This window comes from Streptomyces sp. NPDC002730 (genome assembly GCF_042888805.1).
Classification (GTDB): Bacteria; Actinomycetota; Actinomycetes; order Streptomycetales; family Streptomycetaceae; genus Streptomyces.
On record NZ_JBIAQG010000001.1, the window covers coordinates 222,334 to 275,096 of the forward strand.

The 52,763-nt window shown below is 68.6% G+C and carries 69 protein-coding genes (1 of these 69 running past the window's edge); 53 read left to right on the forward strand and 16 right to left on the reverse strand.

The window, feature by feature from the left end:
* The 28 genes from rplW to truA all read left to right on the forward strand — a co-directional run.
* Positions 1-182, forward strand: partial view of a 50S ribosomal protein L23 gene (gene rplW, locus ACFYXH_RS01125; RefSeq protein WP_326651946.1) — the 3' portion only. Its footprint begins 142 nt before the window's first position; only the last 182 of its 324 coding nucleotides appear in the window; its start codon lies beyond the left edge, outside the window; it ends in the stop codon at positions 180-182.
* 39 nt (positions 183-221) lie between these two features.
* Entirely contained in the window at positions 222-1,058 is an 837-nt protein-coding gene (gene rplB, locus ACFYXH_RS01130) for a 50S ribosomal protein L2 (protein WP_108151510.1), read from the forward strand.
* Positions 1,059-1,070: 12 nt separating this feature from the next.
* Positions 1,071-1,352 (forward strand): 30S ribosomal protein S19, encoded by a 282-nt coding sequence (gene rpsS / locus ACFYXH_RS01135; protein ID WP_003966956.1) that lies wholly within the window; start codon positions 1,071-1,073, stop codon positions 1,350-1,352.
* 40 nt (positions 1,353-1,392) lie between these two features.
* The gene (gene rplV / locus ACFYXH_RS01140; protein WP_004571827.1) at positions 1,393-1,740 is read left to right on the forward strand and encodes a 50S ribosomal protein L22; all 348 of its coding nucleotides are present in this window, start codon (positions 1,393-1,395) and stop codon (positions 1,738-1,740) included.
* On the forward strand, positions 1,740-2,588 hold the full coding sequence (rpsC, locus tag ACFYXH_RS01145) for a 30S ribosomal protein S3 (protein WP_327325485.1): 849 nt from the start codon (positions 1,740-1,742) through the stop codon (positions 2,586-2,588). The genes rplV and rpsC overlap by 1 nt, the downstream gene beginning before the upstream one ends.
* Positions 2,589-2,593: 5 nt before the next feature.
* Positions 2,594-3,013: a 50S ribosomal protein L16 gene (gene rplP, locus ACFYXH_RS01150; RefSeq protein WP_014047785.1), complete on the forward strand. Its 420-nt coding sequence runs from the start codon at positions 2,594-2,596 to the stop codon at positions 3,011-3,013.
* Positions 3,013-3,237, forward strand: a complete 225-nt coding sequence (rpmC, locus tag ACFYXH_RS01155) for a 50S ribosomal protein L29 (protein ID WP_040024284.1) — start codon at positions 3,013-3,015, stop codon at positions 3,235-3,237. Before rplP ends, rpmC begins: the two co-directional genes overlap by 1 nt.
* Positions 3,237-3,521, forward strand: coding sequence for a 30S ribosomal protein S17 (gene rpsQ / locus ACFYXH_RS01160; protein ID WP_326651947.1), 285 nt, complete (start codon positions 3,237-3,239; stop codon positions 3,519-3,521). The genes rpmC and rpsQ overlap by 1 nt, the downstream gene beginning before the upstream one ends.
* Positions 3,522-3,636: 115 nt before the next feature.
* Entirely contained in the window at positions 3,637-4,005 is a 369-nt protein-coding gene (gene rplN, locus ACFYXH_RS01165; protein ID WP_023539336.1) for a 50S ribosomal protein L14, read from the forward strand.
* Between the two features lie 2 nt (positions 4,006-4,007).
* The gene (gene rplX / locus ACFYXH_RS01170; protein ID WP_327325487.1) at positions 4,008-4,331 is read left to right on the forward strand and encodes a 50S ribosomal protein L24; all 324 of its coding nucleotides are present in this window, start codon (positions 4,008-4,010) and stop codon (positions 4,329-4,331) included.
* A complete protein-coding gene (gene rplE / locus ACFYXH_RS01175; RefSeq protein ID WP_385309884.1) occupies positions 4,331-4,888 on the forward strand; it encodes a 50S ribosomal protein L5 in 558 nt (185 codons plus the stop codon). Before rplX ends, rplE begins: the two co-directional genes overlap by 1 nt.
* Positions 4,889-4,890: 2 nt before the next feature.
* On the forward strand, positions 4,891-5,076 hold the full coding sequence (locus ACFYXH_RS01180; protein ID WP_003956452.1) for a type Z 30S ribosomal protein S14: 186 nt from the start codon (positions 4,891-4,893) through the stop codon (positions 5,074-5,076).
* A 210-nt stretch (positions 5,077-5,286) separates the two neighbouring features.
* Entirely contained in the window at positions 5,287-5,685 is a 399-nt protein-coding gene (gene rpsH, locus ACFYXH_RS01185) for a 30S ribosomal protein S8 (RefSeq protein WP_003966947.1), read from the forward strand.
* 21 nt (positions 5,686-5,706) lie between these two features.
* The gene (gene rplF, locus ACFYXH_RS01190; protein ID WP_108151519.1) at positions 5,707-6,246 is read left to right on the forward strand and encodes a 50S ribosomal protein L6; all 540 of its coding nucleotides are present in this window, start codon (positions 5,707-5,709) and stop codon (positions 6,244-6,246) included.
* Positions 6,247-6,249: 3 nt separating this feature from the next.
* The gene (gene rplR / locus ACFYXH_RS01195) at positions 6,250-6,633 is read left to right on the forward strand and encodes a 50S ribosomal protein L18 (protein ID WP_389559555.1); all 384 of its coding nucleotides are present in this window, start codon (positions 6,250-6,252) and stop codon (positions 6,631-6,633) included.
* A 46-nt stretch (positions 6,634-6,679) separates the two neighbouring features.
* Positions 6,680-7,282 carry a 30S ribosomal protein S5 gene (rpsE, locus tag ACFYXH_RS01200; RefSeq protein ID WP_385309881.1) on the forward strand — a complete coding sequence of 201 codons (603 nt, stop codon included), beginning with the start codon at positions 6,680-6,682 and terminating at the stop codon, positions 7,280-7,282.
* On the forward strand, positions 7,282-7,464 hold the full coding sequence (rpmD, locus tag ACFYXH_RS01205) for a 50S ribosomal protein L30 (RefSeq protein WP_005313525.1): 183 nt from the start codon (positions 7,282-7,284) through the stop codon (positions 7,462-7,464). The genes rpsE and rpmD overlap by 1 nt, the downstream gene beginning before the upstream one ends.
* Before the next feature lies 1 nt (position 7,465).
* Positions 7,466-7,921: a 50S ribosomal protein L15 gene (gene rplO, locus ACFYXH_RS01210; protein ID WP_114037182.1), complete on the forward strand. Its 456-nt coding sequence runs from the start codon at positions 7,466-7,468 to the stop codon at positions 7,919-7,921.
* A 250-nt stretch (positions 7,922-8,171) separates the two neighbouring features.
* On the forward strand, positions 8,172-9,491 hold the full coding sequence (gene secY, locus ACFYXH_RS01215; RefSeq protein WP_389559557.1) for a preprotein translocase subunit SecY: 1,320 nt from the start codon (positions 8,172-8,174) through the stop codon (positions 9,489-9,491).
* On the forward strand, positions 9,491-10,156 hold the full coding sequence (locus tag ACFYXH_RS01220) for an adenylate kinase (protein ID WP_362678339.1): 666 nt from the start codon (positions 9,491-9,493) through the stop codon (positions 10,154-10,156). The genes secY and ACFYXH_RS01220 overlap by 1 nt, the downstream gene beginning before the upstream one ends.
* A gap of 99 nt (positions 10,157-10,255) precedes the next feature.
* The gene (gene map, locus ACFYXH_RS01225; RefSeq protein WP_327325492.1) at positions 10,256-11,098 is read left to right on the forward strand and encodes a type I methionyl aminopeptidase; all 843 of its coding nucleotides are present in this window, start codon (positions 10,256-10,258) and stop codon (positions 11,096-11,098) included.
* A 140-nt stretch (positions 11,099-11,238) separates the two neighbouring features.
* Positions 11,239-11,460, forward strand: a complete 222-nt coding sequence (gene infA / locus ACFYXH_RS01230) for a translation initiation factor IF-1 (protein WP_003956442.1) — start codon at positions 11,239-11,241, stop codon at positions 11,458-11,460.
* A gap of 60 nt (positions 11,461-11,520) precedes the next feature.
* Complete coding sequence (gene rpmJ / locus ACFYXH_RS01235; protein ID WP_003956441.1) at positions 11,521-11,634, forward strand: 50S ribosomal protein L36; 114 nt, start codon at positions 11,521-11,523, stop codon at positions 11,632-11,634.
* A 189-nt stretch (positions 11,635-11,823) separates the two neighbouring features.
* Positions 11,824-12,204: a 30S ribosomal protein S13 gene (rpsM, locus tag ACFYXH_RS01240; RefSeq protein ID WP_307661669.1), complete on the forward strand. Its 381-nt coding sequence runs from the start codon at positions 11,824-11,826 to the stop codon at positions 12,202-12,204.
* A 103-nt stretch (positions 12,205-12,307) separates the two neighbouring features.
* Positions 12,308-12,712 carry a 30S ribosomal protein S11 gene (rpsK, locus tag ACFYXH_RS01245; protein ID WP_003956432.1) on the forward strand — a complete coding sequence of 135 codons (405 nt, stop codon included), beginning with the start codon at positions 12,308-12,310 and terminating at the stop codon, positions 12,710-12,712.
* 131 nt (positions 12,713-12,843) lie between these two features.
* A complete protein-coding gene (locus ACFYXH_RS01250) occupies positions 12,844-13,866 on the forward strand; it encodes a DNA-directed RNA polymerase subunit alpha (RefSeq protein ID WP_003956430.1) in 1,023 nt (340 codons plus the stop codon).
* A gap of 185 nt (positions 13,867-14,051) precedes the next feature.
* Positions 14,052-14,534, forward strand: coding sequence for a 50S ribosomal protein L17 (gene rplQ, locus ACFYXH_RS01255; protein ID WP_327325493.1), 483 nt, complete (start codon positions 14,052-14,054; stop codon positions 14,532-14,534).
* Between the two features lie 74 nt (positions 14,535-14,608).
* Positions 14,609-15,487 (forward strand): tRNA pseudouridine(38-40) synthase TruA, encoded by an 879-nt coding sequence (gene truA, locus ACFYXH_RS01260; RefSeq protein ID WP_389559560.1) that lies wholly within the window; start codon positions 14,609-14,611, stop codon positions 15,485-15,487.
* Here the strand turns inward: truA and ACFYXH_RS01265 are convergent.
* Positions 15,455-16,450 carry a hypothetical protein gene (locus ACFYXH_RS01265; RefSeq protein ID WP_389559562.1) on the reverse strand — a complete coding sequence of 332 codons (996 nt, stop codon included), beginning with the start codon at positions 16,448-16,450 and terminating at the stop codon, positions 15,455-15,457. The two genes, truA and ACFYXH_RS01265, sit on opposite strands and share 33 nt — an antisense overlap.
* A 55-nt stretch (positions 16,451-16,505) precedes the next feature.
* Here ACFYXH_RS01265 and ACFYXH_RS01270 point away from each other — a divergent pair, with 55 nt between their 5' ends.
* From ACFYXH_RS01270 to glmM, 4 genes are all read left to right on the forward strand, one after another.
* Positions 16,506-18,128 (forward strand): ABC-F family ATP-binding cassette domain-containing protein, encoded by a 1,623-nt coding sequence (locus ACFYXH_RS01270; RefSeq protein ID WP_389559564.1) that lies wholly within the window; start codon positions 16,506-16,508, stop codon positions 18,126-18,128.
* A 372-nt stretch (positions 18,129-18,500) separates the two neighbouring features.
* Positions 18,501-18,944, forward strand: a complete 444-nt coding sequence (gene rplM / locus ACFYXH_RS01275; protein WP_005313471.1) for a 50S ribosomal protein L13 — start codon at positions 18,501-18,503, stop codon at positions 18,942-18,944.
* A 44-nt stretch (positions 18,945-18,988) separates the two neighbouring features.
* Complete coding sequence (rpsI, locus tag ACFYXH_RS01280; protein ID WP_327325497.1) at positions 18,989-19,516, forward strand: 30S ribosomal protein S9; 528 nt, start codon at positions 18,989-18,991, stop codon at positions 19,514-19,516.
* Positions 19,517-19,661: 145 nt separating this feature from the next.
* On the forward strand, positions 19,662-21,020 hold the full coding sequence (gene glmM, locus ACFYXH_RS01285; RefSeq protein WP_389559565.1) for a phosphoglucosamine mutase: 1,359 nt from the start codon (positions 19,662-19,664) through the stop codon (positions 21,018-21,020).
* A gap of 90 nt (positions 21,021-21,110) precedes the next feature.
* Here glmM and ACFYXH_RS01290 read toward each other — a convergent pair whose 3' ends face one another.
* Complete coding sequence (locus ACFYXH_RS01290; protein WP_389559567.1) at positions 21,111-22,058, reverse strand: DUF389 domain-containing protein; 948 nt, start codon at positions 22,056-22,058, stop codon at positions 21,111-21,113.
* Positions 22,059-22,079: 21 nt separating this feature from the next.
* Positions 22,080-23,075: a type I pantothenate kinase gene (coaA, locus tag ACFYXH_RS01295; protein WP_389559569.1), complete on the reverse strand. Its 996-nt coding sequence runs from the start codon at positions 23,073-23,075 to the stop codon at positions 22,080-22,082.
* A gap of 234 nt (positions 23,076-23,309) precedes the next feature.
* Between coaA and ACFYXH_RS01300 the strand changes: the two genes are divergently transcribed.
* From ACFYXH_RS01300 to ACFYXH_RS01335, 8 genes are all read left to right on the forward strand, one after another.
* Positions 23,310-25,277: an Ig-like domain repeat protein gene (locus ACFYXH_RS01300; protein ID WP_389559571.1), complete on the forward strand. Its 1,968-nt coding sequence runs from the start codon at positions 23,310-23,312 to the stop codon at positions 25,275-25,277.
* Positions 25,278-25,387: 110 nt separating this feature from the next.
* Entirely contained in the window at positions 25,388-27,235 is a 1,848-nt protein-coding gene (gene glmS / locus ACFYXH_RS01305; RefSeq protein WP_389559573.1) for a glutamine--fructose-6-phosphate transaminase (isomerizing), read from the forward strand.
* Entirely contained in the window at positions 27,232-27,600 is a 369-nt protein-coding gene (locus tag ACFYXH_RS01310; RefSeq protein ID WP_326651965.1) for a holo-ACP synthase, read from the forward strand. Before glmS ends, ACFYXH_RS01310 begins: the two co-directional genes overlap by 4 nt.
* A 4-nt stretch (positions 27,601-27,604) precedes the next feature.
* A complete protein-coding gene (locus ACFYXH_RS01315; protein ID WP_389559575.1) occupies positions 27,605-29,041 on the forward strand; it encodes an NAD(P)H-hydrate dehydratase in 1,437 nt (478 codons plus the stop codon).
* A gap of 142 nt (positions 29,042-29,183) precedes the next feature.
* Positions 29,184-30,341, forward strand: coding sequence for an alanine racemase (gene alr, locus ACFYXH_RS01320; protein WP_389559577.1), 1,158 nt, complete (start codon positions 29,184-29,186; stop codon positions 30,339-30,341).
* A gap of 10 nt (positions 30,342-30,351) precedes the next feature.
* Entirely contained in the window at positions 30,352-31,578 is a 1,227-nt protein-coding gene (locus tag ACFYXH_RS01325) for an alpha/beta fold hydrolase (RefSeq protein WP_389559578.1), read from the forward strand.
* The gene (gene tsaE / locus ACFYXH_RS01330; RefSeq protein WP_389559580.1) at positions 31,550-32,092 is read left to right on the forward strand and encodes a tRNA (adenosine(37)-N6)-threonylcarbamoyltransferase complex ATPase subunit type 1 TsaE; all 543 of its coding nucleotides are present in this window, start codon (positions 31,550-31,552) and stop codon (positions 32,090-32,092) included. The genes ACFYXH_RS01325 and tsaE overlap by 29 nt, the downstream gene beginning before the upstream one ends.
* A gap of 149 nt (positions 32,093-32,241) precedes the next feature.
* The gene (locus ACFYXH_RS01335) at positions 32,242-32,424 is read left to right on the forward strand and encodes a hypothetical protein (protein ID WP_389559582.1); all 183 of its coding nucleotides are present in this window, start codon (positions 32,242-32,244) and stop codon (positions 32,422-32,424) included.
* 126 nt (positions 32,425-32,550) lie between these two features.
* Here ACFYXH_RS01335 and ACFYXH_RS01340 read toward each other — a convergent pair whose 3' ends face one another.
* Positions 32,551-33,111 carry a L,D-transpeptidase gene (locus tag ACFYXH_RS01340; RefSeq protein ID WP_389559583.1) on the reverse strand — a complete coding sequence of 187 codons (561 nt, stop codon included), beginning with the start codon at positions 33,109-33,111 and terminating at the stop codon, positions 32,551-32,553.
* A 105-nt stretch (positions 33,112-33,216) separates the two neighbouring features.
* On the opposite strand from ACFYXH_RS01340, the gene tsaB reads away from it, so the two are divergent.
* From tsaB to ACFYXH_RS01375, 7 genes are all read left to right on the forward strand, one after another.
* Positions 33,217-33,891, forward strand: coding sequence for a tRNA (adenosine(37)-N6)-threonylcarbamoyltransferase complex dimerization subunit type 1 TsaB (gene tsaB, locus ACFYXH_RS01345; RefSeq protein WP_389559585.1), 675 nt, complete (start codon positions 33,217-33,219; stop codon positions 33,889-33,891).
* Between the two features lie 29 nt (positions 33,892-33,920).
* On the forward strand, positions 33,921-34,376 hold the full coding sequence (rimI, locus tag ACFYXH_RS01350) for a ribosomal protein S18-alanine N-acetyltransferase (RefSeq protein ID WP_389560613.1): 456 nt from the start codon (positions 33,921-33,923) through the stop codon (positions 34,374-34,376).
* A gap of 15 nt (positions 34,377-34,391) precedes the next feature.
* Positions 34,392-35,501 carry a tRNA (adenosine(37)-N6)-threonylcarbamoyltransferase complex transferase subunit TsaD gene (gene tsaD / locus ACFYXH_RS01355; RefSeq protein ID WP_389559587.1) on the forward strand — a complete coding sequence of 370 codons (1,110 nt, stop codon included), beginning with the start codon at positions 34,392-34,394 and terminating at the stop codon, positions 35,499-35,501.
* Positions 35,502-35,514: 13 nt separating this feature from the next.
* Entirely contained in the window at positions 35,515-35,769 is a 255-nt protein-coding gene (locus ACFYXH_RS01360) for a hypothetical protein (RefSeq protein WP_385309844.1), read from the forward strand.
* A gap of 107 nt (positions 35,770-35,876) precedes the next feature.
* Complete coding sequence (locus ACFYXH_RS01365; RefSeq protein WP_389559589.1) at positions 35,877-36,233, forward strand: YciI family protein; 357 nt, start codon at positions 35,877-35,879, stop codon at positions 36,231-36,233.
* 42 nt (positions 36,234-36,275) lie between these two features.
* Entirely contained in the window at positions 36,276-37,520 is a 1,245-nt protein-coding gene (locus ACFYXH_RS01370; protein WP_389559590.1) for an RNA polymerase sigma factor, read from the forward strand.
* 62 nt (positions 37,521-37,582) lie between these two features.
* On the forward strand, positions 37,583-38,230 hold the full coding sequence (locus ACFYXH_RS01375) for a hypothetical protein (RefSeq protein ID WP_389559591.1): 648 nt from the start codon (positions 37,583-37,585) through the stop codon (positions 38,228-38,230).
* 33 nt (positions 38,231-38,263) lie between these two features.
* Here ACFYXH_RS01375 and ACFYXH_RS01380 read toward each other — a convergent pair whose 3' ends face one another.
* From ACFYXH_RS01380 to ACFYXH_RS01410, 7 genes are all read right to left on the reverse strand, one after another.
* Complete coding sequence (locus ACFYXH_RS01380) at positions 38,264-38,917, reverse strand: hypothetical protein (RefSeq protein ID WP_389559592.1); 654 nt, start codon at positions 38,915-38,917, stop codon at positions 38,264-38,266.
* A gap of 2 nt (positions 38,918-38,919) precedes the next feature.
* Positions 38,920-39,576, reverse strand: a complete 657-nt coding sequence (locus ACFYXH_RS01385; protein ID WP_389559594.1) for a hypothetical protein — start codon at positions 39,574-39,576, stop codon at positions 38,920-38,922.
* A gap of 17 nt (positions 39,577-39,593) precedes the next feature.
* Entirely contained in the window at positions 39,594-39,743 is a 150-nt protein-coding gene (locus ACFYXH_RS01390) for a hypothetical protein (RefSeq protein WP_389560674.1), read from the reverse strand.
* Positions 39,744-39,763: 20 nt separating this feature from the next.
* The gene (locus ACFYXH_RS01395; RefSeq protein ID WP_389559596.1) at positions 39,764-40,219 is read right to left on the reverse strand and encodes a hypothetical protein; all 456 of its coding nucleotides are present in this window, start codon (positions 40,217-40,219) and stop codon (positions 39,764-39,766) included.
* Between the two features lie 95 nt (positions 40,220-40,314).
* On the reverse strand, positions 40,315-40,644 hold the full coding sequence (locus ACFYXH_RS01400; protein WP_389559598.1) for an RNase A-like domain-containing protein: 330 nt from the start codon (positions 40,642-40,644) through the stop codon (positions 40,315-40,317).
* 37 nt (positions 40,645-40,681) lie between these two features.
* Positions 40,682-41,326 (reverse strand): hypothetical protein, encoded by a 645-nt coding sequence (locus ACFYXH_RS01405; RefSeq protein WP_389559600.1) that lies wholly within the window; start codon positions 41,324-41,326, stop codon positions 40,682-40,684.
* 177 nt (positions 41,327-41,503) lie between these two features.
* Positions 41,504-42,682 (reverse strand): SAM-dependent methyltransferase, encoded by a 1,179-nt coding sequence (locus ACFYXH_RS01410; protein ID WP_389559601.1) that lies wholly within the window; start codon positions 42,680-42,682, stop codon positions 41,504-41,506.
* 110 nt (positions 42,683-42,792) lie between these two features.
* Here ACFYXH_RS01410 and ACFYXH_RS01415 point away from each other — a divergent pair, with 110 nt between their 5' ends.
* From ACFYXH_RS01415 to groL, 4 genes are all read left to right on the forward strand, one after another.
* Positions 42,793-43,719, forward strand: coding sequence for a polysaccharide deacetylase family protein (locus ACFYXH_RS01415; protein ID WP_389559603.1), 927 nt, complete (start codon positions 42,793-42,795; stop codon positions 43,717-43,719).
* On the forward strand, positions 43,716-44,354 hold the full coding sequence (locus ACFYXH_RS01420; protein WP_389559605.1) for a polysaccharide deacetylase family protein: 639 nt from the start codon (positions 43,716-43,718) through the stop codon (positions 44,352-44,354). The genes ACFYXH_RS01415 and ACFYXH_RS01420 overlap by 4 nt, the downstream gene beginning before the upstream one ends.
* A gap of 326 nt (positions 44,355-44,680) precedes the next feature.
* On the forward strand, positions 44,681-44,989 hold the full coding sequence (groES, locus tag ACFYXH_RS01425; protein ID WP_266486653.1) for a co-chaperone GroES: 309 nt from the start codon (positions 44,681-44,683) through the stop codon (positions 44,987-44,989).
* A gap of 96 nt (positions 44,990-45,085) precedes the next feature.
* Complete coding sequence (gene groL / locus ACFYXH_RS01430; protein WP_389559607.1) at positions 45,086-46,708, forward strand: chaperonin GroEL; 1,623 nt, start codon at positions 45,086-45,088, stop codon at positions 46,706-46,708.
* A 103-nt stretch (positions 46,709-46,811) separates the two neighbouring features.
* Here the strand turns inward: groL and ACFYXH_RS01435 are convergent, their stop codons facing one another.
* The 4 genes from ACFYXH_RS01435 to ACFYXH_RS01450 all read right to left on the reverse strand — a co-directional run bounded on the left by ACFYXH_RS01435 (position 46,812) and on the right by ACFYXH_RS01450 (position 50,226).
* Entirely contained in the window at positions 46,812-47,507 is a 696-nt protein-coding gene (locus tag ACFYXH_RS01435) for an ester cyclase (protein WP_389559609.1), read from the reverse strand.
* A gap of 61 nt (positions 47,508-47,568) precedes the next feature.
* Entirely contained in the window at positions 47,569-48,555 is a 987-nt protein-coding gene (locus ACFYXH_RS01440; protein WP_389560615.1) for a hydroxyacid dehydrogenase, read from the reverse strand.
* Positions 48,556-48,689: 134 nt separating this feature from the next.
* Positions 48,690-49,463, reverse strand: coding sequence for an SDR family oxidoreductase (locus ACFYXH_RS01445; protein ID WP_362678402.1), 774 nt, complete (start codon positions 49,461-49,463; stop codon positions 48,690-48,692).
* A 94-nt stretch (positions 49,464-49,557) separates the two neighbouring features.
* Positions 49,558-50,226 carry an MOSC domain-containing protein gene (locus tag ACFYXH_RS01450; protein WP_389559611.1) on the reverse strand — a complete coding sequence of 223 codons (669 nt, stop codon included), beginning with the start codon at positions 50,224-50,226 and terminating at the stop codon, positions 49,558-49,560.
* Positions 50,227-50,305: 79 nt separating this feature from the next.
* On the opposite strand from ACFYXH_RS01450, the gene ACFYXH_RS01455 reads away from it, so the two are divergent.
* On the forward strand, positions 50,306-51,202 hold the full coding sequence (locus tag ACFYXH_RS01455) for a LysR family transcriptional regulator (protein ID WP_389559613.1): 897 nt from the start codon (positions 50,306-50,308) through the stop codon (positions 51,200-51,202).
* Positions 51,203-51,266: 64 nt separating this feature from the next.
* On the opposite strand, the gene ACFYXH_RS01460 is transcribed toward ACFYXH_RS01455, so the two are convergent.
* The gene (locus ACFYXH_RS01460; protein WP_327325527.1) at positions 51,267-51,590 is read right to left on the reverse strand and encodes a WhiB family transcriptional regulator; all 324 of its coding nucleotides are present in this window, start codon (positions 51,588-51,590) and stop codon (positions 51,267-51,269) included.
* A gap of 430 nt (positions 51,591-52,020) precedes the next feature.
* On the opposite strand from ACFYXH_RS01460, the gene ACFYXH_RS01465 reads away from it, so the two are divergent.
* On the forward strand, positions 52,021-52,632 hold the full coding sequence (locus ACFYXH_RS01465; RefSeq protein ID WP_003948568.1) for a response regulator transcription factor: 612 nt from the start codon (positions 52,021-52,023) through the stop codon (positions 52,630-52,632).
* Positions 52,633-52,763: the final 131 nt, after the last annotated feature.

Consider the following 52,763-nt stretch of genomic DNA (forward strand, 5'->3'; position numbering starts at 1 on the left):
AGATCAAGCAGGCCGTCGAGGCGGTCTTCTCGGTCAAGGTCACCGGGGTCAACACGATCAACCGCCAGGGCAAGCGCAAGCGCACCCGCACCGGTTTCGGCAAGCGCGCCAACACCAAGCGCGCCATCGTGACCCTCGCTGAGGGCGACCGAATCGACATCTTCGGCGGCCCGACCTCCTGACGGAGGTCGAGTCGTCCGGAATCGGACGAGGACTGAGAAATGGGTATCCGCAAGTACAAGCCGACGACCCCGGGCCGTCGTGGCTCCAGCGTCGCCGACTTTGTCGAGATCACGCGGTCCACGCCGGAGAAGTCGCTGGTCCGCCCCCTGCACAGCAAGGGCGGCCGTAACAACACCGGTCGTGTGACCGTCCGTCACCAGGGCGGTGGCCACAAGCGCGCCTACCGCGTGATCGACTTCCGTCGTCACGACAAGGACGGCGTGCCGGCCAAGGTCGCTCACATCGAGTACGACCCGAACCGCACCGCGCGCATCGCGCTTCTGCACTACGCAGACGGCGAGAAGCGCTACATCATCGCGCCCAAGGGCCTGACGCAGGGCGACCGTGTCGAGAACGGCCCGGCCGCCGACATCAAGCCCGGCAACAACCTGGCGCTGCGCAACATCCCGGTCGGTACGACCATCCACGCCATCGAGCTGCGGCCCGGCGGCGGCGCGAAGTTCGCCCGCTCCGCGGGTGCCTCCGTGCAGCTGCTGGCGAAGGAGGGCACGATGGCCCACCTTCGTATGCCGTCCGGTGAGATCCGGCTGGTCGACGCCCGCTGCCGCGCCACCATTGGCGAGGTCGGCAACGCCGAGCAGTCGAACATCAACTGGGGCAAGGCCGGCCGTCTGCGCTGGAAGGGCGTTCGCCCGACCGTCCGCGGTGTCGCGATGAACCCGGTTGACCACCCGCACGGTGGTGGTGAGGGCAAGACCTCCGGTGGTCGCCACCCGGTCTCGCCGTGGGGTCAGAAGGAGGGTCGTACTCGCTCGCCGAAGAAGGCATCGAGCAAGTACATCGTCCGCCGCCGCAAGACGAACAAGAAGCGCTAGGAGCGGGTTTAGATGCCGCGCAGTCTCAAGAAGGGGCCCTTCGTCGACGGACACCTCATCAAGAAGGTGGATGTCCAGAACGAAGCAGGCACCAAGAACGTCATCAAGACCTGGTCCCGTCGCTCGATGATCGTCCCGGCCATGCTGGGTCACACGATCGCGGTGCACAACGGCAAGATTCACGTCCCGGTGTTCGTCACCGAGTCGATGGTCGGCCACAAGCTCGGCGAGTTCTCGCCGACTCGCACCTTCCGCGGCCACGTCAAGGACGACCGGAAGTCGAAGCGCCGCTAAAGCGGGGTGACTGACTATGACTTACACCGAAGGGACAACCATGGAAGCCAGGGCCCAGGCGCGGTACATCCGCGTCACGCCCATGAAGGCCCGCCGAGTGGTGGACCTCATCCGTGGCATGGATGCCACGGAGGCTCAGGCGGTCCTGCGTTTCGCCCCGCAGGCCGCGAGCGTGCCGGTTGGCAAGGTGCTTGACAGCGCCATCGCCAACGCTGCACACAACTACGACCACACCGACGCCTCTTCGCTGGTCATCAGCGAGGCGTACGTGGACGAGGGCCCGACCCTGAAGCGGTTCCGTCCGCGTGCTCAGGGCCGTGCCTACCGGATCCGTAAGCGGACCAGCCACATCACCGTGGTCGTCAGCAGCAAGGAAGGAACCCGGTAATGGGCCAGAAGGTTAACCCGCATGGGTTCCGGCTCGGCATCACCACGGACTTCAAGTCCCGCTGGTACGCCGACAAGCTGTACAAGGACTACGTCAAGGAAGACGTCGCCATTCGTCGCATGATGACGAAGGGCATGGAGCGAGCCGGTATCTCGAAGGTTGAGATCGAGCGCACCCGCGACCGCGTCCGCGTTGACATCCACACCGCCCGCCCGGGCATCGTCATCGGTCGCCGTGGCGCCGAGGCCGACCGCATCCGTGGCGAGCTGGAGAAGCTGACCGGCAAGCAGGTTCAGCTGAACATCCTCGAGGTCAAGAACCCCGAGGTGGACGCTCAGCTGGTGGCCCAGGCCGTCGCCGAGCAGCTGTCCTCCCGCGTCTCCTTCCGTCGCGCCATGCGTAAGAGCATGCAGGGCACGATGAAGGCCGGCGCCAAGGGCATCAAGATCCAGTGTGGCGGCCGTCTCGGCGGCGCCGAGATGTCCCGCTCGGAGTTCTACCGCGAGGGCCGTGTGCCCCTGCACACGCTCCGTGCGAACGTCGACTACGGCTTCTTCGAGGCCAAGACGACCTTCGGCCGTATCGGTGTGAAGGTCTGGATCTACAAGGGCGACGTCAAGAACATCGCCGAGGTCCGCGCCGAGAACGCTGCGGCCCGTGCGGGTAACCGCCCGGCCCGTGGTGGCGCCGGCGACCGTCCGGCCGGTGGCCGTGGCGGTCGTGGTGGCGAGCGGGGCGGTCGCGGCCGCAAGCCGCAGCAGTCCGCGCCGGCAGCCGAGGCCCCCAAGGCCGAGGCTCCCGCCGCCGCCGCTGCTCCGGCTGCTGAGAGCACCGGAACGGAGGCCTGACCGAAATGCTGATCCCCCGTAGGGTCAAGCACCGCAAGCAGCACCACCCGAAGCGCAGCGGTATGTCCAAGGGTGGTACGCAGGTTGCGTTCGGCGAGTACGGCATTCAGGCCCTCACTCCGGCGTACGTGACCAACCGCCAGATCGAGGCGGCTCGTATCGCGATGACCCGCCACATCAAGCGTGGCGGCAAGGTCTGGATCAACATCTACCCGGACCGCCCGCTGACGAAGAAGCCTGCCGAGACCCGCATGGGTTCCGGTAAGGGCTCCCCCGAGTGGTGGATCGCGAACGTCAAGCCCGGTCGGGTGATGTTCGAGCTGTCCTACCCGAACGAGAAGATTGCGCGTGAGGCGCTTACCCGCGCTGCTCACAAGCTTCCGATGAAGTGCCGGATCGTGCGGCGCGAGGCAGGTGAGTCGTGATGGCGGCCGTTACTAAGGCGTCCGAGCTGCGCGAACTGGGCGACGAGGAGCTTGTTGCCAAGCTCCGCGAGGCCAAGGAAGAGCTGTTCAACCTCCGCTTTCAGGCGGCGACCGGTCAGCTCGAGAACCACGGCCGGCTGAAGGCCGTCCGCAAGGACATCGCGCGGATCTACACCCTGATGCGTGAGCGCGAGCTGGGCATCGAGACGGTGGAGAGCGCCTGATGAGCGAGAGCAACGTGACCGAGAACAAGACCGACCGCGGATTCCGCAAGACCCGTGAGGGTCTGGTCGTCAGCGACAAGATGGACAAGACCGTCGTCGTCGCTGTCGAGGACCGCGTCAAGCACGCGCTGTACGGCAAGGTCATCCGCCGTACCAACAAGCTCAAGGCGCACGACGAGCAGAACGCTGCCGGCGTCGGCGACCGCGTCCTCATCATGGAGACGCGTCCGCTGTCGGCGACCAAGCGCTGGCGCATCGTCGAGATCCTCGAGAAGGCCAAGTAATTACTTGAAGGGGTAACCCTTCAAGTCAGTTCCGCCAGGCTCGGCGGGGGCTGTGCTGTGACATTCAGAAGCAGCCGGCCCCCGCCGGGAACCGGCAGACGATCAGGAGATAGACGTGATCCAGCAGGAGTCGCGACTGCGTGTCGCCGACAACACTGGTGCCAAGGAAATCCTTTGCATCCGTGTTCTCGGTGGTTCCGGTCGCCGCTACGCGGGCATCGGTGACGTCATCGTCGCCACCGTCAAGGACGCGATCCCCGGTGGCAACGTGAAGAAGGGTGACGTCATCAAGGCCGTCATCGTTCGCACCGTCAAGGAGCGTCGCCGTCAGGACGGCTCGTACATCCGCTTCGACGAGAACGCCGCCGTCATTCTGAAGAACGACGGCGACCCTCGCGGCACCCGTATCTTCGGCCCGGTGGGCCGTGAGCTGCGCGAGAAGAAGTTCATGAAGATCATCTCGCTCGCGCCGGAGGTGCTGTAAGCATGAAGATCAAGAAGGGCGACCTGGTTCAGGTCATCACCGGTAAGGACAAGGGCAAGCAGGGCAAGGTCATCGTGGCCTACCCCACTGAGAACCGTGTCCTCGTCGAGGGTGTCAACCGGGTCAAGAAGCACACCAAGGCCGGTCAGACCGCTCGCGGTTCGCAGACCGGTGGCATTGTGACGACCGAGGCCCCGATTCACGTGAGCAACGTTCAGCTCGTCGTGGAGAAGGACGGCAACAAGGTCGTCACGCGCGTCGGTTACCGCTTCGACGACGAGGGCAACAAGATCCGCGTTGCCAAGCGGACGGGTGAGGACATCTGATGGCTACCACCACCACTCCGCGTCTCAAGACGAAGTACCGCGAGGAGATCGCGGGCAAGCTGCGTGAGGAGTTCTCGTACGAGAACGTCATGCAGATCCCCGGTCTCGTCAAGATCGTGGTCAACATGGGTGTGGGCGACGCCGCCCGCGACTCCAAGCTGATCGATGGCGCCATCCGCGACCTCACCACGATCACTGGCCAGAAGCCGGCCGTGACCAAGGCCCGGAAGTCCATCGCGCAGTTCAAGCTGCGTGAGGGTCAGCCGATCGGCTGCCACGTCACCCTCCGTGGTGACCGCATGTGGGAGTTCCTGGACCGTACGCTGTCGCTCGCGCTGCCGCGTATCCGTGACTTCCGTGGTCTGTCGCCGAAGCAGTTCGACGGCCGTGGCAACTACACCTTCGGTCTCACGGAGCAGGTCATGTTCCACGAGATCGACCAGGACAAGATCGACCGGGTCCGGGGCATGGACATCACCGTGGTCACCACGGCGACCAACGACGACGAGGGTCGTGCCCTGCTTCGTCACCTCGGCTTCCCGTTCAAGGAGAACTGACCGTGGCGAAGAAGGCTCTGATCGCTAAGGCCGCCCGCAAGCCGAAGTTCGGTGTGCGCGCGTACACCCGCTGCCAGCGCTGCGGCCGGCCCCACTCCGTCTACCGCAAGTTCGGCCTGTGCCGCGTGTGCCTTCGTGAGATGGCTCACCGTGGCGAGCTGCCGGGCGTGACCAAGAGCTCCTGGTAATTCCCTACTTGGGAATTACTGGAGGCTCTCGGTAAGTATCTGGTCGGCGGGAGCCCTCCCTCACATGCCGTAGGCTTGTGGGGTTGGGCGCCTGCCGCCCTGACCGACTTACTACGCCGTAGGTCCCCGCACCGCACCCGTCCCGCCTATGAGTGGGGAGAGGGATGGCGCATACAGGAAACCCCGGCGAGAGAGGCCGAAGGCCAATTCATGACCATGACTGATCCCATCGCAGACATGCTCACGCGTCTGCGTAACGCGAACTCGGCGTACCACGACTCCGTCGTGATGCCGCACAGCAAGATCAAGTCGCACATCGCGGAGATCCTCCAGCAGGAGGGCTTCATCACCGGCTGGAAGGTCGAGGACGCCGAGGTCGGCAAGAACCTCGTCCTGGAGCTGAAGTTCGGCCCGAACCGCGAGCGTTCGATCGCCGGCATCAAGCGCATCTCCAAGCCGGGTCTGCGCGTGTACGCGAAGTCCACCAACCTGCCGAAGGTTCTTGGCGGCCTGGGCGTGGCGATCATCTCCACGTCCCACGGTCTCCTGACCGGCCAGCAGGCAGGCAAGAAGGGCGTAGGTGGGGAAGTCCTCGCCTACGTCTGGTAGTAGGGAACGGAGGAAAAGCTAATGTCGCGAATCGGCAAGCTCCCCATCCAGGTTCCCGCCGGTGTGGACGTCACCATCGATGGCCGTACGGTCGCCGTGAAGGGCCCCAAGGGTTCCCTCTCCCACACCGTTGCCGCGCCGATCGAGATCGTTAAGGGCGAGGAGGGCGTTCTCAACGTCACCCGTCCGAACGACGAGCGTCAGAACAAGGCCCTGCACGGCCTGTCCCGCACGCTGGTGGCGAACATGATCACCGGCGTGACCCAGGGTTACGTCAAGGCGCTCGAGATCAGCGGTGTCGGTTACCGCGTCGCCGCGAAGGGCTCCAACCTGGAGTTCCAGCTCGGCTACAGCCACTCGATCCTGGTGGAGGCGCCCGAGGGCATCTCCTTCAAGGTCGAGTCGCCGACCAAGTTCTCGGTCGAGGGCATCGACAAGCAGAAGGTCGGCGAGGTCGCCGCGAACATCCGCAAGCTGCGTAAGCCCGACCCGTACAAGGCCAAGGGCGTCAAGTACGCGGGCGAGGTCATCCGCCGCAAGGTCGGAAAGGCGGGTAAGTAAGCCATGGCATACGGTGTAAAGATTGCCAAGGGCGACGCGTACAAGCGCGCTGCCATCAAGCGCCGCCACATCCGCGTCCGCAAGCATGTCTCCGGTACGCCGGAGCGTCCGCGCCTGGTCGTGACGCGCTCCAACCGCAACATCGTTGCGCAGGTCATCGACGACATCGCGGGCCGCACGCTCGCGTCGGCGTCGACCCTGGACACCTCGATCCGTGGTGGCGAGGGCGACAAGAGCGCCCAGGCCCAGCAGGTCGGCGCGCTTGTCGCCGAGCGTGCGAAGGCTGCCGGTGTCGAGGCCGTCGTGTTCGACCGCGGTGGCAACAGGTACGCCGGGCGCATTGCCGCTCTGGCTGACGCCGCCCGCGAAGCCGGGCTGAAGTTCTAAGCCCCGGTTCCGGGACTAACGGACGTAACAGAGAGAGGTAAATCCAATGGCTGGACCCCAGCGCCGCGGAAGCGGTGCCGGTGGCGGCGAGCGGCGGGACCGGAAGGGTCGCGACGGTGGCCCTGCCGCCGAGAAGACCGCGTACGTTGAGCGCGTTGTCGCGATCAACCGCGTCGCCAAGGTTGTCAAGGGTGGTCGCCGCTTCAGCTTCACCGCGCTGGTCGTGGTGGGCGACGGTGACGGCACCGTAGGTGTCGGATACGGCAAGGCCAAGGAAGTTCCCGCGGCCATCGCCAAGGGCGTGGAAGAGGCCAAGAAGAACTTCTTCAAGGTCCCGCGTATCCAGGGCACGATCCCTCACCCGATCACGGGCGAGAAGGCTGCGGGCGTCGTCCTGCTCAAGCCGGCTTCCCCCGGTACCGGCGTTATCGCCGGTGGCCCGGTGCGCGCCGTGCTCGAGTGCGCCGGCGTTCACGACATCCTGTCGAAGTCGCTCGGCTCGTCCAATGCGATCAACATCGTGCACGCGACCGTGGCGGCCCTCAAGGGCCTGCAGCGTCCCGAGGAGATCGCGGCTCGCCGTGGTCTGCCCCTCGAGGACGTCGCCCCCGCGGCTCTGCTTCGTGCACGTGCGGGAGCGGGTGCGTAATGGCTCGCCTCAAGATCACGCAGACGAAGTCGTACATCGGCAGCAAGCAGAACCACCGCGACACCCTGCGTTCGCTCGGGCTCAAGCGCCTGAACGACGTGGTTGTCAAGGAGGATCGTCCCGAGTTCCGCGGCATGGTGCACACCGTCCGCCACCTCGTGACGGTTGAGGAGGTCGACTGACATGGCGGAGCAGAACCCGCTGAAGGTCCACAACCTCCGTCCTGCCCCGGGCGCCAAGACCGCCAAGACCCGTGTGGGTCGTGGTGAGGCGTCCAAGGGTAAGACCGCAGGTCGTGGTACCAAGGGCACCAAGGCCCGTTACCAGGTTCCGGAGCGCTTCGAGGGTGGGCAGATGCCCCTCCACATGCGTCTCCCGAAGCTCAAGGGCTTCAAGAACCCGTTCCGCACCGAGTACCAGGTTGTGAACCTGGACAAGCTCGGCGCTCTCTACCCCGAGGGTGGAGAGGTCACGGTGGCCGATCTGGTCGCCAAGGGCGCGGTGCGCAAGAACAGCCTCGTCAAGGTCCTGGGCCAGGGCGAGATCTCCGTGGCGCTGCAGGTGACGGTTGACGCCGTCTCCGGCTCCGCCAAGGAGAAGATTGCCGCTGCCGGCGGCACCGTCACCGAGCTCGTCTGAGACGAGTTCAGTGGCTGAAAGCTGAAAACCGACCGGGGATGCCTCCCAAAAGGGGCATCCCCGGTTGGTCGTTCCTAGGGGGGCACTGTCGCCGGTAAGGTGGCGTGCACTGTTGCTGTAAACAAAGGGGGTTCTGCCCCCGAGCCGCTCGGTCTGTCCGATTAAGATCGTGCGGGTTTGCTGATACGTATCCGTCGATCCTCAATACCGTCACCTCTGACGCAGTAGCGCGGGGGTCGCAGGAGGCACCGTGCTCACCGCGTTCGCCCGGGCGTTCAAGACGCCCGACCTGCGCAAGAAGCTGCTCTTCACACTCGCCATCATCGTGCTGTACCGGCTCGGGTCACATATCCCGGTCCCGGGCGTGAATTACCAGAACGTACAGATCTGTGTGGATGCGGCCCAGAAGGGCAACAACAGCCTGTTCGGCCTGGTGAACATGTTCAGTGGCGGGGCGCTGCTGCAGATCACCATCTTCGCGCTCGGCATCATGCCGTACATCACGGCGAGCATCATTCTGCAACTGCTGACCGTGGTCATTCCGCGGCTCGAGGCCCTCAAGAAGGAGGGTTCGGCCGGCACGGCGAAGATCACGCAGTACACGCGATACCTCACGGTGGCGCTCGCCGTACTGCAGGGCACCGGCCTGGTGGCCACCGCCCGCAGTGGTGCACTCTTCGGCGGCTGCCAGGTGGCCGACCAGATCGTTCCCAACCGCTCGATCTTCACCACCATCGTCATGGTGGTGACCATGACCGCGGGCACCGCGGCCGTCATGTGGCTCGGTGAGCTCATCACCGACCGCGGCATCGGCAACGGAATGTCGATCCTGATGTTCATCTCGATCGCCGCCGGCTTCCCGGGCGCCCTGTGGGCCATCAAGCAGACCGGCAAGCTCGCCAAGGGCTGGATCGAGTTCGGCACGGTCATCCTGATCGGCTTCGTGATGGTCGCCCTGGTCGTCTTCGTCGAGCAGGCTCAGCGCCGTATCCCGGTGCAGTACGCGAAGCGCATGATCGGGCGGCGGTCGTACGGCGGTACGTCCACATACATCCCGCTCAAGGTCAACCAGGCGGGTGTGATTCCCGTCATCTTCGCGTCGTCGCTGCTCTACATCCCGGCGCTGGTCGCACAGTTCAGCAGTGGCACCTCGGGCTGGAAGACATGGATCGAACAGCACTTCGTGAAGGGTGACCACCCGTACTACATCGCCACGTACTTCCTGTTGATCGTGTTCTTCGCCTTCTTCTATGTGGCGATTTCGTTCAACCCCGAGGAAGTCGCGGACAACATGAAGAAGTATGGTGGCTTCATCCCGGGCATCCGGGCTGGTCGTCCTACTGCCGAGTATCTGAGCTACGTGCTCAACCGAATCACTTGGCCGGGCTCGCTGTACCTGGGTCTGATTGCTCTTGTCCCGACGATGGCGTTGGCAGGCTTCGGAGGCGCGAACCAGAACTTCCCGTTCGGCGGGACGAGCATCCTCATCATCGTGGGTGTGGGTCTGGAGACCGTGAAGCAGATCGAGAGCCAGCTCCAGCAGCGTAATTACGAAGGGTTCCTCCGCTGATGCGAATCGTCCTCGTCGGACCGCCCGGTGCCGGCAAGGGAACGCAGGCTGCGTTCCTTGCCAAGAACCTGTCGATCCCGCACATCTCCACGGGCGACCTCTTCCGCGCCAACATCAGTCAGGGCACGGAGCTCGGGAAGCAGGCCAAGGCGTACATGGACGCCGGCAAGCTGGTACCCGACGAGGTCACCATCGGGATGGCCAAGGACCGCCTGCAGCAGCCGGACGCCGAGAACGGCTTCCTGCTCGACGGCTTCCCGCGCAATGTCGGGCAGGCCGAGGCGCTCGACGACTTCCTCAAGAGCGCGGGCCTGAAGCTGGACGCCGTTCTCGACCTGGAGGTCCCCGAGGACGAGGTCGTGAAGCGGATCGCCGGCCGTCGTGTCTGCCGCAACAACAGCGCGCACGTCTACCACGTGTCGTACTCCCCGCCGAAGGCCGAGGGTGTCTGCGACGAGTGCGGCGGCGAGCTGTACCAGCGCGACGACGACTCCGAGGAGACCGTGCGCACGCGGCTCGAGGTCTACCACACGCAGACCGAGCCGATCATCGACTACTACAGGGCCCAGGGCCTGGTGGTCACCATCTCCGCGCTCGGCAAGGTCACCGATGTGACGGCCCTGGCGATGGAAGCACTGCAGGTGGACCGGGCCGCGCAGGCCTGAGCAAGTCCCCACAAGTACGGCCGCGGTGTCCTCAGGGCGCCGCGGCCGTATTGTTGAATAGCCCTTTTACCGAGTCGACCCAGAAAGGCGCCTGCCGCAATGGTGCAGATCAAGACCCCCGAGCAGATCGCGAAGATGCGTGAGGCGGGGCTGGTCGTCGCCGCCATCCACGCGGCCACCCGTGAGGCAGCGGTGCCGGGCGCCACCACCAAGGATCTGGACGAGGTCGCCCGCAAGGTGATCGCCGACCACGGTGCGAAGTCGAACTTTCTGGGGTATGGCGGGTTCCCCGCGACGATCTGCACCTCGGTCAACGAGGTTGTCGTCCACGGCATCCCGGACGAGAAGACCGTCCTCAAGGACGGCGACATCATCTCCATCGACGCCGGCGCGATCATCGACGGCTGGCACGGTGACGCCGCGTACACCGCCTTCGTCGGCACCGGCCATGCGCCGGAGCTGATCGAGCTCTCCCGGGTCACCGAGGAGTCGATGTGGGCCGGCATCGCCGCGATGAAGAACGGCAACCGGCTGATCGACGTCTCCCGCGCCATCGAGACGTACATCCGCCGTCAGCCGCGTCCCGCGACCGGCAAGTACGGGATCATCGAGGAGTACGGCGGCCACGGCATCGGCACCGAGATGCACATGGATCCGCATCTGCTGAACTACGTCTCGAAGAAGCGCGGCCGCGGCCCGAAGCTGGTCCCCGGCTTCTGCCTGGCGATCGAGCCGATGGTCTCGCTCGGCACCCCGCACACCGAGGTCCTGCAGGACGACTGGACCGTCATCACGACGGACGGCACCTGGTCCTCGCACTGGGAGCACTCGATCGCGCTGACCGAGGAGGGCCCGCTGGTGCTGACGGCGCCGGATTGCGGCCGGGCGAAGCTGGCGGAGCTGGGAATCACGGCCGCACCCGACCCTCTTGCCTCGGCTTAAGGATCTCCGTGGGTGGGCAAGCTTGCCGGATTCGTCTTTTCGAGTGGCCTGTCGTAGACTGATGCGTCGGCTCTCGTGTATCCGTGTGTCTGCATACGGTAGCGCGAGTCGATCAAGGTAGCCGATTCGAAAGGCGAAGCGTGGCCAAGAAGCAAGGTGCCATCGAAATTGAGGGCACCGTGATCGAGTCCCTCCCGAACGCCATGTTCAAGGTGGAACTCCAGAACGGTCACAAGGTCCTCGCGCACATCTCCGGCAAGATGCGGATGCACTACATCCGTATCCTCCCGGACGACCGGGTTGTCGTGGAGCTGTCTCCGTACGACCTGACGCGTGGCCGGATCGTCTACCGATACAAGTAGATCTTGCCCGCACCCCGCTTCGGCGTGGGTGGGTGGCACTGACCCGGAGAACCTCACCCCATGAAGGTCAAGCCGAGCGTCAAGAAGATCTGCGACAAGTGCAAGGTGATCCGCCGTCACGGCCGGGTCATGGTCATCTGCGACAACCTGCGCCACAAGCAGCGCCAGGGCTGAAGCACGACCTGCACCTCGCAGTTCTTCGCGCGACGCACGTAAAACGTACATACGCAGAGCCCGCCTGGCCCTAGGGCTGGCGACACCTCCGGCGGAGGCCGGGGACCTGGTCCGTACCACCCTCCTTTTTCGGGTCGGCGGCCACGGAACGGCTCTGCGGAAGACCTCCGAAATCAACAGGAGCCATGAATGGCACGCCTTTCCGGCGTTGACCTCCCGCGCGAAAAGCGCGTTGAGATCGCCCTCACCTACGTCTTCGGTATCGGGCGTACCCGGTCCAAGGAAGCCCTTGCGGCCACCGGTGTCGACCCCAACACCCGCGTTCGTGACCTGCCCGAAGAGGACCTGGTCAAGCTCCGCGAGTACGTGGACGCCAACCTCAAGACCGAGGGTGACCTCCGTCGCGAGGTCCAGGCCGACATTCGCCGCAAGATCGAGATCGGCTGCTACCAGGGTCTGCGGCACCGCCGTGGCCTGCCGGTCCACGGTCAGCGCACCAGCACGAACGCTCGTACCCGCAAGGGCCCGCGTCGCGCGATCGCCGGCAAGAAGAAGCCGGGCAAGAAGTAGTCCTCAGCCGGACGCACTGCGGTCTTCCAGGGGGCGACCCCCGGACCCCCGCAAATCAAGCGGTCTTCGCTGTAGGACCGACCACCTCCCGTAGGAGTTATAGATGCCCCCCAAGGGTCGTCAGGGCGCTGCCAAGAAGGTGCGCCGCAAGGAAAAGAAGAACGTCGCTCACGGGCACGCCCACATCAAGAGCACGTTCAACAACACCATCGTTTCGATCACCGACCCCTCGGGCAACGTGATCTCCTGGGCCTCCGCCGGCCACGTCGGCTTCAAGGGCTCGCGCAAGTCCACCCCCTTCGCCGCGCAGATGGCCGCCGAGTCGGCCGCCCGCCGCGCGCAGGAGCACGGCATGCGCAAGGTTGACGTCTTCGTCAAGGGTCCCGGCTCCGGCCGCGAGACCGCGATCCGCTCCCTCCAGGCCACGGGCCTCGAGGTCGGTTCGATCCAGGACGTCACCCCCACCCCGCACAACGGCTGCCGCCCCCCGAAGCGCCGCCGCGTCTGACCCTGTCCCTGCCCCCTTCACCGGGGGGATAGGGATGGTTTGCGGGCGGTACGGCGCTTAAGTGCCGTACCGCCCGTACCCTTGTTTCTGTTGGCATCAAATAGTGGGTGCCAAGACTGGAGGCATTTCCCATGCTTATCGCTCAGCGTCCGTCGCTGACCGAAGAGGTCGTCGACGAGTACCGCTCCCGGTTCGTCATCGAGCCGCTGGAGCCGGGCTTCGGCTACACGCTCGGTAACTCCCTTCGCCGTACGCTCCTCTCCTCGATCCCCGGCGCTGCTGTCACCAGCATCCGGATCGACGGTGTCCTGCACGAGTTCACCACCGTGCCGGGCGTCAAGGAGGACGTCACCGACCTCATCCTGAACATCAAGCAGCTGGTCGTCTCCTCGGAGCACGACGAGCCGGTCGTGATGTACCTGCGCAAGCAGGGTCCCGGCCTGGTCACCGCTGCTGACATCGCCCCGCCGGCCGGTGTCGAGGTGCACAACCCCGACCTGGTGCTCGCCACGCTGAACGGCAAGGGCAAGCTGGAGATGGAGCTGACCGTCGAGCGCGGTCGCGGCTATGTCTCCGCCGTGCAGAACAAGCAGGTGGGCCAGGAGATCGGCCGTATTCCGGTCGACTCCATCTACTCGCCGGTGCTCAAGGTCACGTACAAGGTCGAGGCGACCCGTGTCGAGCAGCGCACCGACTTCGACAAGCTGATCGTCGACGTCGAGACCAAGCAGGCCATGCGTCCGCGTGACGCCATGGCTTCGGCCGGTAAGACCCTGGTCGAGCTGTTCGGTCTGGCGCGCGAGCTCAACATCGACGCCGAGGGCATCGACATGGGTCCGTCCCCGACGGACGCCGCGCTCGCCGCCGATCTGGCGCTGCCGATCGAGGAGCTCGAGCTCACCGTTCGCTCGTACAACTGCCTCAAGCGCGAGGGCATCCACTCCGTGGGTGAGCTCGTGGCGCGTTCCGAGGCGGACCTGCTCGACATCCGCAACTTCGGTGCGAAGTCGATCGACGAGGTCAAGGCGAAGCTGGCCGGCATGGGCCTGGCGCTCAAGGACAGCCCGCCCGGATTCGACCCGACCGCTGCCGCCGACGCCTTTGGCGCCGACGACGACGCGGACGCGGGCTTCGTGGAGACCGAGCAGTACTGATCTACCTCCGGCGGGGGTGCCCGGGATTTTCCGGGTGCCCGCGCCGGGCTGAGGACTTGTCCTCACACGCCGGACGGGCCGGAAGGTGCCGTTCGCGCGTGATTCCGACTTCCGCTGGGCGGCCGCCTGGCGGGAACTGACACCGGTACCTGATACGGCCGGTGCAGCACACAAGGAGAAACACCATGCCGAAGCCCGCCAAGGGTGCCCGTCTGGGCGGCAGCGCTGCGCACGAGAAGCTGCTTCTTGCGAACCTCGCGAAGTCGCTCTTCGAGCACGGCCGCATCACGACGACCGAGGCCAAGGCCCGCCGCCTGCGTCCGGTCGCCGAGCGCCTGATCACCAAGGCGAAGAAGGGCGACATCCACAACCGTCGCCTGGTCCTGCAGACGATCACGGACAAGGGCATCGTGCACACGCTCTTCACCGAGATCGCTCCGCGGTACGCCGAGCGCCCGGGTGGCTACACCCGTATCACCAAGATCGGCGGCCGTCGTGGCGACAACGCCCCGATGGCTGTGATCGAGCTGGTCGAGGGTGAGATCGCGAAGAAGGCGACCGTTGCCGAGGCCGAGGCCGCTGCCAAGCGCGCGGTCAAGGAAGACGCCCTCAAGAAGGACGAGGTCGTCGAGGACGCCGCTCCGGCGGATGAGTCCAAGGACGCCTGAGCGTTCTGAGGCTGACGGACGGGCCCGTATCCCTTCGGGGGTGCGGGCCCGTTCCGCATTGAGAGGATCAGCGCGTGAGCGATGAGGTGGAGCCCGGATACGTACGGGTGAGGCTGGATCTGTCGTACGACGGCAAGGACTTCTCCGGCTGGGCCAAGCAGCCCAGTGGCCGTGGCCTGCGGACGGTCCAGGGGGAGATCGAGGACGCGCTGCGTACGGTGACGCGGTCCTCGACGACGTACGAACTGACCGTCGCGGGCCGCACGGACGCGGGCGTGCACGCGCGGGGGCAGGTCGCGCACGTCGATCTTCCGCAGGACGTGTGGGACGAGCACCGGGAGAAGCTGCTGAAGCGGCTGGCCGGGCGGCTCTCGCGGGATGTGCGGATCTGGAGTGTGGCCGAGGCGCCTGCCGGGTTCAACGCGCGCTTCTCGGCGATCTGGCGGCGGTACGCGTACCGGGTGACCGACAACCCCGGAGGCGTGGATCCGCTGTTGCGCAGTCATGTGCTGTGGCACGACTGGCCGTTGGACGTGGCGGCCATGAACGCCGCGGCGGCCGGGCTGGTCGGGGAGCACGACTTCGCGGCGTACTGCAAGAAGCGCGAGGGCGCCACGACCATTCGTACGCTGCAGACGCTGCGGTGGGAGCGGGACGCGGCCGGGATCATCACCGCGACCGTGCGGGCGGACGCCTTCTGCCACAACATGGTGCGTTCGCTGGTCGGTGCGCTGCTGTTCGTGGGTGACGGGCACCGGCCGGTGGAGTGGCCCGCGAAGGTGCTGGCCGCGGGCGTACGGGACTCGGCAGTCCATGTCGTACGGCCGCACGGCCTCACGCTCGAGGAAGTCGGCTACCCCGCCGACGAGTTGCTGGCCGCCCGGAACCGGGAGGCCCGCAACAAGCGGACCCTGCCCGGTTCACTGTCCGGCGGGAGCGGTGGCTGCTGCTGAGGCCTGGGCCTCACCGCGGCGGACGATCTGACGGAAGGTGAACTCCGCCAGGTCGTCACCGATCTGGAAGGCCTTGGCGTCGCCCTTGGTGACGGACTTGGCCTTGGTGTAGCCGGTGGTGGTGAAGTAGGCGTACCGGCCGTAGGAGTTGTATGTGGACCGGCAGACCGGGCCGCCCTTGCAGAACGCGGGGACGCCGGAGCCGGGCAGCGGTGCGATGCTGCCCTGGGCCTGCTGTACGGCCTTCTTGGCCTTCGCCTCGTTCTCGAAGGTGGCCACGCCGACGGTGACCGCGATGCCGTTGGCGCTGTACGTGGCGCGGAAGACCTGCTCGCAGGCGTTGTTCTCGAGGATCCCGCCGAGAGCGCCGGTGGTGACGGAGCCGCAGTTGCCGGTGCGGGCCGTGGCGCCCTTGGTGTAGGCGCGGTCGCCCATCGTCAGCTTCTTGCCCGGGAAGAGGGTGTCTGCGCTGAGCGGCGCGGTGTCCTTCTTCTTGTCGGAGATGAAGTCCTTCGGGTTGGGCGGGGGCAGCGGGGCCACCGAGGAGAAGGACGGCTCGGGCTGGGTGGTGTCGTTGGGCAGGTCGGCAGGCGCGGGCAGTTCGCTCGCGTTCTTGTCCGCGGCCCCGGTGTTGTCGTCACTGTTGGACGAGACGATCGCGGTCGCCACGATGCCGGCGATCGCGGCGGTCGCGAGCGCGCCACCGCCGATCAGCAGCCACCGCCTGCGGCGGGTGCGTGCGGCGGAGGCGTTGGCGAGCGCGGCCCAGTCCGGTGTGTCCGCCGCGCTTGCCCGCAGGCCGAACGGATCCGGTGGCGCCGGAAGGGGGTTGTACGGGTCCTGGCGCTGCCCGCCGTACGGGTCCTGGTTCTGTTCCCCGTACGGGTCCTGGCCCTGTCTCCCGGACGGGAACTGGTTCTGTCCACCGGGGCTCCACTGAGGTCCCCCCTGCCCAAAGCTCATGCCGCGCATCCTAAACCTGTTGGGCCAGGGCGGTGGCGGCGGCGAGAATCGGAGCATGGGACATCTTGAGGCCGCGCATCTGGAGTACTACCTACCGGACGGACGGGTGCTCCTCGGCGACGCCTCGTTCCGGGTGGGGGAGGGCGCGGTGGTGGCCCTCGTGGGTGCCAATGGCGCCGGCAAGACGACACTGCTGCGGCTGATGGCGGGGGAGCTGCAGCCGCACGGCGGGACGGTGTCGGTCAGCGGCGGGCTCGGAGTGATGCCGCAGTTCGTCGGATCGGTGCGGGACGAGCGGACCGTACGGGATCTGCTGGTGTCGGTGGCCCAGCCGCGGATCAGGGAAGCGGCATCCGAGGTGGATGCCGCGGAGTATCTGATCATGACGGTCGACGACGAGGCCGCGCAGATGAAGTACGCGCAGGCGTTGAGCGACTGGGCGGAGGCGCGGGGGTACGAGGCCGAGACCGTCTGGGACATGTGCACGATGGCGGCGCTGGGGGTCCCGTACGAGAAGGCTCAGTTTCGCGAGCTGAAGACGCTGAGCGGGGGCGAGCAGAAGCGGCTGGTGCTCGAGGCGCTGCTGCGGGGGCCAGACGAGGTGCTGCTGCTCGACGAGCCGGACAACTATCTGGACGTCCCCGGGAAGCGGTGGCTGGAGGAGCGGCTGAAGGAGACCCGTAAGACGGTCCTCTTCGTCTCGCACGACCGGGAGCTGCTGTCCCGGGCGGCGGAGCGGATCGTGAGTGTGGAGCCGAGTCCGGCGGGGTCGGACGTGTGGGTGCACGGTGGCGGCTTCGGCACGTACCACGAGGCCCGCAAGGAGCGGTTCGCACGCTTCGAGGAGCTGAAGCGGCGCTGGGACGAGGAGCATGCGCGGCTGAAGGCACTGGTGCTGCGGCTGCGGAACCAGGCGGCGATCAGCCCCGACATGGCGTCGCGCTACCGGGCGATGCAGACCCGCTTCAAGAAGTTCGAGGACGCGGGACCGCCGCCGGAGCCGCCGCGCGAGCAGGAGATCCGGATGCGGCTGCGGGGCGGGCGGACCGGGGTGCGGGCGCTGACCTGTGCCGGGCTCGAGCTTTCCGGGCTGATGAAGCCGTTCGACCTGGAGGTCTTCTACGGGGAGCGGGTGGCGGTGCTCGGCTCGAACGGCTCGGGCAAGTCGCACTTCCTGCGGCTGCTGGCGGGGGACGCGTCGGTGGCGCACACGGGTGCGTGGAAGCTGGGCGCGCGAGTGGTGCCCGGGCACTTCGCGCAGACGCATGCGCATCCGGAGCTGCTGGGGCGGACGCTGGTCGACATTCTGTGGACCGAGCATGCGAAGGACCGGGGCGGGGCGATGTCGGTCCTGCGGCGGTACGAGCTGGAGCGGCAGGGGGACCAGCCCTTCGAAAAGCTGTCGGGCGGACAGCAGGCGCGCTTCCAGATCCTGCTGCTGGAGCTGGCCGGCACGACGGCGCTGCTGCTGGACGAGCCCACGGACAACCTGGACCTGGAGTCGGCGGAGGCGCTGCAGGAGGGGCTGGAGGCGTACGAGGGGACGGTGCTGGCCGTCACGCACGACAGGTGGTTCGCGAAGTCGTTCGACCGGTATCTGGTGTTCGGGTCGGACGGGGTGGTGCGTGAGACGGCGGAGCCGGTATGGGACGAGCGGAGGGTGGAGCGGGTGCGGTGAGGTGGTGAGGTCGGGGGTGCGGTGGGGCTGGGGCGCGGTGGGGCCTGGGCGCGGCCGGGCTGGGGCGCGGTCCGGGCGTGTCGCGCCGACCGGGCGTACAGCGGGTCATGCGCACCTACCCGGGCGTAGCATGGGGGCTGCGGCCCCGGCCGTAGGGCCATTTTGACCCGGGCGGGGGACCGCGGGTATTCTTCTGGTTCGTTATGCGTATTGGCTTGTTCATTCTCACGTGAGAGGCCCTTACGCCGGTCCGCCGGGCCGATGACCAGCGGCAGGCACACGGGTTGCGTCCCCGAGGTGCCGCCATGGCTGTCGTGATCGTCCGGGTGGCCCTGTCAGGACCCACTCACTGAAGAAGCGAAGGCTACGACCGTGCGTACGTACAGCCCCAAGCCCGGCGATGTCACGCGCCAGTGGCACATCATCGACGCGCAGGACATTGTCCTGGGCCGTCTGGCGACTACGGCAGCGAACCTCCTCCGGGGCAAGCACAAGCCGACTTACGCCCCCCACATGGACATGGGCGACTTCGTCATCATCATCAACGCCGAGAAGGTTCACCTCTCCGGCAACAAGAAGACCCAGAAGATGGCGTACCGCCACTCCGGGTACCCGGGTGGTCTGCGCTCCGTCCGCTACGACGAGCTGCTTGCCAAGAGCCCGGAGAAGGCTGTGGAGAAGGCCATCAAGGGCATGATCCCCAAGAACACCCTGGGTCGTCAGATGCTCTCGAAGCTGAAGATCTACGCGGGCGACCAGCACCCGCACGCTGCTCAGCAGCCGGTCCCGTTCGAGATCACCCAGGTCGCGCAGTAGTTCCGGCCACCCCCTAAGACGTACAGAAAGATCTGAGGAGAATCGTGGCCGAGACCACTGCAGAGACCCCCGTCGAGGGCACCGAGGCTGAAGAGACCTTCGCCGAGGTGACCACCTTCGAGTCGGAGGTTCCCGTCGAGGGCGAGTACACCAGCGAGTCGCTGGCGTCCCGCTTCGGCGACCCCCAGCCGGCTGCCGGCCTGGGCCGTCGCAAGAACGCCATTGCCCGCGTCCGGATCGTTCCGGGCACCGGCAAGTGGAAGATCAACGGTCGCACCCTTGAGGACTACTTCCCCAACAAGGTGCACCAGCAGGAAGTCAACGAGCCCTTCAAGGTGCTCGAGCTCGACAACCGCTACGACGTCATCGCCCGTATCTCGGGTGGCGGCGTCTCCGGTCAGGCCGGCGCCCTGCGCCTCGGTGTGGCCCGCGCCCTGAACGAGGCGGACGTGGACAACAACCGCGCCCCGCTGAAGAAGGCCGGCTTCCTGAGCCGCGACGACCGTGCGGTCGAGCGCAAGAAGGCCGGTCTCAAGAAGGCCCGCAAGGCCCCGCAGTACAGCAAGCGCTAAATCGCTCGCTGGCCTGTACGGCTTTTCGTTCGCCCCGGCGGCACTCAGTGCTGCCGGGGCGGCGTTCGTTCATGGACCACCTCGGGCGTATAACGGGCTATGGCGCTCAGAGGCTTGCATTTTCGGAGCATTTCGGAGGACAGCTGTGGGACGACTCTTCGGCACGGACGGTGTGCGCGGTGTCGCCAACGCGGATCTGACGGCTGAGCTCGCGCTCGGCCTGTCGGTCGCTGCGGCGCATGTGCTTGCCGAGGCGGGCACATTCGCAGGCCATCGGCCGACAGCGGTGGTCGGGCGTGACCCCCGTGCTTCGGGCGAGTTCCTGGAGGCCGCCGTCGTGGCGGGTCTCGCGAGCGCGGGCGTGGACGTCCTGCGCGTCGGTGTGCTGCCGACCCCTGCCGTGGCGTACCTCACCGGTGTGCTGGGTGCCGACCTCGGTGTGATGCTCTCCGCGAGCCACAACGCCATGCCGGACAACGGCATCAAGTTCTTCGCCCGCGGCGGGCACAAGCTGGCCGACGAGCTCGAGGACCGTATCGAGACCGTGTACGAGCAGCACCGGACCGGCGAGCCGTGGGAGCGGCCGACCGGCGCCGGTGTCGGCCGGGTGACCGACTACGACGAGGGCTTCGACAAGTACGTCGCGCATCTGATCGCCGTACTGCCGAACCGGCTCGACGGGCTGAAGGTCGTCCTCGACGAGGCGCACGGCGCGGCCTCCCGTGTCTCGCCCGAGGCGTTCGCGCGGGCCGGGGCCGAGGTCATCACGATCGGCGCCGAGCCGGACGGGCTCAACATCAACGACGGGTGCGGATCCACGCACCTGGGGCTCCTGAAGGCGGCCGTCGTCGAGCACGGCGCGGCCTTCGGCATCGCGCACGACGGTGACGCGGACCGCTGCCTCGCCGTGGACGGCGACGGCCAGGAGATCGACGGCGACCAGATCCTCGCTGTGCTGGCGCTCGCCATGCGAGAGGCCGGAACGCTGCGCGGGGACACCGTCGTCGCCACCGTCATGTCCAACCTCGGCTTCAAGCTGGCGATGGAGCGCGAGGGTGTGCAGCTGGTGCAGACCGCGGTCGGCGACCGGTACGTCCTGGAGTCGATGAAGGCCGAGGGGTACGCGCTGGGCGGCGAGCAGTCCGGTCACGTGATCGTGCTCGACCACGCGACGACCGGCGACGGCACGCTCACGGGCCTGATGCTGGCGGCCCGCGTCGTCGCGACGGGCCGTTCGCTGGCCGAACTGGCCTCGGTCATGCAGCGACTGCCGCAGGTGCTCATCAATGTGCCGGACGTCGACAAGTCGCGGGTGAAGACCTCCGCGGAGCTGGCGACCGCCGTCGCCGAGGCGGAGCACGAGCTGGGTGCCACCGGTCGCGTACTGCTGCGCCCGTCGGGCACGGAGCCGCTGGTACGGGTGATGGTCGAGGCCGCCGACATCGAGCAGGCCCGGTCGGTGGCCGGCCGCCTCGCCGACGTCGTCAAGTCCGCGCTGGGCTGACCTCAGAAGTCGTCGGCCCGATAAGTCGCCGACCTCAGAAATCGTCGATACGCCGCTCGGTCCCCAGGGGCCGCGCGGCGTATCGCGTTTCTACAGCAGGGACTTTGCCGCCGCCCGCTGCCGCTGCCTCGCCCACAGGTACTTCTGGAGCAGCAGCGTCAACGTCCCCGCCAGCACGATGCCCAGCAGATTCAGCAGCAGCTGCTCCGCGGAGCCCCACGCCTGCCGGTAATCCTGGTAGCTGAACGCCACCGCCGCGTTCGCCGCCGCCGGGACCGTCGTGACCGAGATCGCCACGCCCACCAGCGCGCCCGACTTCGCCGACGTCAGCGACAGCATGCCCGCCGCGCCCGCCAGCACCGCGACGACGAACGAGAACCAGTCCGGGCGGTAGATGAAGTTCGTGTTGGGTCGTTCCGCCTGCAGCTTCGCCGCCTCGAAGAGGTTCACCCAGTCCATGAAGTAGCTGAAGGCCACCGTCACCAGCATCGCCACGGCGAAGCCCGCGATCAGTGCCAGGAGGGAGCGCCACGCCAGCCGCGGGGCGCGCTGGACCAGTGCCGTGCAGAAGCCGGCCAGCGGGCCGAACTCCGGGCCCACCGCCATCGCGCCCACGATCAGGATCGCGTTGTCCAGCACCACACCGCACGCCGCGATCATCGTCGCCAGCGCCAGGAACGTGATGTACGTGAAGCTGAGCGTCGACTCCTCGTGCGTCGCGTCCGTCAGGTGCTCCCAGAGCACCGCGTCCGCACCCTCGCCCGGAGCCTCTTCCTCGGCCTTGTCGGCCCGCCTGGACAGTGACAGGTCGATGTTCTCGACGGCGATCGAGCCGGACTCGTCGATGCCGAGCACCCGCAGTCCGTCGATCAGTTCGTCGCCCGCCTCCCGGGCCACGTCGCACAGCACCAGGTCCCCCTGGGGATTGCGGGCGGCGCCGGGGACGACCGCGAGGTGCGTCGTGCCGACCGTCCGCTCGATGAGCCGGACGACTTCGGCGGTCCGGTCGGCGGGGGTGATCAGGCGCAGATGCAGCACGCGCTGGGCTCCTCGGAGTCCTCAGAGTTTGCGGAGGGACAGGCGCTGGACCTTGTGGTCGGGGCCCTTGCGCAGCACCAGCGTGGCGCGGCCGCGCGTCGGTGCCACGTTCTCCAGCAGATTGGGCTTGTTGATGGTGCGCCACATCGTACGGGCGTAGTCCAGGGCCTCGTCCTCGGAGACCTGGGTGTACTTCCTGAAGTACGAGAAGGGGTTCTGGAACGCCGTCTCGCGCAGCTTGCGGAAGCGGTTGAGGTACCAGGTCTCGATGTCCTCGGGGCGCGCGTCGACGTACACGCTGAAGTCGAAGTAGTCGGCGAGGCCGACCCGGGTGCGGCCGTCCTGGCCGGGCAGGGCCGGCTGGAGGACGTTGAGGCCCTCGACGATCAGGATGTCGGGGCGGCGGACGGTGAGGCGCTCGTCCGGCACGATGTCGTAGATCAGGTGGGAGTAGACCGGCGCGGTGACCTCTTCCTTGCCGGCCTTGATGTCGGCGACGAAACGGGTCAGGGCCCGGCGGTCATACGACTCGGGGAAACCCTTCCGCGACATCAGGCCGCGCCGCTTGAGCTCCTCCATGGGGTAGAGGAAGCCGTCGGTGGTGACCAGCTCTACCCGCGGATGCTCCGGCCAGCGGGCCAGCATCGCCTGGAGGACACGGGCGACGGTGGACTTGCCGACCGCGACGGAGCCCGCGACTCCTATGACGAAGGGCGTGCCGCGCTGCTCGCCGTGGCCGTTGCCGGCGTCACCGAGGAAGGTGTTGAGCGCGCCGCGGAGACCGGCCGTGGCCTGTACGTACAGATTGAGCAGACGGGACAGCGGGAGGTAGACGTCCCGTACCTCGTCCAGGTCGATGACATCGCCCAGTCCGCGCAGCCTTTCGACCTCCTCGGCGGTGAGGGGGAGCGGGGTTCTGTCGCGCAGGGCGCTCCACTCCGCGCGGGTGAGGTCGACGTAGGGCGTCGACGCTGGTTCGGCCCGGCGGTGGGCGCTTCGTGGCGGCGAAGAGATCACCTGAACATTGTCGTGGCTCGGGAGGATCAGTGGGGGGTGGAGTCGGTCACGTGGATCGGGGGCGTGGGTTCAAAGACATCGCGGCGGAAACCGGTCCGCAAGTGTCAGTGCCATGACATACCCTGCGTGCATTGGCCGCGCACCGCGCCTAGGGGCGGCGCACGGGGGTGTCGTGCGGCCTTCTCTTGTCACCCGGTCAGTCACCGGGTTTCTTTCGTGGGGGTACACATCACTGTGCGTACGCGCAGCATCTCGACCGCGACGGCGCTCGCGGTCCTCTTCAGCTCGGCCGCGCTGGTCGCGGCTTCGGCGGGGTCGGCCGCGGCGGACTCCAGCAAAATCCTGTCGGTGAAGTCGGTCGGCGACCTCGTTGTGGACGGCATCCACCAGCGGGTCTACGTCTCCGACCCGAGCGGCGGAAAGATCGTGGTCACGGACTACGAGGGCAGCGTCAAGGCGACGGTCACCGGGCTGCCCGGTGTGAGCGGCCTCGCCCTGTCCGCCGACTCCGGCCAGGTGTACGCGGCCGTCAAGGGCGACGACCGGATCGTCTCGGTGGAGACGCAGACTTACACGCAGACGGCGAGCTACAAGCTGAACGGCGCCGATGCCCCGACCACTCTGGAGGCCGTGGACGGCCGTCTGTGGTTCGGCTACGGCGGGGGCCTCGGATCGCTCGACATCTCCGGCGCCGAGCCCGTCGTCAAGCTCGCGCAGAACGGGGGCGTCGGCTTCGGAACCGCGCCGCTCCTCGGCGCCGACCCGGCGGCGCCGGGCGTCCTGGTGGCGGGGTGGGGCGGCACGCTCGCCGTGTACGACGTCTCGGCCGACGGGGCCGCGCTGCGTGTCTCCGGCAGCATGGACACCGCCGTGAGGCAGCTGGATCTGACGCCCGACGGGCAGCAGGTGCTCACGTCCTGGGACGGCAGCGGCGCCGGGTACGGGCTCCCCGCGTACTCCACCTCCGACCTCAAGCAGGTCGGCAGGTACCCGATCGACGCCTACCCGAATGCCGTGGCCGTCGCGCCCGACGGCACCGTCGCGGGCGGAAGTTCCTCCTGGTACGACCCCGACGTCCACATCCACAGGCCGGGCGACCCTGCGCCGACGCGGGAGTACGAGTTCCCCAACACCGGCAACAGCAGCGGCGGTGACACCCTGGTCGACGGCGCGCTGGCCTGGGCGCCGGACCGCAGCCGGGTGTTCGCGGTGTCGGAGAACAGCTACGGCACGTTCAGCCTGCGCGCACTGACCGACCCCACCAAGGAGCTCCCCACCCTGAAGGTGTCGGCTCCCGCCAAGGGCACCCGGGGCACGAAGCTCACCGTCACCGGGAAGCTGACGTCGAAGTCGGCACCCCCGGCGGGCGAATCCCTCAAGGTGACCCGTACGGACATCGAGTCGCCGAACGGCAAGGCGCTGCCCTCCGTCACAACGAAGTCCGACGGCAGCTTCTCCTTCACGGACACGCCGCCCGCCGGCGGCAAGGCCACCTACAAGGTCTCGTACGCGGGTGACGCGACGCACGCCGCGGCGGCCTCGTCCGCCTCGGTGGACATCACCCGGGCCGTGAGCTCCCTCACCCTGAACCGCAACGGCGGCGTCTACGCGTACGGCGCGGACGTGTCCTTCACCGCCCGCCTCGGCACCACGTACAAGAACCGTGTCGTCGAGATCTGGTCCGACCCCTACGGCGACACACCGAAGAGGCTCATCAAGAAGGGCACGGTCAACTCCAGCGGCAACCTGTCGGTCGCCGTGGACATGACCCGCGACACGACCGTCACCGCCGTCTTCGCGGGCGACGCCCGCTACGCGCCGAAGACAGTGAAGTCGACCGCGTACGCCAGGGTGAACGTCTCCACCTCCGTCTCCAAGCACTACAAGACCGGCAGGATCGGCTCCACGACCTACTACTACTTCCACAAGAAGACCGCACCGGTCTTCACCACGACGATGAGCTACTACAAGGGTCGCAAGCAGCTGTTCCAGCTCCAGGTGTACTACCAGGGCAAGTGGCAGGACGCGGGCTCCCAGTACTTCGCCCTGGGCACCAACGGGAAGTCCGCCGTCAGCCTCGAGGCACCGGGCGAGTCCGGCATCCGCGCCCGGATGCGCTCGTCGTACATCGACGGCTCCTCCGGCGACAGCGCGAACTACACGACCCACGGGGCCTGGAAGTACATCTACTTCTCCAACTAGACCCGGTAACGCCCACTCGGCAGGAAAGCGGCCCCCCGTGCGTAACGCGGGGGGCCGTTCCGGCTGACGCCATGTCCCGGAATCCGGGTGTGCCGCCGTAGGCTGCCGACATGTGCGGAATCGTGGGGTACGTCGGCGGACAGTCGGCGCTTGATGTGGTCATCGCGGGCCTCAAGCGGCTCGAGTACCGGGGCTACGACTCGGCCGGTGTGGCGGTACTCGCCGACGGCGGTCTCGCCGCGGCGAAGAAGGCGGGCAAGCTGGTCAATCTGGAGAAGGAGCTGGTGGACCGGCCGCTTCCGAGCGGGTTCACCGGCATCGGGCACACCCGGTGGGCCACGCACGGCGGCCCGACCGACACCAATGCCCATCCCCATCTGGACAATGCGGGGCGCGTCGCCGTTGTGCACAACGGCATCATCGAGAACTTCGCCGCTCTGCGGGCCGAGTTGGAGACGCGCGGCCACGAGCTGAAGTCGGAGACCGACACCGAAGTCGTGGCGCATCTGCTCGCCGAGTCGTTCTCGTCGTGCGGGGACCTGGCGGAGTCCATGCGCCAGGTGTGCCGACAGCTGGAGGGCGCCTTCACGCTGGTCGCGGTGCACGCGGACGAGCCGGACGTGGTGGTGGGCGCCCGGCGCAACTCCCCGCTGGTGGTGGGCGTCGGCGAGGGCGAGTCCTTCCTCGCCTCCGATGTGGCCGCCTTCATTGCGCATACGCGGTCCGCCATCGAGCTGGGCCAGGACCAGGTGGTGGAACTGCGCCGGGACGGCGTGACGGTGACGGACTTCGACGGGGCGCCCGCTCAGGTGCGGTCGTACCACGTGGACTGGGATGTCTCGGCAGCGGAGAAGGGGGGATACGACTACTTCATGCTCAAGGAGATCGCCGAGCAGCCGAAGGCGGTCGCCGACACCCTGCTCGGCCGGATCGACGCGGAGGGCTCGCTCAGCCTCGACGAGGTGCGGATTCCGGTGTCCGTGCTGCGGGAGGCCGACAAGGTCGTCATCGTCGCCTGCGGCACCGCCTTCCACGCCGGGATGATCGCCAAGTACGCCATCGAGCACTGGACGCGCATCCCGTGCGAGGTCGAGCTGGCGAGCGAGTTCCGCTACCGGGACCCGATTTTGGACCAGCGGACGCTGGTGATCGCGATCTCGCAGTCCGGCGAGACCATGGACACCCTGATGGCGCTGCGGCACGCGCGCGAGCAGGGCGCGAAGGTGCTGGCCATCTGCAATACGAACGGCTCGACGATCCCGCGGGAGTCGGACGCCGTGCTGTACACGCACGCGGGGCCCGAGGTCGCCGTCGCGTCGACCAAGGCGTTTCTGACGCAGCTGGTGGCCTGTTATCTGGTGGCGCTGTATCTGGGGCAGGTGCGCGGCACCAAGTGGGGTGACGAAATCCGGGCCGTCGTCCGGGACTTGGCCCAGATCTCCGGCGAGGTCGAGCGGGTCCTGGAGACCATGGAGCCGGTGCGGGCGCTGGCGCGCTCGCTCGCGGACAAGAACACCGTGCTGTTCCTGGGCCGTCATGTGGGCTATCCGGTGGCGCTGGAGGGCGCGCTGAAGCTCAAGGAGCTGGCGTACATGCACGCGGAGGGGTTCGCGGCGGGTGAGCTCAAGCACGGGCCGATCGCGCTGATCGAGGAGGATCTGCCGGTGGTGGTCGTCGTGCCGTCGCCGCGCGGGCGCTCCGTACTGCACGACAAGATCGTCTCGAATATCCAGGAGATCCGGGCGCGCGGAGCGCGGACGATCGTGATCGCGGAGGAGGGGGACGAGACAGTCGTGCCGTACGCGGACCATCTCATCCGGATCCCGGCGACACCGACGCTGCTGCAGCCGCTGGTCGCGACCGTGCCGCTGCAGGTCTTCGCGTGCGAACTGGCGACGGCGCGCGGCAACGAGGTCGACCAGCCGAGGAATCTCGCGAAGTCGGTGACAGTGGAGTGATCATCGGGGTGGGGATCGACGTTGCCGAGATCGACCGCTTCGCCGCGTCGATGCGGCGTACACCGGGGATGGCCGGACGAGTGTTCCTGGACCGGGAGTTGTTGCTGCCGAGCGGTGAGCAGCGCGGCTACGCCTCTTTGGCGGCACGGTTCGCCGCCAAGGAGGCGGTCGCCAAGGCGCTCGGCGCGCCCGGCGGGCTGCACTGGACGGACGCCGAGGTGTACGTCGAGGACAGCGGGCAGCCGCGGCTGCGGGTGCGCGGGACGGTCGCGGCACGGGCGGCGGAACTCGGTGTGCGGTCGTGGCATGTCTCGCTGAGCCATGACGCGGGAGTGGCGTCGGCCGTGGTGATCGCGGAGGGTTGACCGTATGCGTACCGCTTACAGCGTGGAGACCGTACGGGCCGCCGAGGCCGAGCTGATGGCGCGGCTGCCCGAAGGCGCGCTCATGCAGCGCGCGGCCGCCGGACTGGCCGCCGCCTGCGCCGCTCTGCTGGGCCGGGTGTACGGGGCGCGGGTCGTCCTGCTCGTCGGGAGCGGGGACAACGGCGGCGACGCGCTGTACGCGGGGGCCCGGCTGGCCCGCCGCGGGGCCGGGGTCGCGGCGGTGCTGATGGGGGCGCGCGCACACGAGGGCGGCCTCGCGGCCCTCCTCGGTGCCGGCGGACGGGTCGCGGACGACCCCTTCGAGGTACTGGCCGTCGCGGACCTGGTCATGGACGGCGTCACCGGGATCGGTGGGCGCGGCGGGCTGCGTCCCGACACGGTGCCGGTGGTGCGGGCGGCGCGCGGGTCCAACGCCGTCGTGGTCGCCGTCGACCTGCCGAGCGGCGTCGAGGCGGACACCGGTGAGGTGCGGGGCGAGGCCCTGCACGCGGATGCGACGGTGACCTTCGGTACGTACAAACCGGGGCTGCTCATCGACCCGGCGCGGGAGTACGCAGGGACGGTACGGCTCGTCGGCATCGGGCTCGAGGACCATCTGCCGTCCGTGCCCGATCTCGAGGCGCTCCAACACGAGGATGTGGCATGGCTGTTGCCGGCGCCGGCCGCGGAGAGCGACAAGTACCGGCGGGGTGTCGTCGGCGTCGCCGCCGGGTCCGCGCGCTATCCGGGCGCGGCGGTGCTTTCGGTGGCGGGTGCGCTGCGCGGCGGCTCCGGGGCCGTGCGGTATGTCGGGCCCGCGGCCGACGCGGTGATCGCCCGCTTCCCCGAGAGCCTGGTGCACAGGGGGCCGCCCGCGAAGGCGGGACGGGTCCAGGCGTGGGTCGTCGGGCCGGGGATCGGTGACGACGCCGAAGTGGTGGGCGAAGTCCTGGACTCCGACGTCCCCGTGCTGGTCGACGCGGACGGGCTGCGGCTGCTGGACGCGGCGGCGGTACGGGACCGCGGCGCGCCCACGCTGCTGACCCCGCACGCCGGAGAGGCGGCCGCGCTGCTCGGCGTGGCGCGCGAGGAGGTGGAGTCGGCGCGACTGGCCTCCGTACGGGAGCTGGCCTCGCGCTATGGAGCGACGGTGCTGCTCAAGGGCTCGACGACACTGGTTGCCGCGCCGGACAACGGCCGGTCCCCGGTCCGGGTCAATCCGATGGGCACGCCATGGCTGGCCACGGCGGGCAGCGGCGATGTGCTCTCCGGCCTCGCCGGCTCGCTGATGGCCGCGGGGCTCGACGCGCGGGACGCGGGGTCGGCCGCCGCGTATCTGCACGGGCTTGCTGCCCGCCATGCGGCGTCCCAGGGCACGCCGATCACGGCGTACGAGGTTGCGGCGGCACTCCCGGCCGCCTGGCGCGATGTGCACGACTGACGGGCGGGCGTGATGTGGGCGGGATGCGGGCGTGGCGCGCCGGTGTGACGCGCCTGCCTGACGCGCCTGTGTGACGCAGCCGCCGCTGGTTCCGCCCCTGGTGGTACGAGTGTTGTCGTACGCCTCTGAGACACTGGGCGCGATGAGCACGACACTGCCCCTCCGAGCCCGCGCCGAGATCGACCTCGCGGCCCTGCGCGCCAATGTGCGCGCGCTGCGCGCCCGCGCGCCCCGCGCTGCCCTGATGGCCGTGGTGAAGTCGGACGCGTACGGACACGGCATGGTGCCCTGCGCCAGGGCGGCGCTGGAGGCCGGCGCCACCTGGCTCGGCACCGCCACGCCCCACGAGGCCCTCGCGCTGCGCGCCGCCGGCATCCAAGGGCGGGTGATGTGCTGGCTGTGGACGCCGGGCGACCCCTGGCGCGAAGGCGTCGAGGCCGATCTCGACATGTCGGTGAGCGGCCTGTGGGCGCTGCGCGAAGTCACCGCCGCGGCTCGGGAGGCCGGGCGTACGGCCCGTATCCAGCTCAAGGCCGACACCGGCCTGGGGCGCAACGGCTGTCAGCCCGCCGACTGGCCCGAGCTGGTCGCGGCCGCGCTCGCCGCCGAGGCCGAGGGCACCGTCAAGGTCACCGGCCTGTGGTCGCACTTCGCCTGCGCCGACGAGCCGGGACACCCGTCGATCGCCGCGCAACTGGACGTGTTCCGCGAGGTGGTGGCGTACGCCGAGAAGGCGGGCATCGAGCCCGAGGTCCGGCACATGGCCAACTCCCCGGCGACGCTGACCGTCCCGGAAGCGCACTTCGATCTCGTTCGGACCGGCATCGCGATGTACGGCGTCTCGCCCAGCCCCGAGCTGGGCACGCCCGCGGACTTGGGGCTGCGGCCCGTGATGACGCTCGCCGCGTCCGTGGCGCTGGTCAAGCAGGTCCCGGCGGGGCACGGCGTCAGCTACGGGCATCACTACGTCACGACGTGCGAGACGACGCTCGGCCTGATTCCCCTCGGTTACGCGGACGGCATTCCGCGCCATGCCTCGGGCCGTGGCCCGGTGCTGGTCGGCGGCGAGTGGCACCGGGTCGCGGGCCGGGTGGCGATGGACCAGTTCGTGGTCGATCTCGGCCCGGACGGCGGCTCGGTCGCGGAAGGGGCACAAGCGCTGCTGTTCGGACCGGGCGACCGGGGCGAGCCGACCGCCGAGGACTGGGCCGAGGCGGCGGACACCATCGCATACGAGATTGTCACCCGCATCGGAACGAGGGTTCCGCGCGTCTATCTGAACGAGGACTCCGACGAGTAGGAGCGGCACGGTGAGCGAGACCAGCACGGGGGACGCCGTGGCGGCCGCGGCGACGGCTGCCACGACGGGCAACTGGCGCCGGGCGGGCATCGCCGGCGCCGCGATAGGTGTGATCGCGGCCGGTGCGGCGGCGGGCGTGGCGATCGAGCGGATGACGGTCGGCCGCGGTATGCGCCAGAAGGCGCGGCTGGCGCTGGACGCGTCCGGGCCGTACGGCTCACTGCGCGGCCTGCCGGGCAAGGCGCTCGCCGACGACGGCACGGAGCTCTACTACGAGGCCGACGAGGTGGACCCGGAGGCGGGCGGCCCGCGTCGGCGCCGGCTCTTCGGCCGCAAGGCGCCGGCGCCGGTCACTGTGATCTTCAGCCATGGCTACTGTCTGAGCCAGGACTCCTGGCACTTCCAGCGGGCCGCGCTGCGCGGTCTGGTGCGTACGGTGTACTGGGACCAGCGCAGCCACGGCCGTTCGGCCCGCGGCGCGGCGCAGGCCGGCCCGGACGGCGTGCCGGTCTCCATCGACCAGCTGGGCCGCGACCTCAAGGCGGTCATCGACGCGGCCGCGCCCGAGGGCCCGCTGGTACTGGTCGGCCACTCCATGGGCGGCATGACGATCATGGCGCTCGCCGACCACTTCCCTGAGCTGGTACGGGAGCGGGTCGTCGGCGTCGCCTTCGTCGGCACCTCGTGCGGAAAGCTCGGCGAGGTCAACTACGGGCTGCCGGTCGCGGGCGTGAACGTGGTGCGGCGGGTGCTGCCCGGTGTGCTCAAGGCCCTCGGCTCGCAGGCCGAACTGGTCGAGCGGGGCCGCCGGGCCACCGCCGATCTCTTCGCCGGCCTCATCAAGCGGTACTCCTTCTCGTCCAAGGACGTGGACCCGGCGGTGGCGCGATTCGCGGAGCGGCTCATCGAGTCGACCCCGATCGATGTGGTCGCGGAGTTCTATCCGGCGTTCGTGGAGCACGACAAGGCCGAGGCGCTCGCCGTCTTCCTCGAGGTGCCGGTGCTGGTCCTGGCCGGTGACAAGGACCTGGTGACACCGAGCTCGCACAGCGAGGCGATCGCGGACCTGCTGCCGGACTCGGAGCTGGTGATCGTGCCGGACGGCGGGCATCTGGTGATGCTGGAGCACCCGGAGGTCGTCACGGACCGGCTTGCGGACCTGCTGGCCCGGGTCGGGGCGGTTCCGGCAGCGGCTAACGTTGGCCCGTATGGAAGCACCGCACAGCCCGGCGGCTGAGACCACCGCGGCCACCACCGCCAACGTCACCGTCACCGCCCGCCTTGCCGTTGAATCGCCCGAGCAGATGCAGGAGCTGGGGCGCAGGCTCGCGAAACTGCTGCGCCCCGGCGATCTGGTGATGCTCACCGGTGAGCTCGGCGCGGGCAAGACGACGCTGACCCGCGGCCTGGGGGAGGGCCTCGGGGTCCGTGGCGCCGTCACGTCCCCGACCTTCGTCATCTCGCGCGTCCACCCCTCGCTGACCGGCGGCCCGGCCCTGGTCCATGTGGACGCGTACCGGCTGGGCGGCGGCCTCGACGAGATGGAGGACCTCGATCTCGATGTCTCGCTGCCGGAGTCGGTGGTGGTCGTGGAGTGGGGTGACGGCAAGGTCGAGGACCTCACGGAGGACCGGCTGCATGTGCTGATCCACCGGGTCGTGGGCGACACGGACGACGACCGTCGCGAGGTCACCCTGACCGGGTTCGGCGCGCGCTGGGCCCAGGTGGATCCGGCTCTCCTGGCCGGCTGACGCGCCGCCGGGCTGAGCCCGAAAGGTTGGTCGTTCCGACAAGTCGTCGGCAAAGTGTTGCGCGGGCCCTGCCGCGCGTGGTCACATGGTATGGAGACCTGGTTAGGTCTACCTAACCACGCCTGCCCCCGGAGACCCAGGAGGCGTCCATGTCGGCATCCGAGCGCGAATCGCTGCCACGGCAGCAGTCGGCACAGCCGGCGACGCTGAAGCCGTCGGCCCTGTCGATGAGTGATCTGCTGGCGTCGTGCGCGGCGGCCAGCGCGGTCTCCACACCGCCCCGTGAGGAATGCCTCGTCGAGGAGCGTGCACCGCGCCGCGACGCGGCGTAATTCGTACGGGCGATATTCCAGGGCTGCGAGAGCTTCGGGACGAGCCGTCGGGCCGTGCAACTTCGGGGAGCTACAGGAGCCCGGGGGAGCCGCGGGAGCTGGGGAACGACGGCTGGGGAACGACGGCTAGGGAACGACGACGACCCTCGTGCCGATCGCCGCGAACCCCCACAGCGCATCGCCGTCCGCCCGCTTCATCCGTACACCGCCGGTCCTCTTCTCCGGGTCCGGGCTCGCCATCGACCCGTCCCGCGCCGCGCTGAAGCCGATCGGCACACCGCCGACGCTCGCGAACCGCACCACATGCTCGATCGGCACCCCGTCCGAGCCGGGCACCGTCCCCGACCGCGAGGTCACCGGGTACACACCGGGCTGCGGGCTCACCGTCGACGGCATGACCTGGAAGGTCCGCCTCAGCTGCCCCTTCTCACCTACCAGCCACACCCGCCGGTCGCCCAGCGAGTACACGACGCGCACGCCCGCGCCCGACTTCGCGGGCACCGTCAGCGGGTTCCTGGGCTTCTGCTTGGGGCCGCCGGAGGCCTGCGCGGACGGGACCGCACTCGGGTTGCTCGGCTTGCCCAGATGGTCGGGAGCGGTCGCCGACGCCTGGTAGGCGAGGAAGCCGACGACGGCCAGAGCGGCCGCTGTGAGCCCGGCCACCAGTCCCGAGCTGCTCCGTGCCACCGTGCCGCCCACCTTTCGTACGTACGTATCCGTGGTGACGTTAGCAGCAGGCACCCTGTCCGACGGGGCACCGTGCCCCGGTCTCCGGAGCCGTAGGCTGTTTGCGTGCTCCTGCTCGCCGTTGATACCGCCACGCCCGCCGTCACCGCCGCCCTCCACGACGGCAGCTCCGTCGTCGCCGAGTCCAGTCGCGTCGACGCGCGCCGGCACGGGGAGCTGCTGCTGCCCGCCGTAGACCGCGTCCTCGCCGAGGCCGGGGTGAAACTCGACGCCGTCACCGGTCTGGTGGTCGGGGTCGGGCCCGGCCCGTACACCGGACTGCGCGTCGGCCTGGTCACCGCCACGACCTTCGGCTCGGCGCTCGGGGTGCCGGTGTACGGGTTGTGCACGCTGGACGGGCTGGCGTACGCGGCGGGCCTCGACGAGCCCTTTGTGGTCGCAACGGACGCGCGCCGCAAGGAGGTCTACTGGGCCCGGTACGACTCCTCCCGCAGGCGAGTGGGCGAACCCGCCGTCGACCGCCCCGCCGATATCGCGGAGCAGGTCGCGGGGCTGCCCACCGTCGGCGCCGGTGCGCTGCTCTACCCCGACACCTTCCCGGACGCCCGCGGGCCCGAGCATGTCTCTGCCGGAGCGCTCGCCGCGCTGGCCGCCGAGAAGCTGGCCGCCGGTGAGACCGACTTCTTCCAGAACCAGGGGGGCCTGCCGCCGAAGCCGCTCTATCTGCGCCGGCCCGACGCACAGGTGCCCAAGAACTACAAGGTGGTCACGCCGAAGTGACCGCCCAAGCGACCGCTCTGCTGCGTGAGATGCGCTGGTGGGACCTGGAGCCGGTGCTCGCGCTCGAGCATGCGCTCTTTCCCGAGGACGCCTGGTCGCCGGGGATGTTCTGGTCCGAGCTCGCGCATGCGCGCGGCCCGCAGGCCACCCGCCGCTATGTGGTCGCCGAGGAGGACGGGGAGATCGTCGGGTACGCCGGGCTGGCTGCGGCCGGCGGGCTCGGAGACGTACAGACCATCGCCGTCGCCAGCGGCCAGTGGGGTACGGGCCTCGGCTCCCGGCTCCTCACCGACCTGCTGCAGCACGCCACCGCCTTCGAGTGCGACGAGGTGCTCCTCGAAGTGCGCGTGGACAACACCAGGGCCCAGAAGCTGTACGAGCGCTTCGGCTTCGAGCCCATCGGATTCCGCCGCGGCTACTACCAGCCCGGCAATATCGACGCCCTCGTCATGCGGCTCCACGTACAAGGAACAGAGACTCACTGATGGCTGGACTGACTGATGGCTGACGAACCGCTCGTACTCGGCATCGAGACCTCCTGCGACGAGACCGGCGTCGGCATCGTCCGCGGTACGACCCTGCTCGCGGACGCCGTCGCATCGAGCGTGGACACGCATGCCCGCTTCGGCGGTGTTGTCCCGGAGATCGCCTCGCGCGCGCACCTCGAGGCGATGGTGCCGACCGTGGAGCGCGCGCTGAAGGAGGCGGGCGTCTCGGCGCGCGACCTCGACGGCATCGCGGTGACGGCCGGTCCTGGCCTGGCGGGCGCGCTGCTGGTCGGAGTCTCGGCGGCGAAGGCGTACGCGTATGCGCTGAACAAGCCGCTGTACGGGGTGAACCACCTGGCCTCGCACATCTGTGTCGACCAGCTGGAGCACGGCCCGCTGCCCGAGCCGACGATGGCGCTGCTGGTCTCCGGCGGCCACTCCTCGCTGCTGCTCGCGCCGGACATCACCAGCGATGTACGGCCGATGGGCGCGACGATCGACGACGCGGCCGGCGAGGCCTTCGACAAGATCGCTCGGGTGCTGAACCTCGGCTTCCCCGGCGGTCCGGTGATCGACCGGCTGGCGAAGGAGGGCGACCCGGCCGCGATCGCGTTCCCGCGCGGGCTGTCCGGCTCGCGCGACCCGGCGTACGACTTCTCCTTCTCGGGACTCAAGACCTCGGTGGCCCGCTGGGTCGAGGCCAAGCGGGCGGCCGGCGAGGAGGTGCCGGTACGGGATGTGGCGGCATCCTTCCAGGAGGCGGTCGTGGATGTGCTGACCCGCAAGGCGGTGCGCGCCTGCAAGGACCAGGGTGTGGACCACCTGATGATCGGCGGAGGTGTGGCCGCCAACTCGCGGCTGCGGGCGCTGGCGCAGGAGCGGTGCGAGCGGGTGGGCATCCGGCTGCGGGTGCCGCGGCCGGGGCTGTGCACGGACAACGGCGCGATGGTGGCGGCGCTGGGCGCGGAGATGGTGGCGCGGGGCAGGCCGGCCTCGGACTGGGAGCTGTCGGCGGACTCTTCACTGCCGGTGACGGATCCGCATGTGCCGGGCCAGACGCCTACGCATACGCATACGCATGACCATGTGCACGAGATCAGCAAGGACAACCTCTACTCATGACGGTCGGGTACTGATGACGGTCGCGCTGATGTGGGAGGCCCGGGCGGTTCAGGGCCGGGGCGCGGAGCTGCTCGAATGGGCGCGGGCCCAGGAGCTGGCGCACGAGCCGCTGCGCCGTGAGACCTTCCGCGCCCCGCAGGACCGGGTGCTGGTGATCACCTGGTGGGAGGGGTCCGACGTGGGCGCCGAGCTGCCGGAACTGCCGGAGCCGACGGCTGACTTGATCACACGGCCGGTGCACCGCTGGCGCTTCGAGTCGCTCGGCTGAGAAATCCTCGGAAGAATTCCGGCGACGATGTCGATCCGGCCGTCTCCCGTTCGACGCATGGGTGAGAGGCGGGGAACGGCCCCGCCCTCCCGACCCGAGGAGTCGCAATGCCGCGCTACCTGTCGATGGTCCGTATCAACGAGAACGAGATGTCCGGGGAGGACTTCCCCGAGGACTTCAACGAGCGCATGGGCAAGCTGCTCGAGGAGATCACCAAGGCCGGCGTCATGCTGGATACGGCCGGTCTCACCCCGACCGCCGAGGGCACCCGGGTCTCCTGGTCGGGCGGCAAGGTGTCGTACACCGACGGGCCCTTCACCGAGAGCAAGGAAGTCGTCGGCGGCTACGCCCTCATGCAGTGCAAGGACAAGGCCGAGGCCCTTGAATGGACCAAGCGCTTCCTGGAGATCCACCCGGAGAACTGGAACATCACCTGCGAGGTCCGCGAGCTCGCCGAGGGCTGAGCTGTTTGCCGCTGCGCTTCGGGGCTGCTCTGATGGTTGTCCGTGACGGCAGCAAGCGCGGTGGAAGCGGTATTCCGGATCGAGTCGGCGCGGATCATCGCCGGTGTCACCCGCATCGTGCGCGACGTGGGCATCGCCGAGGAGATCGCGCAGGACGCTCTGGTCGCCGCGCTGGAGCAGTGGCCGGAGTCAGGTGTGCCGGACAAGCCGGGCGCCTGGCTCATGGCCACCGCCAAGCACCGGGCGATCGATCTCGTACGCCGTAAGGAGACGTACGCCCGCAAGCTGGCGGAGGTCGGGCGCGACCTGGAGGACGTGCCGCCGCCTGAGCCATCGGTTCCCGACGACATCGACGACGACCTGCTGCGGCTGATCTTCACCGCCTGTCATCCCGTGCTGTCGACGGACGCACGGATCGCCCTCACGCTGAAACTCCTCGGCGGCCTGACCACCGAGGAGATCGCGCGCGCCTTCCTGGCCACGGAGCCGACGGTCGCGCAGCGCATCGTCCGGGCGAAACGCGCCCTCGCCAAGGCGGGCGTCCCCTTCGAGGTCCCGTACGGCCCCGAGCGTGCCGAGCGCCTTTCGTCCGTCCTGGAAGTCATCTACCTCGTCTTCAACGAGGGCTACTCGGCGACCACGGGCGACGACTGGCAGCGCCCGGCGCTCTGCGAGGACGCGTTGCGGCTGGGCCGTGTGCTGGCCGGCCTCATGCCCCGGGAGCCCGAAGTCCACGGCCTGGTATCGCTGTTGGAGATCCAGGCCTCACGCACGGCGGCGCGTACCGGCCCGGACGGCGAACCGGTGCTGCTCGCCGACCAGAACCGCTCCCGCTGGAACCAGCTGCTGATCCGGCGCGGCTTCGCGGCGCTCGGCCGCGCGAACGCGGTGTCGGGCGGGGCCCCGGGCCCGTACGCGCTGCAGGCCGCGATCGCCGCCTGCCACGCACAGGCGGTGCGCTACGAGGAGACGGACTGGTCCACGATCGCCGTCCTGTACGGCCAACTCGCGGCGCTCGCCCCGTCCCCCGTGGTGGAGCTGAACCGTGCGGTCGCGGTCTCGATGGCGGAAGGACCGGAGGCGGGGCTCGCGATGGTGGACGAACTGGCGGCGGAACCGGCGCTGAAGGAGTACCACCTGCTGCCGAGCGTGCGCGGCGATCTCCTGGCGCGCCTCGGCCGACCGGCTGAGGCCCGGGCGGAGTTCGAGCGGGCGGCTTCACTGACGCGCAACGAGCGCGAACGTGAGCTGCTGCGGGCGCGGGCGGAGGAGTGCGGCCGACCGTAGGCGACTAATCCTCCGATACGGTCGGGGCGTCCACCGGCCGACCACACCCGAGAAGGAACCGCATGCCCAGCCGTACGTTGCCACCGCCTCCGCCGCCCGAGGAGATACGGGCCTGGCCCGACCGCGAGGCGCTGCTCACGGACCGGGCCGGCGCGATGGGCGAGTTGAGCAGGCGCAGCATCCGGGTGTCGCGACTGCTGCTGCTGTGGCTGACGGTGGCCGGTTTCGCGGCGGGCTGGGGCCTGGTCGGCGCGGCGCTCCAGACCTTCACTGAGCCCTTGGACCCGTTCGACGTCCTGTTCGGCGCGATCTTCCTGGGCGTCGGACTCGCGTTCATGGTGCCGACCGGAATCGTGATCGGGTTCGGCATCCGCCACGACGGCCAGGTGCGTGCACGCCTGCGCCAGTGGTCGTCGCTGGACCGCGACCCGGTGCGCGACGCCCGCTACCGGTCGCCCGGCGAGAGCCTGTGCTGGTTCGTGCCGTCGTTCCTGCTGTGCGCGGTGGGCCTGTGGCTGTGCTTCGCGGTCCCGGCCGGCGCGAAGCAGGGGCAGGAGACGTACGGGGAGGTCATCCTGCTGATGGGGATGGGCTTCATCCTCTGGCTGACGGGTCTGCTCGGCATCGCGAAGGCGGTGAGCCACTACCGGTGGGCGGTGCGGCTGGCGGCGGTCGTCCCGGCACGGGTGGGCGGCGGCGCGCACCGCTGAGGCGGAACCGTGTGCTGGAACACCTAGCCGGGTTCAGGCACGGTGGTGGCTCCTCATATGGGCGTGCCCCAACTCCACGATCACTTTCAAGGCGGCAGGCGTCGCGGTCGCATCGTGCGCCTGTAGGGCCTTGCTGAAGTGCTCGGACGCGGCGCAGAGGGCGAGCGCCTCCATGGCCTGGGCGACGATGGGGACAAGGTCTGTGTCGCAGTACGGGTGCTCGTGGTCGATGCGGTCCTGGAAGGCTTCCTCGAACGAGTCGAACTCGTCGTCGTAGGCCCAGGTGTCGAGGCTTCTGAGCATCGGAAACCGCGCCTCCGCCTCCCACCTGGCCAATGGCACCTCCTGGTAATCCGGAGGCCATTCGCGGTCGGCGACGCGCAGCAGCATGGCCAGCTCGGTCATGAACTCGGGAACCGTCTTGGGGGCAGCGGCGGTGGCCCATGCCTCACGGGCGTGCTGCGGGCAGCCGGCGAAGAAGGCGTCAGTGAAAGTCGCTGCCATGTAGTCGAGTTGGGAAGCGAGCGGCTGCATCCACCGACGCCATGGCGCGTCCCAGTGCTCGGTCCGCACGGCGCGATTGAGCCGCAGGACCTGCCACTCCAGCGGATCGCTCTCGCGTGCTGCCAGGCTCACGAGCTGGAACAGCGGGCCGCTGGTGAAGATGCCTTCGGGGTACAACGCCATGCTCATCCGTCCCGGGTCGGGAGCGAGGCGAGGGAGAACTCGGCCGTCTGCTGCCCGACAGCCCGTGCGAGGCTGACGACCTCATGCTCACGCACCGCCCCCCACTCCCGCAGGTGCTGGTAGGCGAGATCGTCGGCAATGTCCTCCGCCTGTCGGGTCGGTACCCCGGTGGACTCCAGGTACCAAGTGAGGACCTGGGAGCATTCGGCCAGCCACCGTTCACCGCCGCCGGTCTGCTTCTCGACCAGGGCGACCACCGGGGCCACACCGTGCTCTCGTGGTGCGTCGGACAGTTCCTTGAACATTTCGGCGACTTGCTCGAGCCAGACTCGCCACTGCAGCAGGATGTCGCTGAACCACTCCGTCTTCTTCTCCGGGCCCCTTACTTCGGGCACGGGAAGGGACATGCTGTGGATCGTCGCACCTGAGTGTGGCTCCGGATCCGTGGCCCAGGCCCAGCCACCGGCCCAGCCTCCGTATCGCTCAGCGAGTCCGTAGGCGACCCCACGTGTGTGGCAGCAGTGCCAGGGCGGTTCGTCCAGTGTCAGGTCGTATTCGAGCACGGCGGCGCGCACGACTCCGGGGACACTCGCCCGGTCGAAGGGATGCCGGGCCGGGTCGACGTCGGCCCAGGCCAAGTCCGGGTACCAGTCGGACACCGCGGGTCCTCTCAACGTCACTGCCGACGGAGTCGTATGGCCAGTTCGGTGAGCCAGTCCTGGAGTGCGTCGTCGTGGTTCTCGAACTCGTCCGGCACGGTCACGACCTGCTGGGTCGCCCACTGGGCAGTCCTCCGATCGGGGTAGGTGGCGCTGCGTGTTCGCATGGTGCGGTCCCTCTCGGATCTCAGATGGGATTGAACGACCAGAAGACGCCGATCTCCGATTCGGAGACGACGACGAGACTGTAGTCGGCGGTGTACTGCGTGAGGGAAATCCAGCCCGGTGCCTTGTGGGAAAGGTCCGGGCTCTTCGTGGTGCGTGCGTCAGTCACATTCGTATAGCAGGCGAATTGCGCTCCGTACCGGGCCAGCAGACTGCGTGCATCGGCGAGCAGACACTCGCTCTTCTCGGGGTAACCCGGCGCGTTGCGCACATTGCACCAGTCGTCCGTCAACGCCACCAACAGCAGGAGAGCCGTATCGGCGCTGATCTCGTAAAGGTGCTCGGCCAGCAGCTCTGTGGTGGGGTGGATGAAGGGGAAGGCCGGACCGTGCTCCGCCATCTCGTCCGCGCTCTCTCTGTCCCAGTCGAGCACCGACCAGCCACGAGGATCGGCGAAGTCCCGGTTCAGCACGGCCACTGCATCGAGTCGCCAATCCGGGCTCACCCGCGGGCCCGTGGCCACCAGGGAGTACTTGTACCTCGAACAGGCGAGAGGCCGCGGCCTCCCACGCGTCACGTCCCCCGTTCACCGTCATCGAAGGCGAAGTTGGTTGGCCAGCATCGTGAGCCAGTCGCCGGGGGCGTAGGGGGATCGACCTCCATCTTGAGGATCACTCGTGCGGCACCTACGTCGATGGCGTCGCGTCCGGCGAGCATCATCGCCTGCAGCAGGACGCGCCCGGCCGGCTCGGACCGGGACGGCCAGGCGGCCTCGATGGTCAGACGCTGCCGGGTCGACTGGGCGAGCCAGCGGTGGATGACCTGCTCATTGGCGGTCACGACCTGCTGGGTCGCCCACTGGGCGGACTCCCGGTCGGGGTAGGAGGAGCTGCGGGTTCGCATGGTCAACTGCCTATCGAGAGGGACGATGCGTCAATCGTCAGTGCGGCTGGGCCATATGTGCCGCAGCTAGCCGGATGATGTCGTCCAGGACTGGACGAGAGACCCAGGAGATCTCGCCGCGTACCGCGTGGGTGAGTTCTTCGTCGCTCGGGAAGAGCATCAGGAGCTCTTGAACTTCTGCTGCCAGCAAGGGGATTACGTCGATGCAGCGGGAAGGGTGTTCGCTCTCCACGCCCGCAGTGATCGCCTCTTCGTCGGTCGTATGCTCTCCCGGCGCGATCCAACTCAGTCCAAAGTCAATGGTTCTGGGAAACCTGACCCGAATTTCCAGGGACCCCAGCGGGAGTTCGCGGACCGACGGGATGGCCTGCCGGTCGAATGGCCGGATCAGCTCGGCCAGCATGCGCAGATACTCAGGGCCTGCCATGTCTCCAGCGGCTCGGTGCAGCTTCTGGCCGAAACGCTCCGGGATTGTCCCCGGGGCGGCGGTGCTCACCTTTTCAGCAGTGAGCTCAAGCAGCGCAGCCACCGCGTTGAGCGGCATGACCCAGTCGGCCTGGGCGCAGCTCCGTACCGTACGGCAGAACCGTACGAGGTCGTCCTCCAGCGTAGACCCGTCGGTGAAATCGAGAAGCCGCAGAATGGGGCCATCTTCGAAGAGATCGCCGAAGTCGAATGCCATTCCGTGTCCTTACTGGGGAGGCGCCTGGTCGGTCGGCATGGATGTCAGCACGACGTACGGGGGATGCCCGCCCGGCGCTTCCCCCTTGGTTCCCCCTGCGTGGCGCCCAACCCGAAACCCTAACAACTCGGGCTGACAGCAGAGAGGTTGTATATTCCGGGGCGCCTGTGACCTGAATTACGCGGGTCGTCCGATCAGCATCGTCGGCGCCCCCGCCACCCTCGTCAGAAACACCGTCGCCGCATTCGGCCCCTTGGGCTTCACCTTGCGGCGCAGTTCCTCCGGCTCGATCGCCGACCCGCGTTTTTTCACCGTCAGATTGCCGACTTCGCGTTCCCGCAGCAGCGCCTTCAACTTCTTCAGGCCGAAGGGGAGTTCATCGGTGATCTCGTAGGCGGTGGCGTACGGGGTCGGCCGCAGCCCGTCCGCCGTGATGTACGCGATCGTCTCGTCGATCAGCCCGCCGTCCAGTTCCTCCGCGACCTCGGCCACCAGGTGCGCGCGGATGACCGCGCCGTCCGGCTCGTACAGGAAGCGGCCCACCTTGCGGACCTCGGGGTCCGGCAGCCCGCGGCCGGTCAGCGAGCGCGGGCCCGGCAGCAGCGTCGCACCGACCGTGCCGGGCCGGGTGCCGAACCAGAGCACCGCCTCCTTCACATCGCCGCCGTCCGAGATCCACTCCGCCTCGGCGTCGTCCGGGACCGCCTCGTGCGGGATGCCCGGGGCGATCTTGAGGGCAGCGTGCGGGCGGGTGCGGGCCGCGCCGATCGCCCAGGAGAGGGGCGGGGAGTACGCCTCCGGGTCGAAGATCCTGCCCCGGCCGCCCCGCCGGGCCGGGTCCACGAACACCGCGTCGTACGCACCCGTGTCGATCTCCGTGACGTCCGCGCACCGGACCTCGATCAGCTCGGCCAGGTCCAACGCCTCCGCGTTCGCACGCGCGACCTCTGCCGTCAGCGGGTCGCGGTCCACCGCCAGGACCGAGATGCCGGCCCGGGCCAGCGCGATCGCGTCGCCGCCGATCCCGCTGCACAGGTCCGCCACGCTCCGTACGCCCAGCGCCGCGAAGCGCCCGGCCCGGTACGTCGCGACCGAGGAGCGGGTCGCCTGCTCGACGCCGTTCGGGGTGAAGAACATCCGCTGTGCGTCCGCCGCGCCGAACTTGGCCACCGCCCGCTGCCGCAGCCGTGCCTGCGTGAGCGCCGCCGTGACCAGCCCGACCGAGTGCTCGCGGCGCAGCCGGGAGGCGACCGCCAGTTCCTGGGCCGGGTCGTAGTCCCGCAGTGCGGCGAGCAGTGCCTGGCCCTCGTCGGTCAGCAGGGTCGAGAAGGGAACGAGATCGGTCACCCGGCCCATTGTGGGCCAGGTGGGGGATGGTGCGCCCGCGGTGGGCGGTGTCGGCCCCTTGCCAGGGCTTCGCGCTGACAGGATGCGGCGCCATGCACACAGTACGACAAAAGGGAAAAATGACAGTCAATCGGTGCCATACGGTCCTGGCTGTGCTCCTGGTCGCCGCCCTCGGCTCCGCCTGTGCGGCCGAGTCCTCGGGTGGTTCGCGCGGCTCCGGCGGCCCCGGTGCCTCCGGCGGCGTCAAAGCCGCCCCCGGCGGGCAGGCGAAGCCGCAGTCCGGCCCGGCCGGCGCGCTCACCGCGTACGTGGAGAAGGTGAAGCGCGCCCAGGCCGCCCGCGCCGTCGCAGCCAAGAAGTGGGGCCTGGAGAAGCCCCCGCTCGCCGCGCCCCGGCCGCCCGCCGTCAAGCCGGAGATCACCACCCGTGAGGGCTTCGAGGTCGAGGACGGCGAGTCCCTGCCGCCCGTCTTCACCACCGTGCCCGTCAAGGACAAGGTCGTCTTTCTGACGATCGACGACGGCTGGGAGAAGGACCCCGCCCTGCTGCGGATGATGTCCGAACTCCAGATCCCGTACAGCGCCTTCCTCAGCGACTACTTGATCAGCAACAACTACGACTACTTCAAGGAGATGCGGGACCGCGGGGTCTCGCTGTACAACCACACCCTCAACCACCTCTATCTGCCCGGCCTTTCGTACGCCGAGCAGGAGCGGGAGATCTGCAACCAGCAGACCAAGCTCGAGGAGCGGTACGGGAAGCGGCCGCCGCTCTTCCGCCCGCCGTTCGGCAACTACAACCGGGACACGCTGCGCGTGGCCAAATCGTGCGGCGTCAAGGCCGTGCCGCTGTGGGCCGCCGAGGCGTTTCCGGACCACATGGAGTGGCGCGAGTGGGACCAGGATCTGCACCCCGGCGACATCATCCTGACGCACTTCCGCGGCCCCGAGGAGTGGAAGGGCACCATGCCCGACCTGATCCGGCGGGTCATGAAGACGATCACCGACAAGGGCTACGCCGTGGCGAAGCTGGAGGACTACGTATGAGACGCGCGCACCGGCTGCTGGCCGGAGTGCTGGCGGCCGGTGCGCTTCTCGCCTCGGGGTGTGCGCAGTCGGTGGACCCGATCGAGCGCCTCGGGCGCAAGGCCGCGCAGCAGGTCTCCCCGGGCGCGGGCGTACTGGGCTCCGCGCACAAGCGGTGGGGGCTGCCCGCGCCGCTCGCGGCCGCGCCGAAGCCGCCTGCGCGCAGGCCCAAGGTGCCGTACGTGGTGAACCGGGTGCCGACCCGCGAGAAGGTCGTCTTCCTCACCTTCGACGACGGCGTGGAGCGCGATCCGGAGTTCCTGCGGATGGTCGGCGATCTGAAGCTGCCGATCAGTACGTTCCGCACGGGCGGCAGGACCGATCTGCGCACGCTCTCGTACGAGGACCAGCACGACGAGATCTGCCGCCGGCGGGAGCGGCTGCTCCGTCCACCGCACGGCGCGTACAACGCCGACACACTGCGGGCGGCGGCCGACTGCGGGGTCCGTGCGGTGGTGCTGGGACGGGCGTATGCGGAGGGTGAACGGCTGCGGCCCGGTGACATCGTGCTCGCGCATACGAGGACGACGGGGCGGATGCTGCGTCGTATCCAGGCGCAGGGGTTCGCGGTGGCGCGTCTGGAGGACTACGTCTGAGGGGCAGGCCGCATTGCTGGTGCCGTATTGCTGCCGTGCCGTGATTGCTGTCGTGCCGTGCGGAATTGCTGCTGTGCCGCGCGGAACCCAGGGCGCCCGCGCCACGTTCTCCGTATCGGACCGACCGTGACACCTCGACGCCACACCGGCGGATTGGCACTCCGCTTGACCGAGTGCTAATCGCAGTCATAGTCTCGGGTCTGGCACTCCCCACTGGAGAGTGCCAACACAGCGACGGGCAGGTCCGGCACCCGCGACGACGGATCCACCTGGTCGCCACCTCAGACAGTTAACCCCGTGAGATCTCCGAAGGGGGAGGTCGGATCGTGACGACCGCCAGCTCCAAGGTTGCCATCAAGCCGCTCGAGGACCGCATTGTGGTCCAGCCGCTCGACGCCGAGCAGACCACGGCCTCTGGCCTGGTCATCCCGGACACCGCGAAGGAGAAGCCCCAGGAGGGCGTCGTCCTCGCCGTGGGCCCGGGTCGCTTCGAGAACGGCGAGCGGCTCCCGCTCGACGTCAAGACCGGCGACGTCGTGCTGTACAGCAAGTACGGCGGCACCGAGGTGAAGTACAACGGCGAGGAGTACCTCGTCCTCTCGGCTCGCGACGTGCTCGCGATCGTCGAGAAGTAATTCACCCGAAGTTTTAGATCTGCGCCCCTGGCCCCCGCGACATATGTAGCCGGGTGCCCAGGGGCGTAGTTCGTTCGAGAGGACAGAGAAGCTCCCATGGCGAAGATCCTGAAGTTCGACGAGGACGCCCGTCGCGCCCTCGAGCGCGGCGTCAACAAGCTTGCCGACACGGTGAAGGTGACGATCGGCCCCCGCGGCCGCAACGTCGTCATCGACAAGAAGTTCGGCGCCCCCACCATCACCAACGACGGTGTCACCATCGCCCGTGAGGTCGAGGTCGAGGACCCGTACGAGAACCTCGGTGCCCAGCTGGTGAAGGAGGTGGCGACCAAGACCAACGACATCGCGGGTGACGGCACCACCACCGCCACCGTGCTGGCCCAGGCGCTGGTCCGCGAGGGCCTGCGCAACGTCGCCGCGGGCGCTTCCCCGGCCGCCCTGAAGAAGGGCATCGACGCCGCGGTCAAGGCCGTGTCCGAGGAACTCCTCGCGACCGCCCGCCCGATCGAGGACAAGACCGACATCGCCGCCGTGGCCGCGCTCTCCGCGCAGGACCAGCAGGTCGGCGAGCTCATCGCCGAGGCGATGGACAAGGTCGGCAAGGACGGTGTCATCACCGTCGAGGAGTCCAACGCCTTCGGCCTGGAGCTCGACTTCACCGAGGGCATGGCCTTCGACAAGGGCTACCTGTCGCCGTACATGGTGACCGACCAGGAGCGTATGGAGGCCGTCCTCGACGACCCGTACATCCTGATCCACCAGGGCAAGATCTCCTCGATCCAGGACCTGCTGCCCCTGCTCGAGAAGGTCATCCAGGCGGGTAGCTCCAAGCCGCTGCTGATCATCGCCGAGGACGTCGAGGGCGAGGCCCTCTCCACCCTCGTCGTGAACAAGATCCGCGGCACCTTCAACGCGGTGGCCGTCAAGGCCCCCGGCTTCGGCGACCGCCGCAAGGCGATGCTCGGCGACATGGCCGCCCTCACCGGCGGCACCGTCATCGCCGAGGAGGTCGGCCTCAAGCTCGACCAGGCCGGTCTGGACGTGCTGGGCACCGCCCGCCGCGTGACCGTGACCAAGGACGACACCACCATCGTCGACGGTGGCGGCAAGCACGAGGACGTCGTCGGCCGCATCAACCAGATCAAGGCCGAGATCGAGTCCACGGACTCCGACTGGGACCGCGAGAAGCTCCAGGAGCGCCTCGCGAAGCTGGCCGGCGGCGTGTGCGTGATCAAGGTCGGCGCCGCCACCGAGGTGGAGCTGAAGGAGAAGAAGCACCGTCTGGAGGACGCCATCTCCGCGACCCGCGCCGCGGTCGAGGAGGGCATCGTCTCCGGTGGTGGCTCCGCGCTCGTCCACGCCGTGAAGGTGCTCGAGGGCAACCTCGGCAAGGAGGGCGACGAGGCCACCGGTGTCGCCGTCGTCCGTCGCGCCGCCGTCGAGCCGCTGCGCTGGATCGCCGAGAACGCCGGTCTTGAGGGCTACGTCATCACCGCCAAGGTCGCCGAGCTCGAGGCCGGCCAGGGCTTCAACGCCGCGACCGGCGAGTACGGCGACCTGGTGAAGGCCGGCGTCATCGACCCGGTCAAGGTCACCCGCTCCGCGCTGGAGAACGCCGCGTCCATCGCCTCCCTGCTGCTCACGACCGAGACCCTGGTCGTCGAGAAGCCGGCGGAGGAGGAGGCCGAGGCGGGCCACGGTCACGGCCACAGCCACTGACGCCGTATGACACATGTGAAGGCCCCCGTTCCCGCCGCTCGGCGGTGGGAACGGGGGCCTTCGGCGTCCGGCCGGGTGTGCCGGGGCCCCAGCAACGCCGCTGCTAGCCCAGCGCGCCGAGCTGCCGCATCAGGCTCATGACGTCGTAGTGCCACCAGCCTTCCTGGATCTTCCCGTCCTGGAAGCGGAAGACCGTGGTGCCGGTCATGGTGCACTGTTTGCCGGTGGGTGCGATGCCCAGGAAGTCGCCCTTGTGCGTCCCGGTCCAGGTCCACAGCGTCACAACGTCGTCGCCCTCGGTCACTTGCCTGTCCAGGTTGAAGGTGAAGTCGAAGGCGTCGCGCCAGCCGGTGACATCGCTGCGCATGGTCTCCGACCCGATGACGGTGTCCTCTTCCCTGATGATGTCGTGGTCCCGGTAGTTGGCCGCGAACAGCTCGTCGATGGCGTCGAGGTTGCCTCCGACGGCGATCTCGTGGAAGAAGCGGCGGGCGGCTGCCGCGTTCAGCTGTTCGTCGCGGACCACATCGAGGTCGGTGAACGACGGCATCTCGTCGCAGAGCGCCACCATCTCCTGGAAGATCCGGTCGGTCTCGGGCAGATGGGAGTTCTTCATCGCCTCTTCGTACGAGGGGAATTCGACGATCTCGACGTAGTGGGAGTCGTCGGAGCGGTCCTTGCCGGTGAGGGTGTGGGTGGCGGTCCGCTTGCCCTTGGTCTGATCGACCCACTTGTCCATGAGCTGGTTCATGGTGTCGAACTGCTCGGTCTTGTAGTCGACTATCTGTACGAATTTCATGGCGCCTCCCGGAAATGGGTGGGATACGTCCAGTTTAGTGAGAATTGCTCCCAATGATGAGCTAAGCGGAATGTTTAAGTGCCCCGGGATGGACCGGGTCCGCGAAGGGCAGCCCGGCCGCGAACCGCTCCACCTCGTCCAGCGCCCGGTCGGCCATCCGGTGCAGCTCGCGGCCGAGCGAACCCGCTATGTGCGGAGTGAGCAGGACGTTCGGCAGGTCGTACAAGGGCGAGTCGGCGGACGGGACTTCAGGGTCCGTCACATCCAGTACGGCATCGAGGCGTCCGGAGATGAGCTCGGCGAGCAGGGCCTCCTCGTCGACCAGCGAACCGCGCGCGGTGTTGACCAGCGTCGCGCCGTCGGGCATCAGTGCCAGCTGCCGGGCGCCGATCATATGGCGGGTGGCCGGGATCTGCGGGGCATGGACCGTGACGACGTCGCTGCCTGCGCAGAGCACGTCCAGCGGCACGGTCTCGACGCCGAGCCGGTCGGCCTCGGCCGACCCGACGTACGGGTCGTACAGCAGAACCCGCAGGTCGAACGGGCGCAGCAGCTCGATCACCCGGCGGCCGATCCGGGACGCGCCGACGATCCCGACCGTACGGCCGTAGTTGCCCGCGCCGTCGAGTTCCAGGCACCAGTCGTGGTGGGTGCGCAGCGCGCGGTAGCGGTGCCGGGTCTGCAGAACGCGCTTGTTGGCGAAGAGGATCGCGGCGAGCGTGTACTCGGCGACGGGCAGGGCGTTGGCCGCGGCGACCGAGGTCACCGCGATGCCGCGCTCCCAGCAGGCTTCGGTGATGTGGTTCTTGACGGAGCCGGCGGCGTGGACGACTGCACGCAGCCGCGGGGCCGCCTCGAGAACCTCGGCGGTGAGTGGGGTCGTGCCCCAGCACGTCAGCAGTACTTCGGCCGTGGCGAGCGCGTCCGCGACGGGTGGCGAAGGGGCGGTCAGATCGTGGGCGATGAGGTGCGGATCGGTGCGGGCGAGGGCGGTGAGACGGTCGCGGTGGCGGTCGTCGAGCAGGCGCTCGGCGATGCCGGGGCCCATGGCGAGCAGGAGGGACGGTCGGCCGCCGAAGTCTTCTGCGGGGCTCTCGCCGTGGTGCTCGCCGTGGTGCTCTCCGCCGTTCTCGCCGGGGCGACTGTCAGGAAACCGCCGTCCGGACGGTTCCCCCGACACGCTCACTGCGGGCCGTACTTCCGGCCTGTCCTGGATGTGATCCCGCCGAGCAGCCCGCGCGGCGCCAACTTCACCGCACCCATCAGCGCCTTGTAGCGCGGGTCGGGGATCGAGAGCGACTTCCCGCGGGCCAGGTCCGCCAGCGCTGTGGAGACCAGCTTGTCCGCGTCCAGCCACATCCACCCAGGGATGTTGTCCGTCCCCATCCCGGCCCGTTCGTGGAACTCCGTCCGTACGAATCCGGGGCACAGCGCCATCAGCCGTACGCCCGACCCCGCCAGATCCCGCGCGGCACCCTGCGTGAACTGCACGACCCACGCCTTCGAAGCGCCGTACGTCCCGCGCGGCACGAACGCGGCCACCGACGCCACATTCACCACCCCGCCCCGCCCGCGCTCCCGCATCGACTCCGCCGCCGCCGCCGTCAGTCGCAGCACCGCCTCGCAGTGCACCTTCAGCATCGTCAGTTCGTCGGCCATGGACACCTCGAGGAAGCGTCCCTTGTTGCCGAACCCCGCATTGTTGACCAGCAGGTCCACCGGGTTCTTCCGGTCGGCGAGCCGCTTCTCGACCGCGCCGATCCCGGCGTCCTGCGACAGGTCGGCGGTCAGCACCTCCGCCTCGATGCCGTGCCGGTCGTGCAACTCGGTGGCCTGCTCGTGCAGTCGCTTGGTGTCGCGGGCCACCAGCACCAGGTTGTGTCCCTCGGCCGCGAGCCGCCGCGCGAACGCGGCGCCGATACCCGCGGTCGCTCCCGTAATCAGTGCAGTCGTCATAGGCGGCACGTTAGTGCCCTGTGTGGGAGTGCGCTGTACGCCCCTTGCCCGCCCGAATTCCCTTGCCTCCCCGGAGGCCTTGTCCGAGGTTTCCCTACCCGCCCTGCTTGGCGACGTACTCGCGGGCGTCCTTCAGCAGCTCGGGGTGGAGCGCCTCGCCTGCCGCGAGCAGACGAGGCAGCAGCTCACGCTCCGTGGTGTCGGCCCGGAACGAGAGCTCGACCGTCACCTCGTGATCCGGCCGGTGCACGATCTCGATCGCGTCGCCCGCGCGGATCTCGCCGGGTTCGACGACCCGCAGATACGCGCCGGGCGCGCCGTGCCGCGTGAAGCGCTTGACCCAGCCCTTCTCACCCAGCCAGCTCGCGAACGTACGACATGGAATGCGGCCGCTGGTCACCTCCAGCACCAGCCCGTCGCCTATCCGCCAGCGCTCGCCGATCTTCGCCCCGCTCACATCGAGCCCGCTCGTCGTGAGGTTCTCCCCGAAAGAGCCGTTGGCCAGCGGCCGCCCCAACTCCCGCTCCCAGAAGTCCAGATCCTCGCGCGCGAAGGCGTACACGGCCTGGTGGGTCCCGCCATGGTGCCGCAGATCGCAGACCGTGTCCCCGACGACCCCACTGCCCCCTTGCCCCTTGGGGCCCGGCTCCATCACCCGTACGGCCCCATCGGCCGGCTGCTTGTCGATGCCGGTCGTGCCGCCCGCGCCGTCGCTGTAACCGACGGCCTTCGGCCGTCCCACGTTCACGGTCAGAAGCTTCATGGACGCCACGCTACCCCCCGCTCTCAAACGAACCATCCAATTATTGGCCTTACCCCCAAGAGCCCCTTATATTCGAAGAGTGATCGAAGCCCGTCATCTCCGTGTCCTGCGTGCCGTTGCCGCCACCGGCTCGTTCTCGGCGGCCGCGCGCACGCTGGGCTGCACACAGCCCGCCGTCAGCCAGCAGATGAAGGCGCTCGAGACGTCGGCCGGTACCCCGCTGCTGATTCGTACAGGCCGCGAAATGCGTCTGACCCAGGCGGGTGAGGCGCTCGTGCGGCACGCCTCGGGCATCCTGGCCGGGCTCACCGCCGCCGAGGAGGAAATCGCCGCCATCGCCGGTCTGCGGGCCGGCCGGGTCCGGCTGGTCTCGTTCCCCAGCGGCAGCTCCACCCTCGTACCGACCGCGCTCGCCGCCCTGCGCGCGGCCCACCCGGGCACCCGGGTCTCTCTCGTCGAGGCCGAGCCGCCGCGCTCGGTGGAGCTGCTGCGGGCGGGTGACTGCGATGTGGCGCTCGCCTTCCGTTACGGCGCGGCAGACACGGAGTGGGACGACCTGATCGTCCGCCCGCTGCTCACCGACCGCCTCGTGGGCCTCGTCCCCGAAGGGCACCGCCTCGCCGAATCGGACTCCGTCACCATCGGCGATCTGGCCGGTGAGCCCTGGATCGCGGGCTGCCCGCGCTGCCGCCGCCAGCTCGTCGAGGTCTGCGAGGAGGCGGGCTTCACCCCTCGTATCGACTTCGCCACCGACGACTACCCGGCGGTGATCGGCCTGGTCGCCGCGGGTCTGGGGGTGGCGGTGCTGCCCGAGCTGGCCATGGAGTCGGTTCGGCCCAAGGCTGCGCGCACCGTGACCGTGGAGCCGGCGGTCCAGCGCGAGATCGTGGCGCTCACGCTCCCGGACCTGGCGCAGGTCCCGGCGGTCGCCGCCACTCTCGACCAGCTGACTCTGGCGGCGCCACGACGGCCCTGAGCGCCCCCTCGCTCAGGGCGGAGTCGCTGCAGGAACGTTTCTTCGATTCTTCCGTATCGCGGGGTCAGCCCCGCGGTACGCCTCCGACGCTGTTCGCCGGGATCAGTCGATGCCGTGCACGCCCCATCAGCTCCTCGCGCTCGTCCTCGGTCAGTCCGCCCCACACGCCGTACGGCTCCCGCACCGCCAGTGCGTGTGCCGCGCACTCCGCGCGGACCGGGCACCTCATGCAGACCTCTTTTGCCGAGTTCTCGCGCGCACTTCGTGCAGCGCCACGCTCACCCTCGGGGTGGAAGAAGAGAGAGCTGTCCACCCCACGGCAGGCTGCGAGGAGCTGCCAGTCCCACAGATCGGCGTTGGGTCCGGGAAGGCGGGAGAAATCTGCCATAGCGCTTGTCCCCTTGAAACCGTGCTGAGTGGATACAGGACAGGTCGGATCAGACGCGATACGAGTCGGATCCGGCACTCGTACCGTGACCACGACCGTACATCTACGGTGTTAGTAGATGTAAATATGACTCATTGCGAATCTAGCCACAGACACCAGAAAAAGGGAAGAAAAGCCGCTAAATGGGGCATAGCTGACTGATGAAGGACGGATGACCTGCGGCGCTCTCCTCTGCGCACGGCCCCTCACGTAGAGTGCTGAAGGCGGCTGTCCGACCCGTAACTCTTTCGAGTGACCGTCGTTGAGAGTGCGGAGGCGGTTGAAACAACAAGCGCTCGGGCACATGTCCGAGAGCGTTCAACCGCACAGGTGACGAAACGTACTCAGCCTGGAGGCTCAAGGTGACGCGCATCAGCTGCGGAGGGCGGCCATGACATCCGTCCTCGTCTGCGACGACTCCCCGCTTGCCCGAGAGGCGCTCCGCCGCGCGGTTGCGACCGTGCCCGGCGTCGAGCGCGTGACGACCGCGGCCAACGGCGAGGAAGTCCTCCGCCGCTGGGGCGCCGACCGCTCGGACCTGATTCTGATGGACGTACGCATGCCCGGACTGGGCGGCGTCGAGACGGTCCGCCGATTGCTCTCCGCCGATCCCGGCGCCCGGATCATCATGCTGACCGTCGCCGAGGACCTGGACGGCGTCGCGCTTGCGGTCGCCGCCGGTGCCCGCGGCTATCTGCACAAGGACGCCTCGCGCGCCGAGTTGCGGGCGACGGTCACCCAGGCGCTCGCCGATCCGACCTGGCGGCTGGCACCGCGCCGGCTTCGTTCGGCGGAAATGGGCGCGGCGCCGACACTCACAGCGCGTGAGATCCAGGTGCTCGAAGGAATGAGTCACGGCCGGTCGAACGCCGAGATCGGCCGCGAGCTCTTCCTCTCCGAGGACACGGTGAAAACGCACGCCAGGCGGCTTTTCAAGAAGCTGGGCGCTTCGGACCGGGCGCACGCCGTCGCGCTCGGATTCCGCTGGGGCCTGGTCCGCTAGGTAATCGCGAGTGGTCACCACGGCGGTACGACGGATCCCGCCCGCCACTCGGCGGGCGGGGCGGCGGACGGCCGTGGGCATCCGTTTCCCGCGCGATGCCGCATCCTTGAGATGTGGAGTTCCTCGGGGAC

Excerpts from the sequence above, each read along its gene's own strand:
- rpsK (WP_003956432.1), top strand. The coding sequence starts at position 12,308 with ATGCCCCCCAAGGGTCGTCAGGGCGCTGCCAAGAAGGTGCGCCGCAAG.
- ACFYXH_RS01335 (WP_389559582.1), top strand. The coding sequence starts at position 32,242 with ATGTCGGCATCCGAGCGCGAATCGCTGCCACGGCAGCAGTCGGCACAG.
- ACFYXH_RS01380 (WP_389559592.1), bottom strand. The coding sequence starts at position 38,917 with ATGGCGTTGTACCCCGAAGGCATCTTCACCAGCGGCCCGCTGTTCCAG.
- ACFYXH_RS01390 (WP_389560674.1), bottom strand. The coding sequence starts at position 39,743 with ATGCGAACACGCAGCGCCACCTACCCCGATCGGAGGACTGCCCAGTGG.
- ACFYXH_RS01220 (WP_362678339.1), top strand. The coding sequence starts at position 9,491 with ATGCGAATCGTCCTCGTCGGACCGCCCGGTGCCGGCAAGGGAACGCAG.
- rplB (WP_108151510.1), top strand. The coding sequence starts at position 222 with ATGGGTATCCGCAAGTACAAGCCGACGACCCCGGGCCGTCGTGGCTCC.
- tsaD (WP_389559587.1), top strand. The coding sequence starts at position 34,392 with ATGGCTGACGAACCGCTCGTACTCGGCATCGAGACCTCCTGCGACGAG.
- ACFYXH_RS01250 (WP_003956430.1), top strand. The coding sequence starts at position 12,844 with ATGCTTATCGCTCAGCGTCCGTCGCTGACCGAAGAGGTCGTCGACGAG.
- ACFYXH_RS01450 (WP_389559611.1), bottom strand. The coding sequence starts at position 50,226 with ATGAAGCTTCTGACCGTGAACGTGGGACGGCCGAAGGCCGTCGGTTAC.
- alr (WP_389559577.1), top strand. The coding sequence starts at position 29,184 with ATGAGCACGACACTGCCCCTCCGAGCCCGCGCCGAGATCGACCTCGCG.
- ACFYXH_RS01465 (WP_003948568.1), top strand. The coding sequence starts at position 52,021 with ATGACATCCGTCCTCGTCTGCGACGACTCCCCGCTTGCCCGAGAGGCG.
- rpmJ (WP_003956441.1), top strand. The coding sequence starts at position 11,521 with ATGAAGGTCAAGCCGAGCGTCAAGAAGATCTGCGACAAGTGCAAGGTG.
- ACFYXH_RS01265 (WP_389559562.1), bottom strand. The coding sequence starts at position 16,450 with ATGAGCTTTGGGCAGGGGGGACCTCAGTGGAGCCCCGGTGGACAGAAC.
- map (WP_327325492.1), top strand. The coding sequence starts at position 10,256 with ATGGTGCAGATCAAGACCCCCGAGCAGATCGCGAAGATGCGTGAGGCG.
- rplF (WP_108151519.1), top strand. The coding sequence starts at position 5,707 with ATGTCGCGAATCGGCAAGCTCCCCATCCAGGTTCCCGCCGGTGTGGAC.
- ACFYXH_RS01410 (WP_389559601.1), bottom strand. The coding sequence starts at position 42,682 with ATGGGCCGGGTGACCGATCTCGTTCCCTTCTCGACCCTGCTGACCGAC.
- ACFYXH_RS01420 (WP_389559605.1), top strand. The coding sequence starts at position 43,716 with ATGAGACGCGCGCACCGGCTGCTGGCCGGAGTGCTGGCGGCCGGTGCG.
- rplV (WP_004571827.1), top strand. The coding sequence starts at position 1,393 with ATGGAAGCCAGGGCCCAGGCGCGGTACATCCGCGTCACGCCCATGAAG.
- rplO (WP_114037182.1), top strand. The coding sequence starts at position 7,466 with ATGGCGGAGCAGAACCCGCTGAAGGTCCACAACCTCCGTCCTGCCCCG.
- ACFYXH_RS01400 (WP_389559598.1), bottom strand. The coding sequence starts at position 40,644 with ATGCGAACCCGCAGCTCCTCCTACCCCGACCGGGAGTCCGCCCAGTGG.
- rpsQ (WP_326651947.1), top strand. The coding sequence starts at position 3,237 with ATGAGCGAGAGCAACGTGACCGAGAACAAGACCGACCGCGGATTCCGC.
- rpsE (WP_385309881.1), top strand. The coding sequence starts at position 6,680 with ATGGCTGGACCCCAGCGCCGCGGAAGCGGTGCCGGTGGCGGCGAGCGG.
- rplX (WP_327325487.1), top strand. The coding sequence starts at position 4,008 with ATGAAGATCAAGAAGGGCGACCTGGTTCAGGTCATCACCGGTAAGGAC.
- rplP (WP_014047785.1), top strand. The coding sequence starts at position 2,594 with ATGCTGATCCCCCGTAGGGTCAAGCACCGCAAGCAGCACCACCCGAAG.
- ACFYXH_RS01365 (WP_389559589.1), top strand. The coding sequence starts at position 35,877 with ATGCCGCGCTACCTGTCGATGGTCCGTATCAACGAGAACGAGATGTCC.
- ACFYXH_RS01440 (WP_389560615.1), bottom strand. The coding sequence starts at position 48,555 with ATGGGCCCCGGCATCGCCGAGCGCCTGCTCGACGACCGCCACCGCGAC.
- rpmC (WP_040024284.1), top strand. The coding sequence starts at position 3,013 with ATGGCGGCCGTTACTAAGGCGTCCGAGCTGCGCGAACTGGGCGACGAG.
- ACFYXH_RS01315 (WP_389559575.1), top strand. The coding sequence starts at position 27,605 with ATGCGTACCGCTTACAGCGTGGAGACCGTACGGGCCGCCGAGGCCGAG.
- rpsM (WP_307661669.1), top strand. The coding sequence starts at position 11,824 with ATGGCACGCCTTTCCGGCGTTGACCTCCCGCGCGAAAAGCGCGTTGAG.
- ACFYXH_RS01405 (WP_389559600.1), bottom strand. The coding sequence starts at position 41,326 with ATGGCATTCGACTTCGGCGATCTCTTCGAAGATGGCCCCATTCTGCGG.
- rpsC (WP_327325485.1), top strand. The coding sequence starts at position 1,740 with ATGGGCCAGAAGGTTAACCCGCATGGGTTCCGGCTCGGCATCACCACG.
- ACFYXH_RS01435 (WP_389559609.1), bottom strand. The coding sequence starts at position 47,507 with ATGAAATTCGTACAGATAGTCGACTACAAGACCGAGCAGTTCGACACC.
- rpmD (WP_005313525.1), top strand. The coding sequence starts at position 7,282 with ATGGCTCGCCTCAAGATCACGCAGACGAAGTCGTACATCGGCAGCAAG.
- rpsH (WP_003966947.1), top strand. The coding sequence starts at position 5,287 with ATGACCATGACTGATCCCATCGCAGACATGCTCACGCGTCTGCGTAAC.
- rplR (WP_389559555.1), top strand. The coding sequence starts at position 6,250 with ATGGCATACGGTGTAAAGATTGCCAAGGGCGACGCGTACAAGCGCGCT.
- rpsS (WP_003966956.1), top strand. The coding sequence starts at position 1,071 with ATGCCGCGCAGTCTCAAGAAGGGGCCCTTCGTCGACGGACACCTCATC.
- ACFYXH_RS01360 (WP_385309844.1), top strand. The coding sequence starts at position 35,515 with ATGACGGTCGCGCTGATGTGGGAGGCCCGGGCGGTTCAGGGCCGGGGC.
- ACFYXH_RS01375 (WP_389559591.1), top strand. The coding sequence starts at position 37,583 with ATGCCCAGCCGTACGTTGCCACCGCCTCCGCCGCCCGAGGAGATACGG.
- ACFYXH_RS01460 (WP_327325527.1), bottom strand. The coding sequence starts at position 51,590 with ATGGCAGATTTCTCCCGCCTTCCCGGACCCAACGCCGATCTGTGGGAC.
- ACFYXH_RS01270 (WP_389559564.1), top strand. The coding sequence starts at position 16,506 with ATGGGACATCTTGAGGCCGCGCATCTGGAGTACTACCTACCGGACGGA.
- ACFYXH_RS01415 (WP_389559603.1), top strand. The coding sequence starts at position 42,793 with ATGACAGTCAATCGGTGCCATACGGTCCTGGCTGTGCTCCTGGTCGCC.
- groL (WP_389559607.1), top strand. The coding sequence starts at position 45,086 with ATGGCGAAGATCCTGAAGTTCGACGAGGACGCCCGTCGCGCCCTCGAG.
- glmS (WP_389559573.1), top strand. The coding sequence starts at position 25,388 with ATGTGCGGAATCGTGGGGTACGTCGGCGGACAGTCGGCGCTTGATGTG.
- rplE (WP_385309884.1), top strand. The coding sequence starts at position 4,331 with ATGGCTACCACCACCACTCCGCGTCTCAAGACGAAGTACCGCGAGGAG.
- rplQ (WP_327325493.1), top strand. The coding sequence starts at position 14,052 with ATGCCGAAGCCCGCCAAGGGTGCCCGTCTGGGCGGCAGCGCTGCGCAC.
- rimI (WP_389560613.1), top strand. The coding sequence starts at position 33,921 with ATGCGCTGGTGGGACCTGGAGCCGGTGCTCGCGCTCGAGCATGCGCTC.
- ACFYXH_RS01445 (WP_362678402.1), bottom strand. The coding sequence starts at position 49,463 with ATGACGACTGCACTGATTACGGGAGCGACCGCGGGTATCGGCGCCGCG.
- tsaE (WP_389559580.1), top strand. The coding sequence starts at position 31,550 with ATGGAAGCACCGCACAGCCCGGCGGCTGAGACCACCGCGGCCACCACC.